Below are 53,241 nucleotides of genomic sequence, written 5' to 3'. Positions count from 1 at the left end.
TCAGGAAATCCCTGACCATCAGCTAGGTCTGGCTGAAGCATTGCCAGCCCCAACCCCAGGGCCAGCTCTCCATTGCAACTGCGCTTTGCGGTCAAGGATACGGGGATTGGTCCCCGCGATCGCCTGCAGCGGTTGTTCCAATCCTTTAGCCAGGTTGACTCCTCCATTACACGAAAGTATGGCGGGACTGGGTTAGGACTCGCGATCAGTAAGCATCTCTGTGAAATGATGCAGGGAACCATTGGCGTTGAGAGCCAGGTTGGGCAGGGATCAACCTTCTGGTTCACCATTTTGACCCATGCTACCCCCGATCCAGATACCTCGGAGAGCGTCATTCCTCCCCTGGAACTAGCGGGTAAACGGTTGCTGATTGTGGATGCCAACACCACAAATTGCCAGATTCTGACGCTACAAACTCAATCCTGGGGAATGTTCCCTCAATCCGTTCACTCCGGCACAGAAGCCCTGGAACAGCTGAGTCAGCAGCCTGATTTTGACCTGTCAATTGTGGAGATGCTGATGCCTGACATTGAGGGCGCAGCTTTAGTCACAGCCCTGCGCCAGCATCCCAAGGGTCAAAACTTACCCATTGTGATGTTGATTTCCCTGGGGCAACAACATCGTCAGGTTCTAGACCAAGTAAAAGCCTCAGCCTATCTGCTGAAACCTGTGAAGCAAGCGCAACTCATGAGTACCTTGAGCCGAGCCTTACATAGTTGCGAGATCAGCCTGGAGGCCGAATCTAGCTTTCAGCCATCTTTGCAGTCCTTAATGCCGGAACCATTGTCCTTAAGAGTGCTATTGGCTGAAGACAATGCGGTCAACCAAAAGCTGGGATTGCTGATGCTCCAACGTCTTGGGTGTCGCGCCGATGTGGCAGCCAATGGCTTGGAGGTTTTGGAGTCGTTACATCGTCAACCCTACGACCTGATTTTAATGGATGTGCAAATGCCTGAGATGGATGGCTTAGAAGCAACTGAGCAAATTCATCAGCAATGGGCAGCACCCTCCCGTCCTTGGATTATTGCCATGACGGCCAATGCCATGAAGGGCGATCGCGAACGCTGTTTAGCAGCGGGTATGGACGATTACATTAGTAAACCCGTCCGTATTGAGGACTTAGATCAGGTTCTGCGGCGATACCAGTCACGGGAAGTAAAACCGAAAATCGAGGAGTCGGGGACTGCCCGTATTGACTCCCAAAGTCCGACATTGAATCTAAAAGTTCTCGCCGATCTGCGGGAAATGTCAGGGGACGATGGGGAGTTTCTGCGGGAAATCTTTGATTGCTTTCTCGTTGAAGTACCGCCGATGATTCAGCTGATCCAACAGGCGATCGCCCAGGGAGATGCTGAGTTATTGTGGCAAACCGCTCACAAATTGAAGTCCACCAGCGCCGCCATTGGGGCAACCATTTTGGCAGGGCAATGTGCAGCCCTTGAAATCAGTGGCCGTAACCACACCTTTGTCAGATCGCAGGAGACAATTGAGCAACTGAGGGCGGAATATCATCAAGTGGAATGCCTGATTAACGAGCAACTAAACCGCCCTAGTTGAAGACTCTAGGCAGATTTGATCTTGTGAGAAAGCGGGTAGCGAGCATCGAACTCGCACCTAAAGCAAGGACTTGCACCTTCATCATCAAGTCAGTTAGAGATTTCTAGGGAGTTACCCTAGCGTCTCCCCCGCTGCTTATAGGATTGCAAACCCATTTCACAGCGAACGAATCCCACCCCGCCTAGTAGCTAACCCGTATTCCGCATCCCTGCGGCAATCCCGTTGATGGTCAGCAAGGCACCCCGCAATAACTCCCCCTTACTATAGCGGGAGCGAATGGTACCGGAGCTAGCCTGACTGGCATGTTGTCGCAGTCGCTTCAGTAACGACACCTGAATAAAGCCTAGAGGCACGATCGTACCGTTGCGCAGTTGCACCGAACGCTGAAGTTCGGGGTCGCCATCTAACAAACGTTTGTGCCCCGTGATGTTCAGCACCAGGTTACGGGCGAGATGATACTCCTGGGCAATCTGCTCAAAGAGGCTAATAAAACGCTCCTGATCCTCGGGCAAAGAGAGTTCGCGCACATAATGCTGGGCAATCTGGAGATCCACTTTTGCCAGGGTCATCTCTACCTTCGAGATCACCATCTTAAAGAAAGGCCACTTGTAGTAAAAATAGCGGAACAACTTCAGATGTTCTTCCGGGGCTTCGTCCAAAAATTCTTGCAGTGCGGTTCCCACGCCATACCAAGCAGGGAGTAAGAAGCGGCTCTGTGTCCAACTAAAGACCCAGGGGATGGCTCGCAGATTCACTAGTTCCTTTCGACCTCCCCGACGGGAAGGCCGAGAACTAATTTGTAATTGACTGATTTCTTCAATGGGGGTGACGGAATGGAAGAAATCTACAAAATCAGGTTGTTCGTAAATTAACTTGCGATAGTGAGCCCGCGATCGCATGGACAACTCTTCCATAATTTCATTCCAGGGCTGGATATCATCAAATCCAATCCCCAGAAGGCTTGCCTGAATGACCGCCGCCGTAATGTTTTCTAGGTTATAGAGTGCTAGTTCAAACAAGGAATATTTGGAAGCCAGCACCTCTCCCTGCTCGGTGATTTTAATCCGGCCATCAATGGTATGGCTGGGTTGGGCCAGAATGGCTGCATGGGCAGGCCCGCCCCCCCGACCGACGGAACCACCGCGTCCGTGAAAGATACAGAGTTCAATGCCAAATGCTCGGGCAATTCGTTGTAAGGATTTCTGGGCCTTATGGATTTCCCAGTTACTACTGAGAAATCCTGAGTCCTTGTTGCTATCGGAATAGCCCAACATCACTTCTTGCAGCGCCACTGCAGCTGGGGGAGTAGCGGTACCCCCTTGTAAAAAGGCGCGATAGAGGGGCAGCTCAAACAAAAAGCGCATGACGGAGGGGGCATGGCGGAGATCCTCCACCGTTTCAAAGAGAGGCACCACTTGCAGACTGCCGCAGCCTGTGGCCGGGTCGTATAACCCGGCTTCCTTTGCTAAGAGCAACACTTCCAGGAGATCACTGACCTCGTGACTCATGCTGATAATATAGGTGTGGCAAATGTCAACCCCAAATTCTTGTTGCAGCCGCCGCAGCATCCGAAAGGTTTCGATAATCTCACAGGTCGGTTCCGAAAAAGGTAACTCGCCTGGGATCAAGGGACGGCGCGTTTGCAATTCCGTGGACAACCACAGCGATCGCTCATGTTCACTGAGCTGATTGTAGGATTTGGGGAGAATCTCTAAATAGGCGGCAATTTCGTTGAGGGCTTCACTATGACGAGAGCTCTCCTGGCGGATATCCAGTTGCGCTAAATGAAACCCGTAGATTTCTACCTGACAAATCAATTGCTCCAGATCGCGACAGGTCAACCCTGTTTCCGTAAGGTTGCGCTGAATCAGCCGTAACTCCGCTAGGAAGTCGTGGCCAGAGCGGTAGATATTCGTCACATCCGCTTCGGAAATGTGCAGTTGTAGACAATCACCATGCTTGACTCGGTTGTTGCGATCGCGGGTATTTTCCAGCCGCTTCAAGACATACATCAACTTCAGCCGATAGGGTTCTTGCCGATAGCGAATGGAAAACTGGTTATAGATCTCCGGAAGCTGTAACTGATCCTGTTCCAAAGACTCCAGTAGATCGGGTAACACATCGCTCCAGTGTAATGACAGACTCAGCAAGTTGGTGAGACGGTTCACGGACTGAATATACTTTTCGAGCACGAGGCTGCGCTGATAACAGGCGGTTTCCCAGGTGACTTGGGGAATAACAGAAGGATTGCCATCTCGGTCTGAACCAACCCAGGAACCGAAGTTGCAGAAGTTATACCGGGGGGGATTCAGCTTGGGGAACGAGGTTTTTAAGGCGCGATGGAGCCGTTGATGAAGATGAGGAATCGCATCAAACAGCACTTCTTTAAAGTAGTGCAGCGTGTAATCCACCTCATCTAAGACCGTTGGCTTAAACTGATGTAACTCATCCGTGCGCCACCACAGTCGAATTTCTTCGGTTAGACGTCCCATCAAGGCTTCTACTTCCCAGGAGGAACCGAAGTTGACGGTCTCCTCCCGTCCTTCTTCTACCTGATCGAGATCTCGCAGCACGCCAGCCAACCGTCGTTGCTTATCCCGAATGGTGTGGCGGACAATTTCCGTCGGGTGAGCAGTAAACACCAGTCGGACATCTAAATTGTCCAGCAAGTGCTGAATCTGGCCTGGGGGCACATTCAAGTTCTGGAGTTGGGGAAACAGCCAGTGAAAGGTTCCTAAATCCCGCCGAGGAGCGTCTGTTTCTTGCAAACTCTTCTCCAACAGTTCCGCTTCTGGACGCGATCCCATGATCTCGCTGTAGGCTCCAGGGTGACGGGCGTGTTTGAAGGGAGGCTCAGGGGCTGATTGGGCAGAACGATATTGCTGCTGCTCTCGCTGCTCGTAATGCTGTTCAACAATATTAATCAACTGGAAGTAGAGAGCAAAGGCACGAGCAGCTCGAATGGCTTCATTCAAATCCAGCTTTTCAACCAGTTGCAGTACCTCTGCTTCAGGGAAATCCGCGGCCTGACCTTCGGGTGAACAAAGTTCCCGGAGTTGTTTTAACAAGTCAACCAACTCCTGACCACACTCCTGCTTCAGCACCCGTTCCCACAAATCCTCAACTACCCTGAGGCGATAGCGCAAAAACCCCTCTGTCGTTGAGCCATGCTTGACTTCCTGGATACTGCTAGTATCCAGGCTTGTTCCTGAGGCATCGATGGTATTGGGTTCAAAGCCATCATTTAACCAGGGAAGTGTAGAACTCATAGAGTGTTTTCTCGCCCAGCGAAGATACTCAATAATTTTAGGGTGAAATTCTATTGTCGTTGGTGCTGCTGCGAGGGAATGTTCCCCTTAAACAGACACTTGATCCGACTTCATAGCTGTGGAACCATGAATTGGAAAATTGAGAGATGGCAGGCGATCGCCCCGAAAGATCTCTTCACTCCCTTGGCCCATTTCCTGCACCAGCGTCATCAGGGTTCGACTGATGCAAAGACCTGTTAACACGGGGATCGTCGCCAGTCCTAGCCATAGGTTGCCAGAGCATTTTCCTGGAACGGGTTGGTAGGGTTGAGGGGGCTGTGGTTGCATAGGAAACTTCAGCAGGGCAAGGAACAGTGAAGGTAGTCATAGCTCACTCTCTTATGAGCTGCTAATGGCGCTAATTTTTAGATTCACTTTAGTACATTGTCAGCTAATTATGTTAGACAAGAAAAAAGCCAGGGGTGATTATCCGCTTAATGCCGCTATCACCAGGGGCATATACAGCTGGCTCACTCGCACCCGCTGATTGCCTAACCCCCGCCGCCACTCCCCGCTTTGCGCTTTGTTGCATCTCCATCTGCCCTATGCTATGACCTTTCACCTACTTCTGTCAGGCAGTCAGGGTTGCGAGTCCCCAATGGGCGATGTCATGGCTGAAGCCAGCTGTAGCAAGGAGTTCTGGGAGACAAAACCCTGCGATCGCCCCGGAGGGATGCCCAGTAAGGATAGTTTTGTATCCTAGCCAGCTGAAATCCCAGCGTGACCAATGGCGATCGCTCCTATCTGCGTTTAGTCTAAACTTCAGGTAAAAGGGTAACCCTGTCAGCAGGGCGGTAAAAACTGCTGATTTCTGCTTGCCGATGATTCATCAATGCAGTTGTGGAATGACGAAAAATTAATGTTGCCTAGAGAGACGTTATTGAAGGGTGTGGAAAATCGTGGGTGTCTAGCCCGGATTATCGACCAGGCAGAACAAGCGATCAAAACCTGGGAGGTGATGGTCACTGATTTTCTCTCGCCACCGGAACTAGCGGAAGTGACCCAGGTGTTAAGTCGTCTGACCGAAATCCAGCAACTGGCCTCGGGCGGTTACCCCCAAGCTGAACGTCAGCGGCTGGCGATCGCTCGGGCCGAGCTTGATCCGACGCTGTTGATGGTTCCGATCTCCGTTTTAGAGATTGCCGGGAATTTTTTGTTTGATGCCGCTAGTCACCGCGATTTTTTGGGTTCGATTCTCGGTACTGGGATTGTCCGTGAGAAGGTAGGGGATGTTTTGGTTCAGGGAGAACGGGGAGCACAGGTCTTGGTGGTGCCGGAACTGGAGGATTTTTTGGCTCTGCACCTGACCCAGGTGCGCTCGGTGCCCGTCAAAACTCGCGCCATTGCTCCCACCGAACTCAAGGTGCGAGTCCCTAAGCAAAAAGAGATGACAACCGTGGAAGCTTCGATGCGGTTAGATGCGATCGCCTCTGCTGGGTTTGGTGTCTCCCGCAGCAAAATGGTGGATATGATTCACGGTCAAGATGTTCGGGTCAACTGGAAGGAAGTCACAGAAGCCAGCTATCAACTAAAGTCAGGAGATTTAGTTGCTATCCGGGGAAAGGGCCGCCTGGAAGTAGGAGAGGTGACCGTCACCAAGAAAGATCGATACCGGGTGCAACTGACCCGCTTAACCTAACCTGGGACGCTGTCAACCTTGAGTTGAGGGATCACCCGTTTAAAGGGGGTTATTACAGTGCTGGAATCCCTAGCGGCCAGGGTAACGAACTGGGTGACCGCCCAAAATTCGTTAAGCTAGAATCACGATTCCCCGTCGATAGGCAAGCTATAGTTCGTGAACCTAACCATAACCGTAACAACCATGGTGGCGCAAAAACTAGAACGACTCCGCACCCTGTTCGCGGAGATCGGACAGGCGTTGGTGGCTTACTCAGGGGGCATTGATAGTACTCTAGTCGCCAAAATTGCTGTTGATGTCTTGGGCGATCGCGCCTTGGCAGTGACGGCCAACTCCCCTGCCCTATTGCCGGAAGATTTGGAAGAAGCCTGTATTCAAGCGGCGACCCTCGGCATTGCCCATCAGATTGTCCAAACCCATGAACTGGCAAACAGCAATTATGCCAGTAATCCGATCAATCGCTGCTATTTCTGCAAAAGTGAACTCCACGACACCCTGAGACCCTTGGCACAAACCCTTGGCTTCCCCTATGTCGTCGATGGGTTGAACGCAGATGATTTGCTAGACTATCGACCGGGGATTCAAGCGGCTCAAGAACGGGGGGTGCGATCGCCCTTAGCGGAGGTAGGTGCCAGTAAGCTAGAGGTGCGGGAAATGGCCCGCTTTCTGGGACTCCCCTGGTGGAACAAACCCGCCCAACCCTGCTTGAGTTCTCGGTTTCCCTACGGGGAGGCTATCACCCTGGAGAAATTACAACGGGTGGGGCGGGCAGAACGTTATCTGCGACAACTGGGGTATCAAAACCTGCGGGTCCGTTCCGAAAACGTCACCGCTCGCATTGAGTTGCCGAGGGATAGCATTCCAGACTTTATTCTCCACACCAACCTACCCGAGTTAGTCTCGACATTTCAAAGCTACGGATTTGTCTATGTAACCCTTGACTTAGAAGGCTACCGAAGTGGCAAACTCAACCAGGTACTTCAGCAGCCAGCTGTTCTCACTAATTGCTAAGCCAGCACTGACAACCTTGGCAAGGGCAACTGCCCTAAGCTCAACCCGGTTCAAGCAAGGTTAGTCGGGGCCAGCGGTGGGGGGTTCAAAGGTCGGTGCATAGGCTTGGAGCAGGTTACTCACCTGGGAGAGCACTTCACCTTTAGCCGCGCTTTTACCTAACACTTGGCGCTCCGGGAAAAATTCGGGGCGATTTAAGTTGTGAAGAATCGCTTCATCCACCTGTAGGGCAATGATGCTGTGAAGTTCCTCCTTAGCCCGGTCTCGTTGGTAGTGAGCGCCCTCTTCCGTGGTGGCATACAAGGGCGGTAGGCGATTGAGGGCATAGGCGGCGACATCCCCCAAATCAAGGGCTTTGTCTGTGGTGGCTTCAATTTCTGCAACACGGGCGATCGCTTCTGTCAGCACTAACTCTTCCATGACATTAATAAATTGCTTGCGAGGAACTGCCACCACTTCACCCGTGAGCAAGGCTCCCATCAGGCGATCCAGGGCCATATACTCTTCAACCGACAGCTCGGAAGCTGTGTCACAGATCCGACCGACCTCTGCCTCCATGGCAGGGGTGAGATAGCCGTCTTGTAATGCCTGGTTTACGATCTTTTCGATACTCATGCCGACACCTTCTTGTTCATTACCACCCTAGTACATCACTGTGTTGATTGTGCCTGAATTTAGTCTGGAGTCAATGGGGAATGTTTACAATTACTCAAATCCTTGGGTACGCCAAGGCACCGGATCAATCGACAGACCCTGGACATAGAGTCCCCAGTGTAAGTGTGGCCCTGTTGCTGCCCCCGTGGAACCTATGGCACCAAGAACCTGCCCTGCTTTCACCATTTGCCCTTCTTTGACATCAATGCGGCTGAGATGGAGGAAAATACTGGCGACTCCCTGACCATGATCCAGTCCTATGGTATTGCCGTGGAGTTCAAACCCTTGAGCAACGCGCCCTACCAAGGCGACGCGCCCAGCAGCTGGGGCAATCACCGGGGAGCCGTAGCCACCTGCATAATCCACACCGCGATGGTAGTAATCCTTGGCGAAGACACCATTATAGTAGCGACGTACCCCATAGCCACTGGTAATTGGCCCAGAATTCGGTCGCAAAAAACACTCCCTGCCAGTACTTCTCTGGGGTCACTAGCTTTTTGAACGCATCCACCCGATCAAATTCAAAGTCGCTCCCCAGATCGTCTTTGCCTGGGGGTAGCCAGATCCGTTGTACCGGAAAACTGCGATCGCGTAACTTGACGGCAAGAGTTTGCACCTGCCCTTCACCCATCACCTGAATCGATTTCATCCCTGGCATATCCAGGGGAGTTGTGGGAATCAGCGCCCGCCAACCGCTCACTGAGGGGAACATAGCATAGGTCTGCTTGCCCATTCTCACCATCGGCTTACCACTGGCCATATCAGCTGCTGGCAGGGTGACCGACAGGGTATCTCCCAGTTGGGGGGAACTAGGAAGAATTTGAGCCTGGAGTGCCAAACTGGGAGCGGCCAGTACCAGTACCAGACCGAGCAGAAAACTGATGAGAACAAGGAAATAATGTCGCCTTTGCAGCGGTTTCATGGATGAGTGCCCTATACCGAAAGCTCCAGTCATTACTTTAGCTGAGCACGTTACCTGAGCAATTGATGAATCTGCTTAAGCTGCATGGCATCAATAAAGGGGAGTTCGGCGAAGCGGAGATGGGGATACCGCGTGACCGGAAGGATGCGTTTGAGCCACAGTTGATCCCCAAAGGGCAGACTCGCTTGAATGGCTTTGATGACAAGATTCTGTCGCTGTATGCGCGGGGCATGACCAGCCGTGATATTCAGGCTCAGTACGTTACGGTTGAAAGTTGCACTCAACAAGACAATGAAGCGTACTTAAAGTTGTGCCTGTTAAATCAGGAAGCGAGCTGTCCATGCTGTAATAAATTGAGTTCAGAACTGCATCAAGACCGTCCAATTTTGATTCTAGATTTATCAATTTTCGGTCAAGCTAATTATTTAAAAAGTTCCGCGTCGTCAGTTTTATTGCCATGACTGCCAGCGTTATTTCACTGAAGCCTTGACATGGCTGGATAAAGGACGGCAGTATACCCGACGATATGAGGAGTCTATAAGTGATTGAAAAAGTGTTTCCAAATGCTGTGCTTGTGATTGACCGTTTTCATGTCATGAAAGTAGTGAATGAAGAGTTAAATAAAATCAGCAGACAATCAGGTGTATTTGACCGAGGGAGCAAGTTGATTTTATTGAAGAATGACAAGGATTTAACGGATGAAGAAAAGTCAAAGTTAGAACAGCATCTGTCTAGAGAAAAACGATTAGCAAAAGCCTATGAATGGAAAGAAGAATTTCGTGCTATTTATGAGCAGTCATTGACGGTTGAGGAGGGGAAGTATCAGTTCCAAGAGTGGTTAGGCAAAGCCCGCGAAGTTTACAGTGAAGTGATTACAACAATTCGCAACCATTTAGATGGGATTAGCAATTATTTTCGGAATCGAATGACGAGCGGAGAAATGGAAGGAATCAATAATCACATTAAGTTGATTAAACGGCAAGCTTATGGCTTTGTGAATTTCAACAATTTTCGGGAAAGGCTATTAGCTTGCTTCTCTGATTAGAAAAAATCACCATATTAACGGGAGAGCCATTTGAAGAAGATACTTGTAAGCCCAGTTGACGAGCAAAAAATCAGGGTTGATCTGAAACCTGAAGCGATTATACTGCCTCAGTCCTTACCTGGAACATCTTGAACACGAAGTTTCTGGCGTGAGGGAGATCGCGTTAGGTCTTTGTTAGCCAATTTTCGATGCCTCGCAAAAAATATGATTGTTACCCTCACTGAGTTTTAACCGTTTGCCATCTTGACTATAGGTGCTAGCATTAAATCTTGTAATGCTATATATATAATGTGCTAGGCTTTCCAAATTACACAAGCTCAAAAATTAGACAACTGAGCGCTGTTTATAGCCTCTAAAGATAAAGGCCTCTAAAAATAAAGCAAAAAAACAATTGCTATGGTGCTCGTATCGATTGACAAGGTTTGGATTGGGCTGAATAGACGACCCCCTCAAAGATCAAAAAGTGATGGAATTAATGGAATCCATTAAAGCAAATGGGCTGTTGAACCCAGTTACACTCGATCAGCACTTGAACTTGGTGGCAGGACTGCATCGACTCACGGCCTGCAAACTACTGGGGTTTACTGAAATTGAATGCAAGATTGTTGACTATCATAACCAAGACCAAGCCCGCCTGGCAGAAATTGATGAAAACCTGATCCGCAACGAGTTAGAAGCCCTAGAGCGATCTGAGTTGTGGCTGGAACGCGATCAGATTTTGGAACGCATGGGGCTGAGGGCCAAGGCCGGAGATAATCAGTACACCCGCAAACGCAGAGGTGGTGAAACGGTTTCGCCACCCATCAGAACCACCCTGGAGTTAGCGAAGGAGGCAGGTTACACCGATCGCACATTTCAACAGGGGAAGCAGATTGCCAGAGATATTACCCCAGAGGTCAAAGCCAAGATCAAGGGGACACCGATTGCCAAAAGCCCAACTGCTTTGTTGAAAATTGCCAGGGCCGGCAAACCGGCTCAAAAAGCGATGGTGGAACAAACTTTGGTTGCAGGTGAGCAGCAAACTGCTGAGACTCAGCAGCAGCAAACCGAGTTACAGTTGATAGCGCTCTACCATACCACTGCCGAGCGGCAGGCCAAGCAGGCGGCCAAACGCACACAACGCCAAGAAGATCGCACCATTGAACAAGCTGAACCTTCACCTAGCAGTCAAGCTGGGCAAGATTGGCTGCTGGGTAGACATTTAATTCATTGCGGTAATCTGACCAGTCAGGCATTTATTGATCGCTTACCCTCCGATGCTGCCTTAGCGATCGCGACTTCGGTTGCTGATTGGCATCATGACTACTTGATTGATAAAGCCCAAGTGTTGGCAGTGCTTTGCCCCGAAGGACAGGTGCATCAGTTTTGCACTCGCCACCGGATGCCCTTTCAGTTTGAAATCTTACTTAGGGGTATCTACTTAGCAATTTTTTCCCGCTATCCCCTAGTCAAATCTGACCAACCTTTAGAAATCGAAGGCATTGAAAGCCTTGTCGCCTATTTAATTAGCCTATACACCCAACCAGGTAATTTTGTCATTCACTCTGAAATCGGGCACGGAGAAGTGTTGATTGCCTGCGAAAAAATGGGCCGGGTTTGCTTTACCGGGGATGAGAATCTTCAGCGGGTTGATCAGGCGATCGCTCGTTGGCAAAAATGGACAGGCAAGCAAGCCGAAAAAATAGCTCTCTATGACTAAACCGTTACCCCCGGATAGCGTTCTAGAGGCAGTTATGCCAGCTCGCTAGAGGATCATTTATTAGGTTAGCAAAGGACAGTCAAATCTTGACTGGCAAAAGCTTTAGACTGGAAATGTACCGCACTTGACAGAGAAACACTATATAGTGAGTCTGTTGTTACCTCCTTGCCAGGATAGATGTAGTTTAATCTGCTTATTTTCTGTGTTCCTGTCCCATTGTGTAGTAAGCGCCATGGGCTGCATCGCTTTGATTCTTAACGGTCAAAAGCGTTGATTGCCAAAGACTTACTAAGCAGCAAAGCTACAGTTTAAACCTGTCTCCTCAAGATTCGCTGACTCGCTGGCTAATTAACGATGGTGTAAGGTGAGATTTGTGGTGTGAGGTGGTATTTTGCCCTGGGATTAGCTGTAAGTAAAGTGCTGACAGTGGGTTATCAAACCCATCCCAGTCGATGATCAATTCTTGTTTTTTTGGAGGTTAAATTCATGGAACTTCAGACCTTATTGCTTGGATCTGATACCCCGGCTGCAAGCGGCGGGGTAGTTCACTAGCACATTCAAACACTAAAATTTAGTGCTATAGCAGCTATTGAGCTGGTAAAGTACAGTCAATTCCTGACTTGCAAAAGCTTCAGGACTGGGAGTATACCGTACTTGACAGAGAAACGCTATATAATGAGTTACAGCATTTCAAAAAAGTAAACTTATGGCTTCTGTACCGGACGTTGTATCTGCCCCTGCGGTTGGAGTGCCAGCTTCAAATCTGATCAGGCTGTGCAGACCCTCCAGAGCGATCGCAGTTGTGGCTTAACCACCAACCAAGTGACTGAAAAGCTTCAGCACTAATCCCAAATGAGTTGCAGGAAGAAGGAGGGCGTAGACCCCTGGAAATTCTTTGGGATCAGTTCAAAAACATCATGCTGTTAATGCTGATCGCCGTGACTGGGTAAAATTGCCAGCACCCTTCAGTCGGTGGAGTCTGAACCGACGCCATTTTAAAAGCGCATGAACCAATTAGGCAACACCTTGGTCAGGGCGACGGCTGAAGAACCAACGGATAAACAGCTTTTCTGCTTCAATCCTGATGAAGATGATGGCACTTCAGGGCATTTCGCTTCACCATCCGCTGGGTGCCCAGGGCTAGAGTGACGGTAATCACTGCCGTCAAGCCCTCGGGCACAACTGCTACCGCCATACTCAGCGACACCTTGACCAATTCCTCAAACAGAGATGGATTAAAAATAGTGCCACCAACCACCACGATCGCCACCAAAATCAGCGCCCCGCTGACCAGAGACTGATCAGAATTTTGTGTAAGCGGTCTAAAATCCCAATCATTCAGGAGACCGCATCATGGCACGGAAGAAACAAGAGACCAGCCGCGGAGATGAAAAGATTTTGGTGCTGTATGCGCGGGGCTTGAGTACGCGAGACATCAGCGACCAACTGGAAGAACTCTATGGCGTGCACATCTCACCCTCGTTGATCAGCGAAGTGACCGATACCGTCAGCGACGAGGTGAAAGCTTGGCAGGTGCGCCCCTCGATGAGGTGTATCCAAATTGGGACAACATCATCCCCATCTTTGACTATCCGATGGATATTCGCAAAGTCATCTACACCACCAACGCCATTGAGTCACTCAACCGCTCACTGCAAGGTGATTAAGACCAAAGCAGTGTTCCCCGCTGAGGAGCACCTTGAACTCAGCACTAGCAGCTTCCGACCGTCCGCTGCACTGACGTGTTAGCTGACTGACGTGCCCCCACTTCAATGGAATTTACCTATTGCTGCTCCTGCGATCGCCCTCACCACGCACCCTTGTTCACTCCCCCAAGCAACTAGAAGTACAATCAGTGTAATCACGCAAACAAGAGATCAACATCTGGCGATAATGTTCCTGTAACTGATAGATTTAAACATATATACTGTAGAAACAGAAATAATAGTATAAAAAAACTAAGATCGATACTTTGCAGGATATTGAAATAAATTTCAATATTTTTTGCAACAATCAACAATTTTAGAGTGCTGCATTCTCAAGAAATTCCCTAGTAAAACACCATCAAATCTTCATACAACCTTTACTGAAGGCTTTTATATCCACGGTAGAATATTTTCTAGTTTAGAACGTAACGGCTTCCCCATTGTTTAAATTCCACACATAAACTTGCAGTGATTAAGCAGAATAATGCTAGTTCAGGAAAAATACTGGAAATTACACCAGTATTTTTACTTTCTTCTGATTTATACTGAGATGCGTGGCGACTCAGTAGCGACTCAAAAATTTTATTGGGTATATCACCCTAGAGTTTGCGTGTATACATCTAGAGCGTTATGGGGCTGGAGTGAGTCGCGTCGTTAAAAATCCCTGTCTAGCAGGCGGTTGGATCGAGAAACAAGTAAGGCTATTGTTTCGGCGGCGTTGGTTACGGTGATTCGTTTGTATTGATGTCTTTTGAGGAGTAGACCGCATTCCATGAAAAGTAAGCAGATCCGTCGATATTGTCGAAAACTCGCTGTGACCAGTCTGCTAGTTGGCGGCACCACTTTCCAGCTCGCCGCGCCCATCCTGGCTCAAACGGCTCCTTCCACGTCTGCCGGAACCACCATTAGCAACACGGCGACAGCGACCTACCAAGACCCAAACAATCCGGGCACTGATATTAATGCCACGTCAAACACGGTGACCGTGACGGTGGCGGAAGTTGCGGGTGTTACCAACGTCCCGGCGGGGATTACAGATGTCAACAGCGGTAGTGTGATTCCCGGAGATGTCCTCAACTACGACTTCTTGATCACCAACGTGGGTAATGATCCCACCACCCTCTTTATTACCAATTCCCCGACCATTACCAACGCGACGTTGACCGGCTCTATGCAGGTTACGGCCATCAATGGGGTGACGCTAACCACGCCAGTGAATGTGCCAGCCTCTGGCCTGACGACGGATAGCACCTTTGTGAGTGCAGTAGCAGCTCAGATTCCTGGGTTTACGGGTTCCTTTGCAGCCGGGGGTCACGGTGAAAGTGCGCGTCCCGGTGACGGTGAATCCCGTCCTTGGGGGCAGGGACGGTCATCAGTGTCACCTTGGGTAACACGGGTGCCAATGACAATAGTGCCGGAACTCAGAACCAAGATAGTGCCACGGATGGAGCCAACGCCGATGAAGTCCGAACGGTGGATAACTCCGGCACCACCAATGGCGATACTGCCGGTGCACCCGTCAATAATGAGCGGGAAGCCAGTGCCTTCCAACAGACGACCGTAGCTTCCGCGATTACCACCCGCGCCTTGGCAACAGTGTTGAAAACCCAGTCCCTCTATACCAATCTGGGGACTCCGGCGACCTTCTCCGATGACTTAATTACCTACCGCCTAGATTTGCGGGTGCAGCAGACCTCACCCAACAGTTCCTTCCTGCCGGGAACCTTGGAAGGAACCGCAATCACCAATGCCATTACCGGTGCTGGAGGGGTGGCAGCAGGTACCCCGGTGATCCTGGTTTCCGATGCGATTCCAGCGAATACCACTCTGGATACCAGCTTTAACCCCGCATTGCCAGCTGGCTGGATCAGAATCTACACCACGACGGCGACGACAACCTCAGCTATCAATGCCCAGTGGTCTACCACGGTTCCGGGCGGAACGATTACACGGGTTGGTTTCTTCTTTACGGGAACCATGGCTCCCGGTGACACAACGGTCACCAATGCCAATGGTTTCCAGTTCCGGGTAACGACTTCGGGGGTGACTGCTGGGGGTGGCCAGATTGCCAACATTGCCCAGGCAGTGGGTGAAACCCAAGGGGATACGAGCAATGTCGTCAACTATGACGAATCCGGTGACCAACAGCCCAACAACTTTAATGCTGACGGAACGACCACGGATCCCACCGGAGCTGGGGGCACACCAACGACTGGGGTTGCCAATCCTACTGCCGATGGCGTTGATAACAACAACAACAACACCGGTACGGGGCCAAACGGGGAAGATAACGTCTTTACGTTGACTCCAGCGGGTAACATTCTCAATGGTCCTGGGGGGCAACCCGCAGCAACCGGGCCAGACAACACCAACCAAACGGACTTTGTCAACAAGTCCTCGACGGATATGCCAGCCAACAGTCAGGCAACCTTCGATCCGGCTGCGGTGACGTTTAACAATACGGTGCGCAACCCTGGCTCCAGCACCCTGGATAACGTGGTGATTCGCCCCATTACCCCCTCCCTGGCAGATGCAGCGGCGGATGGGACAGGTGCCAATCAAACCGATCCGAATACAGCCTTTGGGACGAATGCTGGATTGCCGAACGGTACGACGGTCACCATTACCCTGGGGGCTCAGTCTGCGACCTATACCTGGGACGCGACAGGGAGTTCGTGGGATACGGTTTCTCCCCCCGCCAGTCCGGTACGGTTCTCTGGGTTTGTCGGGCCGACCAGTATTGATTACACCGTGACGGTGAACCTGCCAGCAGGCACGTCCCAGACAACTCCCTTCCCGATTCCGATTGCAGCGTTTGTGGACAGCGACACGGATAACATCTTTGATGGTGCAACGGCAGAACCAATCTTCAACATTAAGATTGATCGGCTTTACACTGGCTACGTCACCCTGCTGAAGGAATCCCGGATTCTTCAAGGAAGTGGGCCATCCGTCACGGGTGGTCAAGGCACCGTTTAGTACTGCGGCTAAGACCCCGGCTCCCGGCAATATCATCGAGTACCGGATTACCTACACGAATATTGCCACCGCCACAGGGGTGGGCAGCGTCAGCCTCACCGCCAGTGGTTTGGTGATCAATGAAAATGGCGCTTCGGGTAGCAATAACTGGGCGGCCTTCACAACCCACCAGTTGGGTACGGTGGTGTCCCCTGTGACTCCGTTGCAGTTCTTCAACGGTGCGACGTTGTTGGGAACTTCTGACCCGGCAACCGGAACCACCGTGACCCGATATGTCAATAGCCCCGGCACGGTGAATCCAGGGAGTACTGGAACCTTTACCTTCCAACGAAAGGTGAACTAGGCCAGCGGGCAAGTCAGGGGGCATCCCTGGATGGGGGTGTCTCCTGACTTCAATATCTGTTGTCTCTAGGCGGATGGGTGAGCGAGGGAAGCAACAGTAAAGGTTACTACTGGAGGACATGACAATGAAATATCTGTGTTTATCTGGCCTGGGAGTCTTGACGCTTTTGGTCTCTACTCAGGTTGGCAATCTGTCGGCTTTGGCGCTCAGCTCCAGCACTGCTGAAGTCTTGATCGCCCAAGCAGCCTCTGCCAAGCCAGAACTGAAGCTGGCCCTAGTGGCTGAAAAGCGCGTTTTGGAAAAGGATGCCCAGGGACAGGAAAAAGTGACGTGGCAGCCCGTTGGGGATCGCACGGCGGTAAAACCTGGAGATGTGGTTCGCTACACCGTCAGTACCAACAACCTGGGCAATCGTGCCGCCAGCAATGTGGTGATTACCCAGCCAATTCCCAAATCCACCATTTATATCCTGAATTCGGCATCAGCGATTACCAATGGCGGCGCTGTGATTACCTACAGCATTGATGGAGGCAAGAGCTTTATCGAAAAGCCCACGGTGCAGGTAAAACTGGCCGATGGTCGGATGGAAACCCGCCCTGCCCCTGCCGATGCCTATACCCATGTGCGCTGGAAGCTGAGTCAGGCAATTCCCTCCAAGGCGATCGCCAAAGTGATTTATCAAGTGCGCGTGCGCTAAGCAGTTTTAAGGGAATTCACCTGTGCAATGGCATCCTCACATAGCCAAAAGGGGGGGGTCGATTTCTGCTGGCGATCGCCCTAGTCGGTGGCACATTGCTACCGATGCTGGCACCTGCGCGATCGCAAACCTCCCAGACCACCTGTGCAGGAACTGCCTTAGAAAATCAAGCGGATTTCAGCTACCAGGAGGGCAACCTTACCCTAGATCAGAGCGGAAAAACCCCGCAGGCAGCCAGGAACCAGGGAGCAAGCAGCCAACAGGAAATTAAAGGGACAACGGCTCGGTCGGTCAACAATACGAGATCTCGCGCAGCACGCATCCTGAATGTTGCCCGAGGCGGGGTGCGGGACGGCAGGGGACGGGTGGTGCTGGGGGCGGTATTGGGTTCCCTGCGCGCCGATCTGATCCAACAGGGGGTCAACAAGGTCGAGGCCACCCGCATGGTGCGGGCGATCGCCAAGGTTCTCGTAAGACTGCGCCTGAAAGCAACGCTTCAGCAGGCATCGGAGGCTATCGACAAAACCTTGACGCAATCGCGCCAGGGTGGGGTGTTGGACAAATTCCAGGGCTCTAAACGGGAGCGGATTGCCACTCTGCTGATCTTCAAACTGGCGAAGGCCACCCTGAGAGCCGCGAATCTGACGGAGGCGGAAGCGGACACCGCCAGTCGCAGCGCCTATGCAGCGGTGGTGACAGCTCCCGATCAAGCCACCGTGGCAGAGACCGCTACAGCGGTGCTAGCGGCTATGACCCAAGCCGTACCGGGCAAAGCCGAGATTATTGATCAAACCTGGGAGTCTCTGGGGGAGGAACTGAATAGCCTGCGGCGATCGCAGACTCAGACCGCGCTATATCAAGGGCAAATCCTCTATTACCGTTTTATTCTCAAAAATGCCGATGACACCCCCAGCAAGCTGCTGGTACCCATGGGCAGTGGGGTAAGTTCCAATCCCCAAGGGGCGAACAGCGCTACTCCGACTGCACCTTCCACCTCCCCAGCCACCAGTGCGATGCGCGAAGTGGAAATCCCAGCGGGGGGTAAAAATTGAAATGAATGCCGCCGTGCAGGTGAGTACCGCCTTGACGGATGGGGCAACGATCACCCTGGGGATTCAGAGCCAAAACGACCATTTTCAGGTGACGGTCACCGGGCCAGCGGCAATCACGGATATCACCACCGCTCCAGTGACTGCCAGCTCCACGGACATTGAGACGGGCACCAATGTGGTGACCAGTTGTGTAACTCCCACTCCTACCCCGACTCCCACTCCTACCCCGACTCCCACCCCTACCCCGACTCCCACTCCCACCCCGACTCCCACTCCCACTCCCACTCCAGAAGAGACGGTCGTGATTCCCGCCTCCAACTCTGGCGGGAGTGAAACCAATCTCGTTGACCCCTTTGGGAAAATCACAGGCTGTGCCGGGGAAACCTTGCCGGACTACACGGGTTTCTCCATGGGGTTGTTTTTCCCCACCGATCCATCGGGACTGTCCGGGGACATTGCTGGTCGGGTGCCCCTGGTTGCCACGGAAGTACCCGATAACCCCGGCAACTCTGTGCCTCTGGGGCTGTCACCCAACACCCAAAACAGCAATCCTTTTTTTCTCACCAATGGCAATGAAGGCACCTACAACTTCCTGCTCAGTCCCCAGGAAGGGCAGCTCAATCCCGGCAGCACCTACATTCTGTTAATTAATCCGCCCCCAGACTCGGTTTATGAAGAGCGGCGGATTCGGTTGCAGGTGACCTCCGTTTCGGGAGATACCGTCACCTATACGGCGACTTCTTTGGATGGAAAACCCATCAGCGCCACCGACAACAGTACGTCTGTGACTGCCACCCTGGACATTACGAATGCTGCCAGTGTCGGTCTGGTCTTGGCAGTGTTGGATCTGGATGTCGGGGTCTGTCAAGCCCAGGAGCTCCAAATTATCAAGTCCAGCGATCGCGCTGCCGGAGAACCAGGGGATACCGTCATCTACCGCTTACTGGTGAAGAACCTCTCCACCGGAGATGTGAACAATCTAGTGGTCACCGATACTCTACCCCTGGGGATGAACTTTCTGGGGCGATCGGTGCGCGGCCAGGTGGGCGACACCCCAGTCACCCTCACCAGCAGCACCAGTGGCTCCACCATTACCTTTGAGGTTCCCGGTGTGACCCTCCCAGCGGGTCAAAGTTTAACCATTGCCTATGCCGTGGTTTTGACCCCCGATGCTCTGCGGGGAACAGGCCAGAACTCAGCCGTTGTAGCAGCCCAGCGATCGATCAACGGCACAACGGTTCGAGATGGCCCTGCGATTTATCGGCTGCTGATCCGACCCGGCATTCTTGCCGACACTGGCACCATCATTGGTCGGGTGTTTGTGGACAAAAACTTTGATGGAGAACAGCAACCAGGGGAAGCAGGGGTACCCAATGCTGTGGTGTTTATGGATGATGGCAACCGGATCACCACCGACATCAATGGTCTGTTCTCGGTGCAGAATGTGCTACCCGGATACCGTACCGGCATTCTCGATCTGACCAGCACCCCTGGTTACAACCTGGCTCCCAATCTGTTCTTCAAGGAGCGCAACAGCCCCTCTCGGCTGGTGAAACTTTCTCCGGGGAGCCTGGTACGCATGAATTTTGCCGTTACCCCTGCCACTCAGGAGGGGGGGGGCAAATGAGCAGGGAACGGCAGGGAGGGTTAGAGGACTACTTTACCGTCTGTTTTAAGGTCTGCCGTCATCTCTTGACTCACCTGGTGGCCCTAACGCTCTTAGCTGTTCCCGGCAAGGTGCTGGCTGAGTCCGCCACACCACCCATCACCCCAGAGGGGAGCCAACCTGCTGCTGTCACCACCCCGGAGGTGGCAGCTGAAACCCCAGGATCTCCTGCCATTGAACCTCCTACCCCCCGTTGTCACCCCTGCTGTCCCGACTCCCATCGGTACGCCCTTACCGCCACCGATGGTGCCTGCCGCCACCGTGGCTCCCGCTCCTGTTCCGGTTGGTACCCCTCTGCCACCCCCGATAAACACCGCTCCCACTGCGGGGAACCCCGATCATCCCCTAACAGTACCGCTGGCTCCCGGAGCGGTGAGAATTCTCAGTCCCCTGACTCACTCAGTGTTGGATGCCCCCGCAGCAACGATCACGGTGCAATTTGCCGTTGGCAGTGAGGTGCAACTGTGGGTGAACGGCATTGCCGTGGATGCCTCCCTGATTGGTCGCACTGAAACCGATGCCACGAATAACCTAGTCACCCAAACCTGGTATGGGGTCTCTTTGGGGCCGGGAGAAAATATCCTCAAGGCTCAGGCAACGGAAGGCGGCACCGCAGGTCAGCCGGTGACCGTATCGGTTCGGGTGCGGGGGTTGGCAGACCGGATCAGTGTCGAGACCCTAGAGAGTCGGATTCCAGCTGATGGGAGATCGACGGCAACGGTGCGGGGGAAGTTACTCGATACTCAGGGGAACCAGGCGAATCAAGATACCATTGTCACCCTGAACACCTCCGCCGGCACCTTCATTGGCGTGGATTACGACAAAGATCAGCCCGGTTTTCAAGTTCAAACCCAGCAGGGACAGTTTACCGCCACGCTGCAATCGGGTCTGGAAGCAAAAATTGTCCGGATTCGGGCGTCTGCTGGCACTCTAGAAGCCTATTCTCGCCTAGAGTTTGTAACGGCACTGCGGCCTAGCTTGTTGACGGGGGTTCTGGACTTTCGATATGGCGGCCGGGGGAACAATTTTTTTGGCAGTTTTCGGGATTTTCTGCCGGCGAATGGGGACAATAGCTCGCAATTAGATGTTAACTCTGCGGTGTTTGCCACGGGCAGCATTGGCGGTTGGCTGTTTACGGGAGCCTACAACAGTAATGGCACCATTAACCAGGACTGTAGTGGGCGAACGGGGTTGAGTCAGGATGTCCCGGCCTGCGCCACCTATTCAACCTATGGGGACAGCTCTACGAGTCAGCGGATTGCCCGATCGGAAGATAGTGTTTACCTACGATTCGAACGCAACCAAGACTATTTCATGTGGGGTGACTATAACACGGATGAATTCTCGACGCGATCGCAGTATTTCACCGCCACTTCTCGCCAACTCCACGGCTTTAAGGCCAACTATAACTTTGGCAATCTCCAGATCACGGCCTTTTATGGGGATGATGTCCAAGGGTTTCAGCGGGATACCATCGCCCCGGATGGCACCAGTGGGTTTTACTTCCTCTCCCAACGACTAGTGTTACCCGGCAGTGAATCGGTGTCTCTAGAACTACAGGAGTTTGATCGTCCCGGAACCGTTGTGCAGCGAACTCAGTTGACCCGAGGTCTGGACTACGACATTGACTACGACCGGGGAACGGTGCTGTTCAAGCGACCGATTCTGCGCACAGATCTGAGTGATACTGGCACAGTCCTGGTGCGACAAATTGTTGTCACCTACCAATTCGACAGTCAAGGCAGCACCACCAGTATCTATGCGGGACGAGTACGGTATCATCTGTCGCGGGATTTGAACAACGAAAGCTGGATTGGAGCCACCTACGTCCAAGAAAACCAGGGGGTTCGTACCTTTGAACTCTATGGAGCCGATACCCTGATTTCCCTGGGGCCACGGGGAACCTTGATTGCGGAGTATGCCCACTCTAGCAATACTTCGGAATACCTTGGCCCCGTCAGTGGTTCCGCCTTTCGCTTTGAGTTTGATGGCTCCATTAACGACAATATTAAGATTCAGGCTTACTACCGCACCGCCGATCCAGGGTTTGCCAATAACGCCACGATTAGTTTTGTTCCGGGTCAGACTCGCTATGGGACTCAGGTGATTGCTCAAGTCGGTTCCCGCACCAATCTGCGGTTTCAGTTTGACCAGGAAAACAACTTTGGCATTGCCCCCCAACCCCTGTTCAATGACCAAGATCTTTTTAACCCAGGGCAAGAAGCCGTACCGGGGAGCCAGGTGGACAATTCCCTCACCACCTTTAGCGTTGGGGTGCAACAACGGATTGGCACTGCCAGCATTGAATTGGACTACATTAACCGCGATCGCGTCGATCGCATATCCCAGGATCTGAGTGGTAATTCCAGTCAACTCCGTACCCGGATCACTGTCCCGATCACCCGTAAAATCAGCTTTCAGGCCCAGAATGAGCTAAATCTCAGTGCCGATCAGGATTTGGTCTATCCCAATCGCACCATCCTGGCCCTGGACTGGCTTGCCTACCCCGGCATCAAGTTGCGACTGAGCCAGCAGTTTATTTCCGGGGGGCAGTTTGGCAGTAACTCCTTCACCAATCTGGAAGTCATCAGCGACTACAAGCTGGGGCCGGATACGACCCTGACCTCTCGCTACACCATTCTAGGAGGGGTGAATGGCATCACCTCCCAACGGATGTTGGGGTTAAACCAGCGTTGGAAGCTCGCCCCCGGTCTGACCCTGGATGTTGCCTATGAGCGGGTGGCCTCGGATATTTATAGCCTAACGGGGGCAGGGCAACAGTTTGCCCAACCCTACGCCGTGGGACAGAGTTCCTCCGGTCTTGGGATTGAAGGCGGCGAAAGCTACAGTATTGGCCTGGAGTACACGGACAACCCTAACTTCAAAGCCAGTGCCCGCTTGCAGCGTTGGGCTCAAGGCGGAGGTGGCAATACCGTGATTACGGCGGGGGTGGCGGGTAAGATCACCAACAACCTGACAATGTTGATGCAGTATCAACAGGCCAGTGCAGCGAATCAGCAGTTGAATGGGCTGGGAAGCACTATTGACCTGAAATTGGGTCTGGCCTATCGCCCCTTAAACAACGACAAATTCAATGCCCTGTTGCGGTACGAGTTTCGCGTCAATCCCTCATCGATCCCCGCAACAATTTTATTGGGGAGTGGCACGGGTAACAACGACCAAACCCTTGCAGTGGAGATGATCTATGCCCCCAACTGGCGCTGGGAGCTTTACGGTAAGTTGGCGCTCCGCAGTAGTACGTCCTACTTAGCTTCTGACTTTACCAATTCCAGCGCCATCACCCTGTCTCAGTTTCGTGTCACCTATCGCCTCAACCGCAGCATCGATCTGGTGGCAGAAGCCAGATCGATCAATCAGCCCTCAGCAAACTACAGTGAAACAGGCTTGGTGGTGGAAGCGGGTTATTATCTGACCGCCAACCTCCGTCTCGCCGTTGGCTATGGGTTTGGCAATGCCAATGACCGAGATTTCAGCGGCAATCGCTCGGTGGGCGGCTTCTATGTGGGCTTTACCGTGAAGCTGGATCAATTGTTTGAAGGCTTTAGGCTACTAGATAAGATGCGCCCCCGTCGTCAAAATGCTTCCCCCGTCGCGAAACCACTGCCTGCTTCTGGCACAGCTGCGACAGCAACCTCGACCCAAACTCCGACTTCGCCTATCGGTCAACCCATCGCTCCGCCCCAGGGGTCACCTACCCCCGCAGCGATCGCCCCGGCTACCTCGACAACTGTTCCGACTGCAACCCAGGATCAACCCATTCCTGCAAGTACCCAACCGCAACCAGCGGTGGTAGCTCCCGGTGTTGCCCCGGCGCCAGAATCGTCGGAGACATCAACACCGTCCCAGGTGCAACCCGTTTCCTCAGAAATGCCTAGATTTGCCCATGAGTAATTTGATCTATCCGGATTCCACTCCTCATCCATGGCAGCGATCGCCCGTCGGCCAATGGAGTCTGCTCGGCCTTTGGCTTCTGGGTAGTGGGGCAACTTTGGTAATCCCGACTCCCAGTGCAGCAGCCAGTCCCGCTGGCTTGCAAGTGACGGTAACTCTGGCTCAAGATGGCGAGGCGCAGCCAGATGCGGGGCTTACCCTGCGGGAAGCCCTCCTACTGATGGATGGCAGTCTGCCCCTAGAGCGTCTGAGTCCTCAAGAACGCCAACTGGTGGAAAAAATTCCGGATAGTACCCCCCCGGATTGTCTTCAACCTTCCCCCCGAACAGACAACGATTTACCTCACCCGTGAGTTGCCCTCCCTGATTACCCCTGGTTTAAGAGTGGATGGCACCACTCAGCTCGGTTATCGGTCAGTGTCAATCCCCGACCGAATCACCCCTGACACTTCCTTGCCCCCTCCCATCGTGGCGATCGCCCCGACTCCCCAAACCCAGATTTTGCGAGGGCTGACGATTTTGGCCGACAGAGTCACCATCAGGGGCTTGAGCGTCTATGGATTCCAGGGGCGCGATCGCGAGACAGCCTCCCTGCCCCCTGCCGATATTTGGATTGGCGATCGCCTGCCGACTCGACACCGTCCCCCCTCAAAAACCTTGCCCCCGGAAGGAGTGGTAATTGAACAAAACTGGTTAGGGATCGCGCCCACAGGCGTAGCTCCCAACCCTGCCTCTGCCTTTGGGGTCTGGATTACGCGTGGTCGGGGCACCCAGATTCGAGGGAATCGCATTGCCGCCCATCAAAGTAGTGGTATTTTCACCCTGGCTGAAGCCGAAAACTTGCAAATTTCCGCTAATCTGATCGAGGGCAATGGCTTCACTGGGATGCCCGATGCGATTCGATTGGAAGGTCAAATTCAAAATACGGCGATCTCTGGGAACTTAATTCGAGGAAATGCAGGCAGCGCCATCTATCTGTTTAAGCCCGTGGGAGCGGTGGATATTCACCACAATCAGATCACTGGCAATGGCAAACAAGGCCCTACCGCCGCCATTTACCTGATGGGCAACGATCACCGGGTGATGGCAAACGAAATTACGGATCAATCTGGCGCTGGGGTGGTGGTCACCGCTGCCCCCCCAGAGTCGCCGCAACCAGATTCAAGACAATCGCTTTGCACAGTTGGCAGGGCTGAGTATTGACCTCAACACCCAAGAGAATATTGACCCCCCCCTACCTACGTCTGGGAGATGGCCCCAACCCGCCTCGCAATTCCCCCAACCGCCGCCGCGAGACGGGCAATGGTGCGGTCAATGACCCCCCGCTTCCTCGCTGCTGAATTTTTACGACTGAATCAGCAGGTAATTGTGGATGGGCAGGCTGATCCGGATTGTCAGATCCAACTCTATCGGGTAGAGGAAACCAGGGGTAACTATGGAACACTCAGTCAACCCCTTGCCACCACTACCAGTAATGCCCAGGGGCAATTTAGCTTCACCCTCACCCAAGTGCCAGCGGGGATGCGCCTGAGTGCGATCGCTACCGATCCCAAGTACGGTACCTCCGAACCTTCCCCCACCGTGGTGGTGCGATCGCTCCCCCACGCAACTGACCCAAGCCAGAGGCCCTAACAGAACGAGTCATCTATGAAGTTGTTCCCCCAGCCCCGTTCAACCAAAACACTTAGCCGCCACTTGAAATCCAACTATGGTCAACGTCAACAGCATCGCTGGTTGATTCGAGGGCTATCTTTATTCGGCGCGTTTCTGATTGGGCTGGTAGCAGTTTTCTATGGGCTACCAGCCCCCGCCGACACTGCCTTCTCAATTCGCTATCAAACCAATGACACTGGCAATATCATTTTCGTTGGCAACACCGTTTCCTCCTGCCCCATGGTGGATATTGCCATTACTGGTACCGACCTCAACGGTGGCAACCTCGCAACGGGTGACACCATCGAATATGTCCTGACGGTCACGAACAACGGCTCTGCCTCTGCGACGGGGGTAGCCCTCACCAATGTACGACCGACGAATACAACCTATGTAGCGGGTTCCCTGGTTATTCTCACCGGCCCCAATGCCGGAGCCAAAACAGACACGAACACTGATGATCAAGGAAGCTTTGGCAATCCTGCAAATACGGTGCGTTTCTTTTTGGGTACTGGGGCCACGAATGCCGCAGGGGGTACCCTCACGGCGGGGCAATCCACCTCAATGCGGTTTCGAGTCACCGTGAACGGCGGGACAGGAAACGGCACCGACATTACTAACACCACCAACGTGGTCTTTACCAACCAGGGCATGTCTCCGGTCACCAACCAGAGTTCCCGATCAGTTTTCACAATGGACGTTGGAAGTACGACCACCGCTTTTGGGCTAGATGGGATTGGGGGAAGTGCAGGATTGCAAGTCAGTTGCCCCTTAGCGCAAGCAGGTTCCATAGATGCCCAGAACAATGACTATCTGGCAGCCATGGTGGACATTGATGGGGACAATACAACGACGCTGAACTCCAGCAGTGCCAATTTAAATCTACCTTCGGGGGCAACGGTGCTCTGGGCCGGACTTTACTGGATGGGTTCATCCAATAATGGCTCTCGAAATCAGGTGAAGTTTCGCCCACCTGGGGGTGTCTACTCAACGTTGACGGCTACGAGCTTATATACGAACACCTACCAAGATAGTTACGAGGGCTTTGTAGATGTCACAACCCAAGTCCAAGCAGCAGGGAATGGAACTTACTTTCTTGGGGATGTCAGAGTCCTCCCAACAACTGTCAATAACTTTGGCGGCTGGTCTCTGGTGGTTGCCTACCGGGCACCGGGAGAACCCCCTAGAAACCTCACGGTCTATGATGGGTTTCTCAATATTGCCAACGCCGCAACAACCTTAAATATCCCTATTAGTGGATTTATTGCCCCCCCCGTTTGGCTCAGTCAATGTCCGGTTAGGGGTACTTGCCCTAGATGGAGATAATGGCCCTACTGGCAGTGTTTACCAGGGAGATCAATTTCGACTCAACAGTACAAACCTCTCCGATGCCCTGAACCCCGCCAATAACTTTTTTAATAGCACCATTAGCTACCTCGGTTCCTATGTCACGACCAAGAATCCCAATTATGTAAACCAACTGGGCTTTGATGCGGACATTATCAACGCCAATGGCATTCTCGCGAACAGTGCCACCAGCGGCACTCTCACCCTGACCACGGGGGGGGAATCCTATAATCCTGGAGTGGTGACAACTGCCATTGTGCTCTATGCCCCCAACATGCTTTTAGGCAAGAGCTATGTCGATTTGAATGGAGGGAATGTCGAAATCGGGGATATTCTGGAATACACCGTTACGGTCACCAACAATCAAGATGCCAACGGCAACGGCGACCCAGCCAATCAAAATGTCGTCACCGACCCGATCCCGACCTACACGACTTATGTGCCAGGAAGCTTGATCATTGACGGGGTGAGTAAAACCGATGCCACCGGGGATGACCAGGCGGAGTTCGACTCTGGCAACAACCTTACCCGATTTCGCATTGGCACCGGAGCCAATGCCACCACGGGGGGAACACTGAATGTCAACCCCAATCCGGTGTTCTCCAGCACAGTGAAGTTTCGCGTCACGATTAACACCAACGTTCCCAATAACACCCAGATCATCAACCAAGCGCAGGAAACCTTTAAGGGACAAACCCTAGGCCAGGGAACGACGTTGGGAGCCGCTAGCCCCACCGCAACCGTCACGTCTTCCGTGCCAAATGGACTCTCCGTCAACAAAACCGCTGCCCCCGACCCCGTAACTGCCGGGAATTCCCTCACCTATACGATCACGGTTGTCAATGGAGGGCCAAACCCGGCTAATTCTGTTGTGGTGAATGATCCCCTGCCCGTGGGCACGGTATTTCAGTCAATCTCAACGCCTTCTGGATGGACTTGTACCACCCCCACAGTGGGTACCAATGGCACCATCAACTGTACTCGGGCGACCTTTGGATCGTCACCCTACCCGGTTGCATCCCAGTTTTTGGTTACGGTGTTGGTCTCCGCGACCCAGGTGGCTGACCTCAGCAATACAGTGTCAGTCACCTCCTCCATTGGAAACGCCTCGAAGACGATTATCACCGATGTCAGGCCACTACCACCGACGATCTCCCTGGTGAAGCGGATTACCAGCCTCAATGGTGTCAATTACACCGGGTTTACTGGCAGTACCTCCGACCCGAATAACAATGGCGACACCACAGAAGATCTTTACTGGCCAACGCCCCTCTCTACCTACCTGCGGGGGGTGGTCAACTCCCCGGTTGTCCGACCGGGTGACATCCTGGAATACACCATTTACTTCCTCAATAGTCGTAACCCGGCCTCGAATCTCACCCTCTGCGATCTGGTTCCTACCCATCAAACCTTTGTGCCCACGGGGTACAACTCCGCGTCTCCCCACCCCCTGGAAGCTGGTGCGATTCCTGTGGATACGGGCTTGGCCTTTGCTTCCAGTAGTAGTAGCCTCCCAACCCTACCCACGGTCTACCTGACCAACGTTCCCGATAGCGATCGCGGTCGTTACTATACCCCAGGGGATGGCACTGCCCCGAGCCTCTGTGGTGCCAATACCAATGGAGCCATTGTCGTCAAAGTCGTGAGTGGGGTGACTCAACTTCCTGCGGCGACGGCTCCGGGGGTACCCACCAACTCCTACGGGTTTGTGCGCTTCAAGGCAGCCGTGAATTAGAATCCTGGAGGGTGCCGCAACGGTCAGGGGAAAAAACATGGTGGACTGGTTACTGGAGCCATTGACCTTTGAGTTCATGCGGCGGGCGATCGCCGTGGGTCTTTTAATTGGCATTCTCTGCCCGGTGATGGGGGCATACCTGATTGTGCTACGGATGGCGCTGATCGGGGATGTGATTGCCCATGCGATTCTCCCCGGACTGGCGATCGCCAACTTTTTGCGCGTGGATATCCTGTTGGGAGCCTTTGCCTCTGGGATGACCAGCACCTTTGTGATTGCCTGGATTCGCAGCCAATCGAGGGTGAAGGTAGATGCGGCCATGGCACTGACCTTTTCCAGCTTTTTTGCCTTGGGGGTAGCGTTGCTAACCCTGCTTAAAAGTCGCTTGAACCTTGATGAACTGCTGTTTGGCGATATTCTCAGCGTCAACAATGATGATATTTGGCGTACCGCCCTCATTACCGGAGTCGTGCTGCTGCTCACCCGCCTGAGCTATAAAGAACTTTTGTTCTACAGCTTCGATCCGGTGGGGGCTGAAGCCGTGGGCTTGCCCGTCAATCTCATCCACTTTAGCTTAATGGCAGGGATTACCTTGACGATTCTGGCGGGGATGAAAACCGTCGGTGTGATCTTAGTGGTCTCCCTACTAGTGGGGCCAGCGATTACCGCTTACCTGTTGGTGAAAGAACTGCATTTGATCATGGGTTTAGGAGCTGCTATCGGCGCGATCGCCACCATCACCGGCATGTACCTCAGCTACCATCTCAATTTACCCTCAGGGCCTGCGATCGCCTTAGTCACCTTTAGCTGCTTTTTGCTAGGGTTGCTGTTCAGCCCCTACCAGGGAATTTTCACCCAGCCAAGAACATCGAAATAGTCACACACTCATCCAACCTGGGCATCTTCCGCAGGGGGTCTGGGGGAGGCGGTTTCGTCCCCCAGCGTGGGGGCATGGGGGGTACTGCCCCCCGAAAACTGGCCTTGAATCTCGTCAACCTAGATGTTTCATTGGTGATTCATCAACGATAGCAAGTGAGCTGCAATCCGTTGAGCAGCGCCCGGTGTCCCCATCCGCCGATGTCCATTTTCCGCAATCGACTGCAACCGATCCGGATCATTCAACAGGGACTCAATCATGGTTGCGACTTGGCCAGGCTGGGGCGCTACGATCACCGAGATCCCCAGTAATCGACTTTGAGCTTCGGCAAAGCGAGCCGTAAACTGGGGGCCAGTTCCGGGAATGGCGATCGCGGGTTTTCCTAGCCCCACAAATTGTTCCGTTGCTGTCCCGGCCATGGCAATGGCAAAGTCAGCGCGGTGGAGATACTCCTGGAAGTGCTGCTGACTCAGGATTAACGTTGCTTTGTGCTGCTTGAAGACTGCGAGATTGCTGTGATCAGTCGGGGTATGTACCTGCCATCCCTGGGAGATTACCGCCGTCTGCAACTGGTCCAGACTTAAACCAGGGGCGATCGCCCCAAGAAACAGCAACCGCTGCCCTCCGAAATGATCCACGATCCCCCGCACCGCTAGCATCATTTGCTGCCAGTTGGCATAGGCTTCCGGTGGACGCGAACCCGGCAATAGGGCGATCGCCAGTTCCTTGCCCCCAATCCCCTCCCCAAAGCCAGTAACTGGCAATGTCCGTGCCAAATCGTCCATCATCGGGTTTCCCAGATCCCAGGCAGGAATGGCAAATTTTTGTAAGATCTCCGCCGTCAGCCGATCGCGGACAAATACAGCTCGACAACGGGGACGCTGCATCAGCCATCGTTCCCAGGGCTGATAAACCGACCCTGACCAACTTTCCAGGGCTTGTAACCAAGACCGCCGAGGCAGACGCCCTGCCTCATCCCGGAGATAGTACTCCGACTTTGCAGTGCCAACAAAGGCGAAGGGCGCACCACTACACCAGGCAAAAAACAGCGGCACAATATCCCCGACGGCCAAAATTAAATCACCCGTTTTCGCCCAATCTCGAATCGTTTGCCATTGTCGCCACGTCAGTTGCAGCAGCCCTCCCCACAGATCCCGCACCAATTGCCGACCATCCATATAAATAAACCCGCCAGAGGGCATGGCCTGCACCGGGCCAATGACTGGAATGCCCTCATAGGCTCGTCCCTCGCCAACTATTGGCAACGCCGCCAATTCCGGACATTGATCATGGGTCTGGAGTTCCCGCAGAATTCGCAGGGCGATCGCATCTTCCCCATGGCCATTACTTAGGCACAGTAGCTTCATCCCTTCTCCCAACTTAGGCAGCAACTCGTTATAATTAGATTAAGAACCCACGGGGCTGTAACGGTTTCGACGTGTTGGTGAACGTTACTCTGTGATTCAGGCCGAGAGTGAGTCGTCTCTCGAAAATCAAAGGCTCAAACTTGTACATGCGAACAACATTGTACCCTTTGCTCGTAAGGCCGTTTCTGTCGCCTAAAAACCTCTAAAAGGTTCGAGCGTCTACTATCTGACTCCGTTAAGGACGGTAGACCAACCCCAACGGATGCTTTAGCCAGTTGCCTCAGGTCGGCTTGCTAGATAAGAAAATCACCTGAGAATCCCACTGTCCGGGATAAGGGACAGTTCCCGCCTCAGGATTAGAAAGGCTAAGCCTGTGAACGATCAGGGGATTAATACCCAGGGCGGACAGGAGTTCGACTCTCCTCAGCTCCATTACCAGGCACCTATGAATTTAGGTGCCTTTTTTCATCCCTTATTGAGGCCGGATGGATGCCAATCTCAGTAAGATGAATCAGCGACTGAGCCGAGTGCAGGGGGATGTGGCTCAGTTCAGTAGCCGAGTTGAGCGGATAGACGAAAACGTGACGGCGCTGCGTGAACAGGTTGGGGGCCGTTGACCAGCGCCTTTTTTAACCGGCGAACCATTAAAGTAAAAGCAGTGAGCGATGATGGGGAAGCTTTTTCAATGTCTACAAATTCCATGGACTCCACACCAAGATCACCACTGGATATCCGCCTGCGGAATTTCCTGATTGTCTTAGTGGCGATCGCCCTCAGCATTGGAGTCGTACTGGGGCTAAGAACTCAAAGTAGCACCGCGTCCCTCAGTGAATTAGCCCAACAGTCCGTTCCCTTAGAAGTGGCACTGAGCAATCAAAAGCCCACTATGGTGGAATTTTATGCCAACTGGTGTACCTCTTGTCAGGCGATGGCTGCCGATATTGGGGCTCTGGAAGGGCAGTATGCCAATCAGGTCAATTTCGTGATGCTGAATGTGGACAATACCAACTGGCTCCCCGAGATTTTGCGCTTTCGAGTCGATGGGATTCCCCACTTTGTGTTTATGGATCGGCAAGGAACCGCGATCGCCAATGCGATTGGTGAACAGCCGCGCTCGATTCTGGCAGCCAACCTGGATGCTCTGATTGCCGATACCCCCTTACCCTACGCCCAGGTATCTGGACAGACCTCGACTTTTTCCCCCTCGGTCACCCCCAAAGCTGCTGGTGATGATCCCCGGAGTCATGGGTCTCAAGTCGTCAAGTAGTATTTATAGATACTTTTGCCCATTGGGGATCTCTTACAGTAGGTGATTGGGTAGGATGACTCTGTAAGTAATTTCAGTAACAGCAAAAATATGAGTAGCCAGAATCAATATCGATTGGTGACCCGAAGCGACTTTGACGGGCTAGTTTGTGCTGTGCTCCTCAAAGAATTGAACATGATTGATGAGATTAAATTTGTCCATCCAAAAGATATGCAAGATGGCAAAGTAGAGATTACCAGTCAAGATATTATTACTAACCTGCCCTACGTGGAAGGGGCTCACTTAGTTTTTGATCACCACTACAGTGAAATCCTCTCCCATGAAAACCTGGGTAGCAACTATATCCTGGAGCCCTATGCGCCTTCCGCAGCTAGGGTTGTGTTTAATCACTTTGGGGGCAAGAGTGCCTTCCCTAGAATTTCCCTGGAAATGATGGCCGCTGTTGACAAAGCAGATTCCGGCCAGTTCACTGAAGCTGATATTTTAGAACCAGAAGGCTGGGTGCTGCTCAATTTTATCATGGATCCCCGTACTGGTTTGGGGCGGTTTAAAGAGTTTAATATTTCCAACTATCAATTAATGATGGATCTGATTGATTATTGTAAAAATCATACGGTGGATGAGATTTTAGAACTACCGGATGTCCGGGAGCGAACTGAACTTTACTTTGCCCAAACAGCCGAATTTAAGCAACAGTTACAAACCTGTGGGCAAGTCTATGGAAACTTAGTGGTTCTTGACTTCAGACAGCAGGATATTGTCTATGCTGGAAATCGATTTATGATCTACGCCCTGTTCCCAGAATGCAATATTTCCATTCATGTTCTCTGGGGGCTGAAGCAGCAGAATACAGTCTTAGCTGTGGGGAAATCAATTTTTGACCGCACCTCCCAGACGAACATTGGCGAGTTAATGACCCATTATGGTCGGGGGGGGGCATCCCATGGCCGGTACCTGTCAAGTTGCCAATGATCAAGCGGATACGGTGCTGGAAACTCTGATCAGCCAGATTACGGCGGCTGGCTAACCCTGAATTGCTCTCGTCCCCATTACTTTCAATGGATGCGTTCCTGGATACTAGGAACTGTCCTGGATATCCATTCACCCTCAACCTTTGTTATTACAATCTTTTCAACCCCTAGGGGCGATCGCGACCACACCAACGGGGGTCACTTGTTTACTCCCCCTCTGTCAAGCCCAGGGATTCTCCCTCTGGATTCCAACTGCCTTGCAGGGGAGTCTGACACCAAGTCCAGTCCTCCAACCCTATGAAGGTTCCTTGGCGGCTCATCTCGACAGCCTTTGGGCAACCCATCGCAGTTTCATTTTCTGTCTGGCCACCGGAGCCGTGGTACGTCTGATTGCGCCACTGCTGCAACATAAGGCCATCGATCCGGCGGTGGTAGTAGTCGATCCGTCGGGTCAATTTGTGATCAGCTTGTGCAGCGGCCATCAGGGGGGAGCCGATCAACTGGCACGATTCATCGCCAGCCAACTCCAGGCAACCCCGATCCTGACGGGGGCGGCCAATGATTTAGCCATGCCGGGAATAGATATCCTGGGCACTCCCTTTGGCTGGCAACGGGGGACTGGAGACTGGACTGGGGTGAGTGCTGCGATCGCCCGCCAGGAACCTATCGAGGTAATACAAGAAGTCGGTTCAACCCTGTGGCAAGCCCATTTGCCCCTAGGGCATGGGTTCACCTTTGGGGCACCGGAGTCCCTGGGGGGGCTGCCCCCAAAGCCCGGATCTGGATTAGCGCCACCCAGCGGCAATTTGCCTCCGTCTCAGATTTTCCCAAGGTGCAATGGCATCCCCGGGTGTTGTGGGTGGGGATTGGCTGTGAGCGAGGCACAACCCGAGAGCTGATGGAAGCCACCTTGCAGCGGGTCTGTAGATCGGCCCACTTGGCGGAAGCCGCGATCGCTGGCGTGGCGACCCTCGACTTAAAAGCCGATGAAGTCGGATTGGTGGAACTCTGTCGCGATCGCCACTGGCCGTTACGCTGTTTTACCGCCGCTGAACTCAGAACAGTCGCGGTTCCCACCCCCTCAGAGCGTGTGGCGGCTGAAGTCGGTACTCCGAGTGTGGCTGAAGCAGCGGCCATCCTTGCCAGCACGACCAGGGGCGGTGAACCAGCACCCTTACGGGTCACCAAGCACATCGGGCGATCTCCCGACCACCCAGGCGCTGTCACCGTTGCCATCGCCCAGGCAGAACAGGAATATCTCGGACGACCGGGGCAGCTCTGGCTCGTGGGGACTGGCCCCGGACAATTGGCCCAAATGACCCCCGCCGCCCAAGGGGCGATCGCCCAGGCGGATGTAGTGATTGGCTACGGACTCTACATTGATCTGATTCGGCCATTGCTGCGCCCCGGACAAATTGTGGAAGCCCTGCCGATTACCCAGGAACGACAGCGAGCGATGCGGGCGATTGAGCTGGCAGCATGGGGCTTGACCGTTGCCGTGATTTCCTCCGGTGACTGTGGCATTTACGGCATGGCGGGATTGGTTTTAGAGATGTTGGCCGATCGCCCCTGGGATGGCAAAACTCCCAGTATCCAGGTTTTTCCCGGAATTACGGCCCTTCAGGCTGCTGCCTCCCGAGTTGGAGCCCCTTTGATGCACGACTTTTGTGCCATTAGTTTGAGTGATTTACTCACTCCCTGGGCGGTGATTGCGCAACGGTTGACAGCAGCAGCGGCGGCGGATTTTGTCACAGCCCTGTATAACCCGCGATCGCAAAGCCGTACCAGCCAAATTGCCATCGCCCAAAGCATTTTTCTGCAACACCGTCCCCCCAACACCCCCGTAGCCATTGTCCGCGCGGCCTATCGCCCTGAAGAGCAAATTCATCTGACCACCCTGGGTCAATTATTGGAGGTGCCTATTGATATGTTAACCACGGTGTTGATCGGCAATGGCAGCACCCGTGAGCAGAGTGGCTGGATGATTACCCCTCGGGGCTATCTGGGGGCTGACCCATCCCGACTGGGAAAATCTAGCCCAACAGATTAAAGCTTTTGGAGATTTCCAGGGAATCGGACAATCTCCAGTTAGGATGGCGGTGAGGAGAGATCGTGAATCAATTTAATCCGCAACTGCTGAGGGAAATCATGGTTAAAAACTTGCTAGAGCAACTGCGAGCAATTACTGTTGTGGTCGCTGATACCGGGGATATCCTGGCGATTGAGAAGTTTACCCCCCGCGATGCTACGACGAACCCCTCTCTGATTACAGCGGCAGCCCAGATGCCGGAGTACCAGGAAATTGTCGATCAAACATTGTTGAAGGCCAAGCAGGATGCTGGCGGCTCCGCATCCTCGGCTCAGATCGTTTCCCTTGCCTTTGATCGGCTCGCCGTTGCCTTTGGATTGAAAATTTTACAAATTATTCCTGGACGGGTCTCCACAGAAGTCGATGCTCGCCTGTCCTACGATACGGAGGCAACAATTGCCAAAGCTCGGGATTTGATCGCCCAGTATGAAGTTGCTGGTGTCTCCCGCGATCGCGTCTTGATTAAAATTGCGGCTACCTGGGAAGGTATTCGCGCGGCTGAAGTTTTAGAGCAAGATGGCATTCACTGTAATCTCACCCTCCTGTTTGGCGTCCACCAGGCGATCGCCTGTGCTGAAGCTGGTGTCACCTTAATTTCTCCCTTTGTGGGTCGGATCTTAGACTGGTACAAGAAAAGTACCGGGCGAGATAGCTACCCGCCAGCGGAAGATCCAGGGGTATTGTCCGTCACCCAGATCTACAATTACTTCAAAAAGTTTGGCTACAAAACTGAAGTCATGGGAGCTAGCTTCCGCAACATTGATGAAATTATTCAACTTGCGGGCTGTGACTTGTTAACCATTTCTCCGGCGCTGTTAGCTGAGTTACAGGCTAACCTAGGAGATCTGCCACGCCAACTCGATCCCGCCCAGGCTGCGACCCTCGATCTCAAACAAATTTCCATCGACAAGGCCACTTTTGATCAAATGCATGCCAGCGATCGCATGGCCTTTGAAAAACTGGATGAAGGCATTAAAGGCTTTACCAAAGCCCTGGAAACCTTGGAAAAACTTCTGGCTGAACGTCTGGCACGCTTGGAAGGAGACCATACCCTCAGTCAGGCCAGAGATGATATGTTCCAGGTCTATGACCTCGATGGCGATGGTTTTATTACTCGGGAAGAATGGTTGGGCACCGATGCCGTCTTCGACGCCCTAGATAACAATAATGATGGCAAAATTACCGCCCAGGAAATGAGTACGGGTTTGGGGGTACTCCTGCATCTCGAAGTCGCCCGGTGAATTTAGTCCCTCCTTGCTGTCGTAGCCCTGCCATCGGGTGTTCTGTCAACTTTTAGTTAATGAATCTTGACAGAACCCTCGGGTGATCCAGGATTGGGAGATCGCGGCAGGGGAGATGGTAAATCAGTTGTCAAATTTCACCGTATAGAGCTGGAATAGCTCGCCAGGTTGGGTTTTCAGAATCTTGGCTCCAGCGGCCTTGAGGGTTTTCTGCCAATTGTCTAGGGATTCTAGGAACACCTCAGCGCCAAGGTAGGTTTCTAGAATCCCCCAGTTTTCTGCCAAGGGAGCCTCAGGATTGAGCAGATCAAACACAAACATCCCCCCTGGTTTTAAGACTCGCTTAACTTCTGACAGTACCGCTGTCCAGTAGTCGCAAGGATAGTAACAACTCCATCCCGTGGCGATCGCCAGATCAAACTGGTCGGCTTCATAGGGTAAGTGGTGAGCCACTCCCAGGGTGGCCCCCTTAAAGAGCTTAGAGTTGAGCTGTGGCCCCCGAGCCGTCAGACTTTCCTGGGCCACCGTACTGATGTCAAGGCCGTGAAACAATGCCTGCCACTCCCGCCAGGGATATACCAAAAAGCTGACTCCACATCCAATGTCCAGACAGTGCTGGGTTTTTCTGAGGTTTGGCCAGTTCCCAAAAGGGCGAAGCAATCTTGGCTGACAATCCGCCTGCAGCCCATTCGCGAAAAATTGGCATTGCTTCTACCTCTGCTGGCAGATCAAAGGCTTCCCGGCGATACTCCCGATTGAAGCGAGTCGCAACCGCACTGGTGAGCGTCTGCCAGACATCTTCTCCTGGGCTACCACTGCCTGGTAATTGGGAAAACATCGACGATACGGGTTGACGGGGGTCTGGTTTCTGGGACATCTATCACCTATGACGACGAAGCCGCCGCTAATCTCGGAGGGCGCGGGTAAAGTTCTGACGGTAGGATTTGCTGGCGATCAGTAACATCGGCCACAATAACGCCAGCACCGCTCGATTGATCACCCCCCCACTAAAGTTAGTATGGCGAAATCCAGTGAGAAATTTCCAAATCCCAAAAATATAGACGATCAGCACCGCAATTCCGATTAATTGCATTGGCATCTCCTTGTCAATAAATCTACAACGACGGCCATCCTGATACCATTTCAATTCCCAGCACAGTCAGGGACGGCTGCTCTTTCAAGTTTAGAGTAGTCTACGGAATTGATTCCCACGAGTCGGCAAAGTTAGCATGGGAGCATTCGGCAAGGAGGGTTTATGCGAGCAGTGCTAATGGCAGGTGGATCCGGAACGCGACTCAGGCCCCTGACCTGCGACCTTCCCAAACCAATGGTGCCAATTCTGGCACGACCGATTGCAGAACATATCATCAATTTACTCAAGCGCCACCAGATCACGGAGATCATTGCTACGCTGCACTACCTGCCGGATGTGATGCGGGACTACTTCCAGGATGGGAGTAGTTTAGGGGTGCAGATTATCTATGCGGTGGAGGAAGATCAACCCCTGGGAACCGCTGGCTGCGTCAAGAATGTTGCGGAACTGTTGGATGAAACCTTCATTGTCATCAGCGGGGATAGTGTCACAGATTTTGATCTCAGTGCGGCGCTAGAATTTCACCGTCAGCATTGCTCCCAGGCAACCCTGGTCTTAACCCAGGTTCCCAATCCCCTAGAGTTTGGAGTGGTGATTACCGACGATCGGCAGCGGATTCAGCGGTTTCTAGAAAAACCATCTCCGGGGGAAGTGTTCTCAGATACGGTCAACACCGGTATCTATATCTTGGAACCCGAGGTGCTGGAGTATCTCCCCAGCGATCAAGAATTGGATTTTTCCAAAGATCTCTTTCCCCTGCTGCTGGAAAAGCACATTCCCATGTATGGCTATGTTGCGGCGGGTTATTGGTGTGACATTGGGCATTTAGATGTCTATCGGGAAGCTCAGTACGACGGGTTAATGCGGCGGGTGACCCTAGACTATGCCTATAAAGAACAGTCACCGGGGCTCTGGGTCGGGCAGAACACCTACATTGATCTCACAGCCCGAATTGAGCCACCGGTTTTGATTGGGGATAATTGCCGCATTGGGCCACGGGTGCAAATTGAATCGGGTACGGTCATTGGTGATAATGTCACCATTGGAGCCGATGCCGATCTGAAACGCCCGATCATCTGGAATGGTGCCATCATTGGCGAAGAAGTGCATCTCCGCGCCTGTGTTATTGGCCGAGGAGCCAGGGTGGATCGCCGGGTGCATGTCCTTGAAGGAGCGGTGGTGGGTTCCCTCTCCACCGTGGGAGAAGAAGCTCAGATAAGTCCAGGGGTAAGAGTCTGGCCGAGTAAGAAGATTGAGTCTGGGGCGACTTTAAATATCAATTTAATCTGGGGAAACACCGCTCGTCGGAATCTGTTTGGGCAGCGGGGGGTCTCTGGCTTAGCGAATGTGGATATCACGCCGGAGTTTGCCGTTAAGTTGGGGGCTGCCTACGGCTCGACTCTGAAGCAAGGGTCCCAGGTTACGGTCTCTCGGGATCAGCGCAGTATTTCCCGGATGGTGTCGCGATCGCTGATTGCGGGGCTGATGTCCGTAGGGGTGAATGTGTTGAATTTAGAAGCAACTGCAATCCCAGTGGCCCGTTCCGTGTTACCCACCCTCTCGGTGTCTGGTGGCCTACATGTGCGGGTGCATCCGGATCGCTCCGATCACATTCTGATCGAGTTTTTCAATCACCAGGGGATCAATCTATCCAAAGCCCAGGAGAAAAAAATTGAAGGGGCGTACTTCAAGGAAGATCTGCGTCGGGCTCAAATCCATGAAATTGGCAATGTTGTCATCCTCAGTCAGGCAATTGATATTTACTCCACCAGTTTCGAGAAACATTTACAGGTGGAAGCTTTGCGCCGCAGTAGTTCCAAGGTAGTGATTGACTACGTATATGCGGTGTCTGGAGCCGTGCTGCCCCAATTGTTGGGTAAGTTTGGTTGTGATGCCGTGGTTTTGAATGCCAGTCTCAGTCACACAGCCCCCACCACGGCCGATCGGGAAGGGCTGCTGAATCAACTGGGGCATGTGGTGGAAGCCCTCCACGCCACCTTTGGAGTCCAGGTGTCTGCCAATGGTGAGCAATTAATTTTAGTCGATGAGGCAGGCATCCCTATTCGGGGGGAAATTTTAACGGCCCTGATGGTCGATACGGTGCTCACTTCCCAACCCAGGGGGACGGTGGTGGTGCCCGTGCATGTTTCCAGTGCCATTGAACAAATTGCCCGCCGCCACGATGGCAAGGTGATCCGCACCAAGGTCAATCCCACCGCCCTGATGGAAGCTTGCTATACCCAATCCAATGTGGTGTTAGGTGGCAGTGGGGAAATGGGGTTTATTTTTCCCCAGATGCATCCAGGGTTTGATGCCATGTTTTGCATCGCCAAGTTGATTGAGATGCTGAGCCTGCAAGAGCGATCGCTGGGTCAAATTCGGGCGGAACTGCCTCGCATTAACCACAAGACTTACTCCGTTCGCTGCCCTTGGACCGTGAAAGGGGCACTGATGCGTCATCTGGTCGAAACCCATGCCCCGGAAAACCTGGAACTGGTGGATGGGGTCAAAATTTGTAACCGCCAACATGACAGCTGGGTGTTAATTTTGCCAGATGCGGGTGAGCCTCTGGTGCAGATTATGGCCAACAGTAGCGATCGCGGTTGGGTGGATGAGACGCTGCGAGAGTATCGACAGCTGGTTCAAGAATTTGTCGATCAGTCCCAGCAAGTGGATGAACTCAGACCTTAACTCCCAAACAACCGCGATCCGCTGCACTTAGTCAGCGTGAAACTCCTGGAAGGACTGGTAACACTGATTTGGGTGGTAGAGATGACACTGATTGGTAATTTGTGTCATTAATGCCCAGGAAAAGCGACAGGTCTGGAGCTGCGATCCCCACTGCTCCAGAAGACTTTGGTGAGCCATCCGAAGGTTATAAAAGGGAATTGCAGTGGAAATGTGATGGGGAATATGCACATTGATGTCGTGGCAGAGAAATTCCACCCACCGGGGATAGTCGCAGTGAACCGTTCCAAACAGTTGGGCTTCCACCTCATTCCACTCCGCAGCGGGCTTAAATTGAATGTTGGGAGCCGTATGATGCACCAGGGTAAAGGTGCTCATCCAAAAGTGATAGACCATCCAGGGCATCAACCAAAGGCTAAATAAACCCCACCAGCCCGTAGTCACCCAGAGCAGCGGCAAGGCAATCCCTGCAAAAGCAAGCACCAATAAGGCCGAGAACCGCACGCGATCGCGATCTTTGCCCTCAAATCGTTGCCAATTAAAGTGCAGAAAGGCCCAATGGAGAATCGATGCCATCCACCAGAGGCGACCTCTCATTCCCTGATATCCCCAACGCCCCCAGCGGCCAAGACTGCTGTAAAACTCAGGTTGAAATGCTTGCCAGGCATTATCAACTTCCAATTTATTCGTGTGCTTATGGTGAATATTATGCAGAATTCGCCAGCTATGAAAGGGATATAGCAAGGGCAGCAACAGAGTATGACCCACGAGATCATTGAGCCAACGGCGTTTGGCAAAGGAGCGATGACCACAATCGTGGGCGAGGACAAAAAAGCCAGTGAGGGCCGTTCCGGTAAAGATCCAACAAAAAGGGAGTAGGAACCATGGAGCAGACACAATTCCCCAGTAGCCCAGCCCCACACAGAGGCTATTAAGCAGGACAGCAGTCCAGGCTTGACGCCAATCCTTCTGAAAACACTGCCGAGGCAAGGTACGCAAAATATCTGGCAGCCGCAGCTCGGAGTCAGTCGAGGGGAGCTGCTGGGGCTTAGTGGTTACAGTCGATGCAGTCATGATGGCGGTCAAAAGGCTCCAGAGGTTGAGGGCGGTCGGACAAACGCAAACAAAATGCCTGCTCGGTTGTAACCGTTAGCAGGCAAAAGGGATGCAATAGCGATGCAGCAACGAACCGAATTCCAAAAACTAAGGCCAGGAGGTCGGAATGACGGTTTTCAAGGGAACTAGCAGTTGGGGAATTCAAAGAAGCGTCGATGACGAAATGCTACATATTGCTTTAAATACCACAGGAGTGTGGTGCTGCGGTTACAACAATCGGTAATCTCCCCGAGATCAGGTGCAAAAATAGCCAACTAAAGTGAAGGCTAAACAAGGTCATGGTAACATCCCACCTTGGGGATCATAGACCTACCCTCCCTGGATTGATGCATAGGACGTAAGCCATGGATAAACCAAGTGTATGGATTGCAGGTTTCTGGCTGACTGCCTTAGGTGTCATCGCACCGCCAGCCCTGTCCCAGCCCATTATTGCCCAGTACCCCTACTACCCACGACTCAATAATCCCAATCCCCTCAACAATGATGAAGTCCTCACCAACCTCCTGAAAGAAGGGCGTCGGTTGGTGGATGTCAAAGATTTTTCAGCAGCCTTGGTCATTTACCAACAGGCCGTACAACTTGACAGCCGCAATGCCCGCATCTACTCTGGCATGGGCTATCTCTATGCCCAGCAGGGCAATTTTTCAGCGGCTGTCGATGCCTACCAGCAGGCGATCGCCCTCGATGCTAATAACGCTGATTTCCATTATGCCCTGGGATTTAGCCAAGCCAGTCTGGGGAATTTAGTCGCCGCCACTGCTGCCTATCAGCAGGCGATTGTTCTGCGCCGAACCTTTACCGATGCCTACCTGGGGTTGGGAGCCGTGTTGTCTCGTCAGGGTAATGTCAATGGAGCGATGACGACCTATCGGCGACTGCTGGCACTGGAACCGCGCAATGCTCGAGCCATGGAGTCGCTGGGGGTAACGCTCCTCCAACAAAAACAGTATCCCCAAGCGATCAAAGCCCTAGAACGGTCAATTGTCTTAGATTCCCGGCGGGGAAGTCCTCACCTCTATTTGGGCAAGGCCCGACTCAGTCAGGGAAATCTAACGGCCGCAAAATCAGAGTTTATCTTGGCCAGTCGCCTCGATCCCCGCAATCCGCTGATTCACCTGCAAATTGCCAAGATCTACCAAGAAAACAATGACCTGGATCAGGCGTTTTTGTCCTACCAACGGGCGGCCTATCTCCGCCCAGACTTGATTGAAGCCCAGGCTGGGCTGGCGGATATTTTGATGTTACGCCAGGACTATCTCCAGGCCATTGTTGCCTATCGGCAAGTGCTTGCCCTGGCTCCTGAGAATGCCCAAGCCTACTTGAATTTTGGACTGGCACTCCAGGCACGAGACCGTCGCTCAGAGGCAATCTCCGCCTTTGAGAAAGCCCGGGATCTGTTTCAACAACAAGGAGATCAACCGGGAGCCCAACGGGCGGAGGCAGCCCTGGCCGGACTGCGTTCCTAGAAATCAACGCCCCTCTATGAAACCGTTCCCCTTTGCGTCATGCTAAGTAACAAAGCATCTGCAAGCATAGGAGTCACACCATGACCACAGCCCTCGATCCCATTCAGGTGATGAAACAGGAAGTTGCCAGAGCGGCAGCCGCCCGCGTCTCGTCGGGAATGGTGGTGGGTTTGGGAACGGGTTCAACGACGGCATTTGTGATTCAATTCCTGGGCGATCGCCTCAAATCCGGAGACTTGAAAGATATCAAAGGGGTGCCGACCTCCTTTCAGGCATCGGTCTTGGCAAAGAAGTATGGCATTCCCCTGGTAACTCTGGATGAGGTTGAAACCATTGATCTGGCAATTGATGGTGCCGATGAAGTCGATCCGCAAAAGAATCTAATTAAGGGCGGCGGTGCAGCTCACACGCGGGAAAAGATTGTTGATGCCCTCGCAGAGACCTTTATTGTGGTGGTCGATAGCTCCAAGTTAGTCGATCGCTTGGGTTCCACCTTCCCCGTCCCCATTGAGGTGCTACCGATGGCGATCGCCCCTGTCAGTCGTGCGGTGGTCAAACTAGGCGGCCAACCAGAACTGCGGATGGGGGTGAGGAAAGATGGGCCGGTGATCACAGATCAGGGCAACATGGTGCTGGATGTCAAATTCAGCCATATTGACAACCCCGCAGAACTCGAGCGTACCCTCAACAACATTCCCGGCGTGGTGGAAAATGGGATTTTTGTCGGTGTCACAGATTGGGTGCTGATTGGTGAAATTAAAGATGGGCAACCGATCGTGCGGGAGATGTAGTTCTGTTGCGCGCTCTGCCAACCTTTGCCCCTTAGTCCTGCGGCGTTAGAAACAAGGCACTTCACTCACCCTGGGGAGCGTTTCCAAGGACCTCATCGCCTGATCAATTAAGTCCAAGCCGTGCTGAACTGATTCAATTAAGCATAACTGTCCCCGCAATTCGGCGGCACCGGGAAAACCTTTGGCATACCAGGTCATGTGCTTCCGAGCCTGGCGAACACCGCGATCGCCCTTATACTCCCATAACCCATAGAGATGCTCCCGGGCACAGGCAAGGCGCTGTTGTGTGGTGGGAGTTGCTCGATGCTGACCCGTCTTGAAAAAATGGTCAATTTCTCCTACCAAAAAGGGATAGCCCATGGTTCCCCGTGAGCACATCACCCCATCGGCTCCGGTTTGTTCTAGGCATTGCAATGCGGTCTCCGCAGAAAAAACTGTCCCCATTGGCAATCACTGGGATCGAGAGCACTGCTTTCACCCGACCAATCCACTCCCACTTAGCAGGGCCATTATATCCCTGGGAGCGAGTACGGGCATGAACGGTAATCATCTGTGCCCCTGCGGCCTCCATGCGGCGCGCAAATTCGAGAATGTTAATTTCCTGATCCGTCCAGCCGATGCGCGTTTTCACCGTTACGGGCACTGATACAGCCTGAACCACGGCCCGGACAATTGCCTCAGCTGTCTCTGGCTCTCGCAAGAGGGACGAGCCGCCCCCATTTTTGGTGATTTTATTCACCGGGCAACCCATATTGATATCCACCGTATCGGCTCCCTCCGCCACCGCCATCTGGGCGGCTTCAGCGAGGAAATCAGGGCGGCAGTCAAACAGTTGAATACTAATGGGGCGCTCATTGGGGTCTACCTCCATAATCTTGGGCAAGGAGTGAACGTAGTGCAATCCCGTGGCATTGACCATTTCGGTATACATCATTGAGTCTGGTGCAAACCGCCGCACCAAGCGTCGAAACACCAGATCCGTCACCCCTGACAAGGGGGATTGCAGGACTCGACTCTTGACCTCAACGTTACCGATTTTCAATGGCTCCGCCAGTCGAGCTTGCAGACTAGAAGACAAGGAAATCATCCTACTGGGTTCCAAACTGTGCTTATCTATTGTAGGTAAAGTTGGGGAGTTACCCCGCCTACCCCTCAGGGTTAACCGCCCTGCAAGCGAGAACCCTCTGCCTTACCCTAAACCCTAAAGACTCAAGCCCTATCACCATGTCCAATCCCCACCTCTACGACCTGGAAAATTTTGTGGTACTGGAAGCGAATCAACCGGAACAATTCCTCACGGCTGCTGAACTGCTGGATAAGCTTAAAGTGGTTCTATCGCATCGGCAGCAAGACTTACCTCAGGATCTGCATCGCTTCCCAACCATCGAAGCACAGGCTCAGTATTTACTGGAAACTTCTTGTGATTTAGAGATGGAACCTGGAAATTTCTTCCAATGGTATGCAGTGCGGTTGCAGAAATAATACGAATCAAAAATGAGGTCAAGTGAGATATATTGAGGGCGAATTAGAGAGGAAAGCTGAGATGGCAAGAAGCCTCAAGCTGGAGATTCTGAGTGGTGTCGGAAGCTCCTAAAACCCCTAGGGATGAAAGATTATCGAAAAATATACTTATTGAGAATCAGGTTCATATTCTACGTGAATTGGTTGTTTCAGAGCCTTATTTTGAGTCATATTCATGCCCTATAATGGCAAGCCAATCCCCATATACGCAACAGGAGTGAGAGGCGTGAATGCGGTTGAGCAGGCAAAGAGTTTAGAGTTCGCCAGCAAAATTGCGGCGGTAGTGAATCTGTTCCAAGCGGAATTTCCTGATGCGCGGGTGGATCTCAAACCCTGGAGTAACGACCCAGATACCCGTCAATTCATAGATCCTGATTCGATCGATCTAGGCTTTCATTTTCCGGGCTGGAGCCGCAAACTCCAAAGTCGTAGCATTCTGGTACAAATTCGGCTGCACTGCGACGGCATGGAAACAGCTCAGCGAATCATTGGGGTAGAAGCCGAGGGATTTGATCATCGGGGTCAGGCTTGGCGGTTATCCACCATTGGTAACTGGCAGTTTGTTGGGGAAGCAGAACCCGCCGCAGAGGTCTGCGATAAACTCAAACACTTTTGCCGCGAAGTGCATGGGAGTTTTTTGAGATCATTTGCTTCTATGCCCGACTCCATGGCACCCCTGTTTTCGGATCAGCTCACCGAACCAACCTCGATGGCCCTGTTGGCTCAGATTCAGTGGCAACCGATTCTCACCACTCTATCAACAGCGGCTCCACCAATTACCATCGCCACGACCTATGTACATACTCTGGCTAACCCCCATCATCCGCCGCTGTTATTACTCCATGGCTTTGACAGTTCCGTTTTAGAATTCCGTCGTCTGTTCCCCCTACTGGCCTGTGAACAGGAGACATGGGCATTAGATCTGCTGGGGTTTGGGTTTACGGAGCGACCACCGAGTCTATCCTTCAATCCGGAGGCGATTAAAGCACACCTCTATGGGTTCTGGCAAGCGCTGATTCAACGACCGATGACCCTTGTTGGTGCTTCCATGGGAGGGGCAGCGGCGATTGACTTTGCCCTCTCCTATCCCCAAGCGGTTGCCAAATTGGTGCTGATAGACAGTGCCGGCTTTACCCCTGGCCCGGTCTTGGGTAAGTTCTTGGTACCCCCCTTGGGATACTTAGCAACTGAGTTTCTGCGTCATCCCAGGGTGCGGCAAGGGATTAGTGCATCGGCCTACCATGATCCCAGTTTGGCTTCCCAGGATGCCCAACACTGCTCAGCATTGCACCTGGGACAACCTGGTTGGCGGCAGGCCTTAATTTCCTTTACCCAAAGTGGTGGCTACCCTTCCCTGCAACCCCGACTGCCTCAGTTGCAAACCCCCACCCTGATTCTTTGGGGGCAATCGGATCGAATTCTTGGCACGGCGGTTGCCCAGTCGTTTCAAGGTGCGATCGCGGGAAGTCAGTTGGTCTGGATACCCGACTGTGGACATCTTCCTCACCTGGAAAAGCCCCAATTCACGGCGGAACAGATCCTGGCGTTTGGTCGGTAAACCTCTGACTTTGCTGAGATCTTACTGAGTTAGCTTCAGGTCTACCCTAGAATGTGGGCATTCTCCCCGACGGGAGGGTTCACGAGTGGAGGCATGGAGGAGCGGTGGGGATGCGAAAACTATACTTCTTGGTGCCTGGGACGGGGGGGKAAGTTTGCCTGTGGTGGCTTGTGGGCTGAACTCAAAACCATGCACCTGGCTCAGCAAATCTGTGAGGCGGAGGTGGTCACCTACCGCCAGCGAGAACCGGACACCCTCTTTTTGGCCGATCTGCTGCGATCGCCCCACCTAGACCAGGCAATTTTTGTCATCAGTTGGGGGTTTGATGTAGCCAAGTTGGCCGCCCAGCTTCGGCCTTATAATGTCCTCTACCACGCCCACAGTGCTGGTTATGGGTTCCACCTCCCGGCTAGCGTTCCCATTATCACCGTCAGTCGCAATACCCTGGGCTATTGGGGACAACGGTCTCCCCAGGGGTTGCTTTACTACCTGCCAAACCAAATTGGAGAGGAATTTCACAACCGCCATCTGCAACGGGATATTGAGGTGCTGGTGCAGGCACGGAAATCTTCTACTTACCTGATGCAAGTGCTGATTCCGGCGCTGCGACAGCACTGTCAGGTCTACGTTGTCGATCGCCATGTTCCCGATCTGGCGGCACTGTTTAACCGCGCCCATGTGTATCTCTATGATTCCGCAGAATATTGGGCACTTCAGGGGGTGAGCGAAGGCTTTGGTCTGCAACCGATGGAAGCTTTGGCCTGTGGCTGCCAGGTATTCTCTAGTGTCAATGGCGGTCTTTCTGACTATCTGGACCCCGGCTTTAACTGCTACAAAATTGCTGGATACTCCGCAGCCTATGATCTACAGCGCATCCTCAAGGTGCTACAAATGCCATCAGACTCCACCGTACCGGAGTCACTGATAGCGGAGTACCGCAGTGCCAATATTTTGCAGCGCCTTGGCGTCATTTTGTCAGATATCAACCACTTTTTTGATCACAGGTCAGCTGATGTCCAAGCAATTGCCCCGCTGACACCCTGGCGACTCCTGCAACTGCGATCGCAGCGATTTTTCAGTAAAGTGAGCCAAAAATATTCCCGGTTGTTGAGCCAAGGGCAGTGATGGCGTGCATCTCATTCTGTGATGACCACTGATAGCAGTTACTGATCTGGTGTGACACAAGTAACAAGCTGAAATCCTTTTCCTGTGTCACTTAGATACACTTCATGTTACGAGAAACCGCTATACTTGGAGACTTGAATCCTATTGGAGCACACACCTAGTAAGTTCTAAAGCAAGCCATTGCTCATGTTGTTGCCAGCCTGCGTCCTTCCTAACGGAATTGTGTTGCTTTTATGATCCCTGGTTTCTGAGCAAGGTCGGCTGCTAAATCATCAAATGTGTAGGGAATACTACACTAAGTTGGGTGGGAGATACTGAATAGTCTGTCAGGAGCAGGGTGATGCCTGCCGAATCTATGCCTCCTCTTCTTTCTTTAGAAGTAATTTTAGAGAAAATCTCGGAAATCGCCCTCCAGATCCAGCAAGATCGAGAACTAGAGGATATTTTACAGGGGGCGATCGCCGATGCCAGGGAACTCCTACAAGCCGATCGTGTCCTCATCTATCGCTTGCTGGCGCATCAGGATGCGGTTGTAGCATTTGAGTCTGTGGGGAGGGAGTGGACACCCCTTTTAGGGCAAACGATCCCTACCCCCTCTCTGAACCCAACCTGGATCGATCAATATCGTCAGAAACCGATCACAGCCGCCTCAGATATTCATGGAGAGGATCTTTCCCCATGGGATATCGAATGGTTAGCAGGATTGGAGGTCAAAGCCCATCTGGTCGTGCCCCTATTGAGTCAGGGGGTCTTATGGGGCTTGTTGCTGGTTCACGACTGCCGGCGTCCACGGGTGTGGCAGCCCCTGGAAGGGCAATATGTGCAGCAGTTGGCAGTCCATCTGGGCATTGCCATTCAGCAGACAGCGTTGCGGCAATCCCGTCAGCACTTAGCAGATCACTTGGAGCAGCTCCAGATCGCCGGAGATGAGTCTAGCGCCAGGGGAACAGCTACCCCAAAGACTAGCGCGATTCAACTAACTTCCGGAGAAACGTTGAGTCAGGTCAGTGAACAGGAAGAGGTTCGCAAACTGCGAGAAGAATTGATTCAGAATATTGCGCTGGGTGTTTCAGCTCAAATTGGGGAGGCATTCTTCCATTCCCTGGTGCAATATCTCAGTCGCTTATTGGGAATGGATTTGATTTCAGTGGGGGAGTTAATTGCACCTGAAAGGAATTGCGTTAAGATTATTGCCGGGTTAAGTCATGATCATCTGCTTGATGGAGTTGAGTATCCCTTAGCAGACACTCCCTGCGAACAGGTCATTCAGAAGGGCTTTTGTATTTATCCGCAGAACCTTCAGCATTGCTTCCCAGAAAATCGTGCATTGCAGGATTTAGAAGCCGAAGCATATATTGGTGTTCCTTTAGTCAGTTCCTCCGGTGAAGTCATTGGTTTAATTAGCGTCATCAGTCAGCAGGCGATCGCCAATGCCCAGTTAATTCAAGAAGTCCTGACGATTTTTGCGGTGCGGGCTACCTCGGAACTCGAACGGCAGCAATCCGAGGCGATGCTGCGTCGTTATGAGCGGATTGTTTCTGCCACTCCTGATTGTGTCTCCCTCCTGGATCGCAACTATATTTACCAGGTCATTAACCAGACTTACTTAACCTGGAGTCAGAAATCCTACGATCAAATCGTTGGTCATTCAGTCAGCGATTTACTGGGGCAGGAGTTTTTTGAAACCGTTTCTAAACCCTTCCTCGATCGCTGCCTTGCCGGAGAACCCCGGCAAATTGTCGAGGCATGGCTTGATTACGCAGATGGTCAACGACGCTTTGTCAGAGCCACCTATACCCCCTATCTAGAAGCAGACGGCACTATTTCTGGTGTAGTGGTCAATGTCCATGAACTCACTGATCTCAAGCTAGCTGAAGCCGCCCTGCGGGAGAGCGAAGAGCGCTTTCGGCAGATGGCTACGAGCATTCGTGAAGTGTTTTGGTTGGCGGATATCAATTTCACCGAAATCTTTTACATTAGCCCAATGTATGAAGAAGTCTGGGGACGCAGTTGTGCCAGTCTTTACAAACAACCCAGATCATTTCTCGAATCCATACACCCCGAAGATCTTCCTCAAGTACTTGCTGTCATTCAGCAGCAACGTCTCACTGGCTTTAGCCATGAGTATCGGCTGCTGTCCCCCGATGGCAGTGTTCGTTGGATCGGGGAGCAGGCTTTCCCCGTGGTAGATGCGACTGGACACCCCTACCGCCTGGTAGGGGTGTCCCAGGATATTAGCGATCGCAAAGCCGCCTCAGCCGCCTTGGAAGCATCGAAGCAGCAATACCAAAACCTGGTAGAAAACTCTCCCGATATTATTGAACGGTTCGACACCCAACTCCGACATCTATACGTCAGTCCAGCCCTGACCAAAATTACTGGAATCCCAACCGAGACTTTTTTAGGTAAAACCTGCCGTGACTTAGGTCTGAATACAGCCATGGTCAATACCTGGGAAACCGCCGTCGCCGCCTTACTCGCAACTAGGCAAAGGCAAATCATCGAATTTGAATTGCCCACACTTGAGGGGATGAGGTCGTTTGAAATGGTGATCGCCCCAGAGTTATCCGATCAACAAACAATTGAGTCGATTCTCTGCATGTCTCGGGATATCACCGATCGCAAAACTACTGAAATTGCCTTAAAGGAACAGCAGCAGTTTACAGAGCAGATTGCCAGTTCTACCCTGGCGATTCTGTATGTTTATGACCTGATTGAGCATCGCAATATCTACTCAAACCAACAAATTGAAATGGTTTTGGGGTATTCTCCAGAGGAAATTCAGACCATGGGAGAGGCTCTCTTCCCGCTGCTGATCCATCCCGAGGATCTGCCCCAAGTGATGGTAAATCAGCAGCATCTTTTGACAGTTCCAGACAACGAATTTGTGGAAACAGAGTACCGGATGCGGCACAAGAATGGGAACTATCGCTGGTTACTTAGTCGCGATCGCATTTTCAGCCGCACTGCCGAGGGGTTGCCGCAGCGGTCGTTGGGCGTGGCTACGGATATCACCCTCCTGAAGGAAGCCCAGGCTACCCTCCATCAGCAAGCGGAGTACCAACGACTGCTGATGGTCATTGCCCAACATATTCGCCAAACCTTAGATTTAGAGAACATCCTCCAGACCACGGTTACCGAAGTTCGACAGTTCCTGGATACGGATCGGGTGATCATCTACAAATTTGAGCCGGATTGGAGTGGCATCATTATTGCGGAATCAGTGGCAGAAGGACTGCCCTCGATCATGGGAATACAGATCACCGATACCTGTTTGGTGGAAAACCAGGGATTACCCATTGAGCGGAGCGGAATTATCGCAATTGAAGATATTCTCAACGCTAATCTAGATCCGTGCCGAGAGACGCTGTTTAAGCAAATGCAGGTACGGGCAAAGTTAATGGTGCCAATCCTGCAAGACGATCATTTGTGGGGCTTATTAATTGCTCATCACTGTCGCTCACCCCGGCATTGGGAAACCTTAGAGCTGGATCTGCAACAACAACTGGCGCTGTCGATCCAGATCGCGATCCAACAAGCCAGTCTCTATCGGCAGTCCCAATTAGAACTCGCCGAACGCCAACGGGCAGAAATGGCTCTGCAACAACTCAATCAAGAACTGGAACAACGGGTGCAAGAGCGCACCCAAATCTTGCAACAACAGACTGAACAGGAACGACTCCTACGTTTGATCATCCAAAATATCCACCGTTCCCTCGATCTGGAGGAAGTTCTCACTGCCGTCCTGACTGAAACCCGGCAGACCTTCCAGGCCGATCGGGTTGCCATTTACCAGTTCCACCCAGATTGGAGTGGTACCTTTGTAGCCGAGTCTGTGGGGGAAGGGTGGGTACCGTTGGTGTCACCAGATATACCAAAAGTTTGGGAAGACACCTATTTGCAAGAAACCCAGGGTGGACGCTACCAGAACAATGAAACCTTTCAAGTTAACGACATTTATACGATCGGCCACACCCAGTGTCATATTGATCTGCTAGAGCAGTTTCAAGCCAGAGCCTATGCGATCGCCCCCATTTTTCTGGATGAAAAGCTTTGGGGATTGCTCGCTACTTTTCAAAATAGTGGCCCCCGCAACTGGCAGGACTGGGAAATCAACCTACTGCAACAGATTAGCCTGCAAACGGCGATCGCCCTGCGTCAATCCCACCTCTATCAAGCCTCTCAAGCACAGGTGCGGGAACTAGAGCGGCTGAGTCAACTGAAGGATGACTTCCTCAGTACCGTCTCCCACGAACTGCGATCGCCGATGTCCAGCATTAAAATGGCCACCCAAATGTTGGAACTGACCTTAAACCCCTTGGGTATCCTTGCCGACGAATCAGCTCCCATCAGTCGTTATTTTAGAATCCTGCGTGAGGAAGGGAAACGGGAGATTGATTTAATTAATGACCTGCTGGATCTGGCACGACTCGATGCCGGAACCGAACCCCTGAATCTCTCGATGATTACCCTCCAGCTCTATATTCCTCACCTGGCAAAGACCTTTCTCGAACGCACCCGCAACCAACAACAACAATTGGTGATCCAAATCCCCGAGGATCTCCCTGATGTCACCACCGATCTGCCTTATCTAGAACGTATTTTGACCGAACTCCTGCACAATGCCTGCAAATATACCCCTGCCGGGGAAACGATCACAGTGGCGGTTGCACCCAGACCAGATACCCTAGAGATTCGCGTCAGTAACTCCGGGGTAGAAATTCCTGCGGTAGAATGCGATCGCATCTTCGACAAGTTCTACCGCGTCCCTAACAATGATCCCTGGAAACATGGGGGCACTGGCTTAGGGTTAGCACTCGTAAAAAAGCTGGTGGAGCGCCTCGGTGGAACCATCCAGGTTGAAAGTTGCTTTAAACGTACAACCTTTATTCTGGTGTTTGGTCTGTTTCCAGAATCCCATCGCCAAGTTTAGTGCTGCTGCTTTTCGCGGTGATACTCGCAGCGCAACTTTTAAACATCTAGCAACCCAGAGACTAACAATTTCACCTGTGACCTTGAGCCTAGCCTGGATTATTCATGACTTTTTACTGAAAACATTCAGTCCTTTCACCCGTAAGCCTTAGACCCTCACCCTAAGTCCCTCTCCCAAAAAAGGAGAGGGACTTTGACCGGCTCCCCTTCTCCCC

At 52.5% G+C, this 53,241-nt stretch carries 34 protein-coding genes, 1 other RNA gene and 10 pseudogenes; 35 read left to right on the top strand and 10 right to left on the bottom strand.

The window, feature by feature from the left end:
- Positions 1 to 72: 72 nt before the first annotated feature.
- Positions 73 to 1,557 carry a response regulator gene (locus DO97_RS03130; protein WP_052128322.1) on the top strand — a complete coding sequence of 495 codons (1,485 nt, stop codon included), beginning with the start codon at positions 73 to 75 and terminating at the stop codon, positions 1,555 to 1,557.
- A gap of 188 nt (positions 1,558 to 1,745) precedes the next feature.
- On the opposite strand, the gene ppc is transcribed toward DO97_RS03130, so the two are convergent.
- Together ppc and DO97_RS03120 are read right to left on the bottom strand one after the other, a co-directional pair.
- A complete protein-coding gene (ppc, locus tag DO97_RS03125) occupies positions 1,746 to 4,826 on the bottom strand; it encodes a phosphoenolpyruvate carboxylase (RefSeq protein WP_081980598.1) in 3,081 nt (1,026 codons plus the stop codon).
- Between the two features lie 87 nt (positions 4,827 to 4,913).
- Positions 4,914 to 5,153: a hypothetical protein gene (locus tag DO97_RS03120; protein WP_036531076.1), complete on the bottom strand. Its 240-nt coding sequence runs from the start codon at positions 5,151 to 5,153 to the stop codon at positions 4,914 to 4,916.
- Positions 5,154 to 5,724: 571 nt separating this feature from the next.
- Between DO97_RS03120 and DO97_RS03115 the strand changes: the two genes are divergently transcribed.
- Entirely contained in the window at positions 5,725 to 6,504 is a 780-nt protein-coding gene (locus DO97_RS03115; protein ID WP_036531075.1) for a photosystem II electron transport protein, Sll1252 family, read from the top strand.
- A 183-nt stretch (positions 6,505 to 6,687) separates the two neighbouring features.
- The gene (larE, locus tag DO97_RS03110; RefSeq protein WP_036531073.1) at positions 6,688 to 7,515 is read left to right on the top strand and encodes an ATP-dependent sacrificial sulfur transferase LarE; all 828 of its coding nucleotides are present in this window, start codon (positions 6,688 to 6,690) and stop codon (positions 7,513 to 7,515) included.
- Positions 7,516 to 7,575: 60 nt separating this feature from the next.
- Here larE and DO97_RS03105 read toward each other — a convergent pair whose 3' ends face one another.
- Together DO97_RS03105 and DO97_RS30690 are read right to left on the bottom strand one after the other, a co-directional pair.
- Positions 7,576 to 8,130, bottom strand: a complete 555-nt coding sequence (locus tag DO97_RS03105; protein WP_036531072.1) for a late competence development ComFB family protein — start codon at positions 8,128 to 8,130, stop codon at positions 7,576 to 7,578.
- Between the two features lie 90 nt (positions 8,131 to 8,220).
- Positions 8,221 to 9,091 (bottom strand): annotated as a pseudogene (locus DO97_RS30690) (M23 family metallopeptidase).
- A 95-nt stretch (positions 9,092 to 9,186) separates the two neighbouring features.
- Here DO97_RS30690 and DO97_RS25765 point away from each other — a divergent pair.
- From DO97_RS25765 to DO97_RS30030, 4 genes and pseudogenes are all read left to right on the top strand, one after another.
- Positions 9,187 to 9,345 (top strand): annotated as a pseudogene (locus DO97_RS25765) (transposase); the annotation flags it as partial.
- A gap of 287 nt (positions 9,346 to 9,632) precedes the next feature.
- The gene (locus tag DO97_RS24275) at positions 9,633 to 10,136 is read left to right on the top strand and encodes a transposase (protein ID WP_052128321.1); all 504 of its coding nucleotides are present in this window, start codon (positions 9,633 to 9,635) and stop codon (positions 10,134 to 10,136) included.
- 502 nt (positions 10,137 to 10,638) lie between these two features.
- On the top strand, positions 10,639 to 11,835 hold the full coding sequence (locus DO97_RS03085; RefSeq protein ID WP_239651397.1) for a ParB N-terminal domain-containing protein: 1,197 nt from the start codon (positions 10,639 to 10,641) through the stop codon (positions 11,833 to 11,835).
- An 857-nt stretch (positions 11,836 to 12,692) separates the two neighbouring features.
- Complete coding sequence (locus DO97_RS30030; RefSeq protein WP_204368450.1) at positions 12,693 to 12,785, top strand: cation-transporting P-type ATPase; 93 nt, start codon at positions 12,693 to 12,695, stop codon at positions 12,783 to 12,785.
- 152 nt (positions 12,786 to 12,937) lie between these two features.
- Here DO97_RS30030 and DO97_RS03080 read toward each other — a convergent pair.
- A pseudogene (locus DO97_RS03080) lies at positions 12,938 to 13,129 on the bottom strand (hypothetical protein); the annotation flags it as partial.
- Positions 13,130 to 13,221: 92 nt separating this feature from the next.
- Between DO97_RS03080 and DO97_RS25760 the strand changes: the two are divergent.
- The 16 genes and pseudogenes from DO97_RS25760 to DO97_RS03040 form a co-directional block, all read left to right on the top strand.
- Positions 13,222 to 13,377, top strand: a pseudogene (locus tag DO97_RS25760) (transposase); the annotation flags it as partial.
- 2 nt (positions 13,378 to 13,379) lie between these two features.
- Positions 13,380 to 13,530: pseudogene (locus DO97_RS30685) on the top strand (transposase); the annotation flags it as partial.
- A gap of 783 nt (positions 13,531 to 14,313) precedes the next feature.
- A complete protein-coding gene (locus DO97_RS30680; RefSeq protein ID WP_476703513.1) occupies positions 14,314 to 15,105 on the top strand; it encodes a hypothetical protein in 792 nt (263 codons plus the stop codon).
- Positions 15,015 to 16,520: a DUF7925 domain-containing protein gene (locus tag DO97_RS24825; protein ID WP_476703514.1), complete on the top strand. Its 1,506-nt coding sequence runs from the start codon at positions 15,015 to 15,017 to the stop codon at positions 16,518 to 16,520. Before DO97_RS30680 ends, DO97_RS24825 begins: the two co-directional genes overlap by 91 nt.
- Positions 16,501 to 16,863, top strand: coding sequence for a hypothetical protein (locus DO97_RS24820; protein WP_052128319.1), 363 nt, complete (start codon positions 16,501 to 16,503; stop codon positions 16,861 to 16,863). Before DO97_RS24825 ends, DO97_RS24820 begins: the two co-directional genes overlap by 20 nt.
- A gap of 124 nt (positions 16,864 to 16,987) precedes the next feature.
- Entirely contained in the window at positions 16,988 to 17,560 is a 573-nt protein-coding gene (locus DO97_RS03070; RefSeq protein ID WP_036531067.1) for a DUF11 domain-containing protein, read from the top strand.
- A gap of 104 nt (positions 17,561 to 17,664) precedes the next feature.
- Complete coding sequence (locus DO97_RS03065; protein WP_036531065.1) at positions 17,665 to 18,612, top strand: hypothetical protein; 948 nt, start codon at positions 17,665 to 17,667, stop codon at positions 18,610 to 18,612.
- Position 18,613: 1 nt separating this feature from the next.
- A complete protein-coding gene (locus tag DO97_RS03060; protein WP_052128318.1) occupies positions 18,614 to 20,239 on the top strand; it encodes a DUF11 domain-containing protein in 1,626 nt (541 codons plus the stop codon).
- Positions 20,236 to 20,733: a hypothetical protein gene (locus tag DO97_RS23590; protein ID WP_156120404.1), complete on the top strand. Its 498-nt coding sequence runs from the start codon at positions 20,236 to 20,238 to the stop codon at positions 20,731 to 20,733. The genes DO97_RS03060 and DO97_RS23590 overlap by 4 nt, the downstream gene beginning before the upstream one ends.
- Positions 20,681 to 24,190: a TonB-dependent receptor gene (locus DO97_RS03055; RefSeq protein WP_162182927.1), complete on the top strand. Its 3,510-nt coding sequence runs from the start codon at positions 20,681 to 20,683 to the stop codon at positions 24,188 to 24,190. Before DO97_RS23590 ends, DO97_RS03055 begins: the two co-directional genes overlap by 53 nt.
- Entirely contained in the window at positions 24,183 to 24,542 is a 360-nt protein-coding gene (locus DO97_RS20500; protein ID WP_052128316.1) for a hypothetical protein, read from the top strand. Before DO97_RS03055 ends, DO97_RS20500 begins: the two co-directional genes overlap by 8 nt.
- A 64-nt stretch (positions 24,543 to 24,606) precedes the next feature.
- Positions 24,607 to 25,392 (top strand): right-handed parallel beta-helix repeat-containing protein, encoded by a 786-nt coding sequence (locus DO97_RS20495; RefSeq protein WP_162182926.1) that lies wholly within the window; start codon positions 24,607 to 24,609, stop codon positions 25,390 to 25,392.
- Between the two features lie 48 nt (positions 25,393 to 25,440).
- Entirely contained in the window at positions 25,441 to 25,821 is a 381-nt protein-coding gene (locus DO97_RS20490) for a hypothetical protein (RefSeq protein ID WP_052128314.1), read from the top strand.
- A gap of 63 nt (positions 25,822 to 25,884) precedes the next feature.
- The gene (locus DO97_RS20485; protein WP_204368448.1) at positions 25,885 to 27,168 is read left to right on the top strand and encodes a DUF11 domain-containing protein; all 1,284 of its coding nucleotides are present in this window, start codon (positions 25,885 to 25,887) and stop codon (positions 27,166 to 27,168) included.
- On the top strand, positions 27,098 to 28,924 hold the full coding sequence (locus tag DO97_RS20480; RefSeq protein WP_204368447.1) for a DUF11 domain-containing protein: 1,827 nt from the start codon (positions 27,098 to 27,100) through the stop codon (positions 28,922 to 28,924). The genes DO97_RS20485 and DO97_RS20480 overlap by 71 nt, the downstream gene beginning before the upstream one ends.
- A gap of 37 nt (positions 28,925 to 28,961) precedes the next feature.
- Entirely contained in the window at positions 28,962 to 29,801 is an 840-nt protein-coding gene (locus DO97_RS03040; RefSeq protein WP_036531063.1) for a metal ABC transporter permease, read from the top strand.
- A 128-nt stretch (positions 29,802 to 29,929) separates the two neighbouring features.
- On the opposite strand, the gene DO97_RS03035 is transcribed toward DO97_RS03040, so the two are convergent.
- The gene (locus DO97_RS03035) at positions 29,930 to 31,168 is read right to left on the bottom strand and encodes a lipid-A-disaccharide synthase-related protein (RefSeq protein ID WP_036531061.1); all 1,239 of its coding nucleotides are present in this window, start codon (positions 31,166 to 31,168) and stop codon (positions 29,930 to 29,932) included.
- 51 nt (positions 31,169 to 31,219) lie between these two features.
- Here DO97_RS03035 and ssrA point away from each other — a divergent pair.
- From ssrA to DO97_RS03010, 5 genes and pseudogenes are all read left to right on the top strand, one after another.
- Positions 31,220 to 31,603, top strand: a transfer-messenger RNA (tmRNA) gene (gene ssrA / locus DO97_RS21810).
- A 250-nt stretch (positions 31,604 to 31,853) separates the two neighbouring features.
- The gene (locus DO97_RS03030; protein WP_036531086.1) at positions 31,854 to 32,435 is read left to right on the top strand and encodes a thioredoxin family protein; all 582 of its coding nucleotides are present in this window, start codon (positions 31,854 to 31,856) and stop codon (positions 32,433 to 32,435) included.
- A gap of 90 nt (positions 32,436 to 32,525) precedes the next feature.
- A pseudogene (locus tag DO97_RS03025) lies at positions 32,526 to 33,462 on the top strand (exopolyphosphatase).
- Positions 33,463 to 33,549: 87 nt separating this feature from the next.
- Positions 33,550 to 35,456, top strand: a pseudogene (gene cobJ / locus DO97_RS30675) (precorrin-3B C(17)-methyltransferase).
- A 98-nt stretch (positions 35,457 to 35,554) separates the two neighbouring features.
- Entirely contained in the window at positions 35,555 to 36,736 is a 1,182-nt protein-coding gene (locus DO97_RS03010; RefSeq protein ID WP_036531081.1) for a transaldolase, read from the top strand.
- A 123-nt stretch (positions 36,737 to 36,859) separates the two neighbouring features.
- On the opposite strand, the pseudogene DO97_RS28390 reads toward DO97_RS03010, so the two are convergent.
- Positions 36,860 to 37,613 (bottom strand): annotated as a pseudogene (locus DO97_RS28390) (class I SAM-dependent methyltransferase).
- 27 nt (positions 37,614 to 37,640) lie between these two features.
- Entirely contained in the window at positions 37,641 to 37,829 is a 189-nt protein-coding gene (locus DO97_RS03000) for a hypothetical protein (RefSeq protein ID WP_036531053.1), read from the bottom strand.
- Between the two features lie 162 nt (positions 37,830 to 37,991).
- On the opposite strand from DO97_RS03000, the gene DO97_RS02995 reads away from it, so the two are divergent.
- Positions 37,992 to 40,520 (top strand): mannose-1-phosphate guanyltransferase, encoded by a 2,529-nt coding sequence (locus tag DO97_RS02995; RefSeq protein WP_036531051.1) that lies wholly within the window; start codon positions 37,992 to 37,994, stop codon positions 40,518 to 40,520.
- 27 nt (positions 40,521 to 40,547) lie between these two features.
- Here the strand turns inward: DO97_RS02995 and DO97_RS02990 are convergent, their stop codons facing one another.
- Positions 40,548 to 41,591: a fatty acid desaturase gene (locus DO97_RS02990; protein ID WP_036531049.1), complete on the bottom strand. Its 1,044-nt coding sequence runs from the start codon at positions 41,589 to 41,591 to the stop codon at positions 40,548 to 40,550.
- Between the two features lie 386 nt (positions 41,592 to 41,977).
- Between DO97_RS02990 and DO97_RS02985 the strand changes: the two genes are divergently transcribed.
- Positions 41,978 to 43,099: a tetratricopeptide repeat protein gene (locus tag DO97_RS02985; protein ID WP_036531047.1), complete on the top strand. Its 1,122-nt coding sequence runs from the start codon at positions 41,978 to 41,980 to the stop codon at positions 43,097 to 43,099.
- Positions 43,100 to 43,179: 80 nt separating this feature from the next.
- Positions 43,180 to 43,890, top strand: coding sequence for a ribose-5-phosphate isomerase RpiA (gene rpiA / locus DO97_RS02980; protein ID WP_036531045.1), 711 nt, complete (start codon positions 43,180 to 43,182; stop codon positions 43,888 to 43,890).
- A 45-nt stretch (positions 43,891 to 43,935) separates the two neighbouring features.
- On the opposite strand, the pseudogene dusB reads toward rpiA, so the two are convergent.
- A pseudogene (gene dusB, locus DO97_RS02975) lies at positions 43,936 to 44,977 on the bottom strand (tRNA dihydrouridine synthase DusB).
- Positions 44,978 to 45,114: 137 nt separating this feature from the next.
- On the opposite strand from dusB, the gene DO97_RS02970 reads away from it, so the two are divergent.
- The 4 genes and pseudogenes from DO97_RS02970 (at position 45,115) to DO97_RS22805 (ending at position 53,027) form a co-directional block, all read left to right on the top strand.
- Positions 45,115 to 45,372 (top strand): CRR7 family NDH-1 assembly protein, encoded by a 258-nt coding sequence (locus DO97_RS02970; RefSeq protein WP_036531079.1) that lies wholly within the window; start codon positions 45,115 to 45,117, stop codon positions 45,370 to 45,372.
- Positions 45,373 to 45,637: 265 nt separating this feature from the next.
- Complete coding sequence (locus DO97_RS28375) at positions 45,638 to 46,969, top strand: alpha/beta fold hydrolase (RefSeq protein WP_338038210.1); 1,332 nt, start codon at positions 45,638 to 45,640, stop codon at positions 46,967 to 46,969.
- A gap of 110 nt (positions 46,970 to 47,079) precedes the next feature.
- Positions 47,080 to 48,094: pseudogene (locus tag DO97_RS02960) on the top strand (glycosyltransferase).
- A gap of 340 nt (positions 48,095 to 48,434) precedes the next feature.
- The gene (locus DO97_RS22805; RefSeq protein WP_036531043.1) at positions 48,435 to 53,027 is read left to right on the top strand and encodes a GAF domain-containing protein; all 4,593 of its coding nucleotides are present in this window, start codon (positions 48,435 to 48,437) and stop codon (positions 53,025 to 53,027) included.
- Positions 53,028 to 53,241: the final 214 nt, after the last annotated feature.

It is taken from the genome of Neosynechococcus sphagnicola sy1, assembly GCF_000775285.1.
GTDB lineage: Bacteria > Cyanobacteriota > Cyanobacteriia > Neosynechococcales > Neosynechococcaceae > Neosynechococcus > Neosynechococcus sphagnicola.
The sequence above is the reverse complement of the archived record's forward strand: the minus strand, read 5'-3'. Positions and strand labels throughout refer to the sequence as shown.

What these genes read in the sequence shown, in the direction of transcription:
- DO97_RS02995 (WP_036531051.1), top strand. Translation starts at nt 37,992, where the DNA reads ATGCGAGCAGTGCTAATGGCAGGTGGATCCGGAACGCGACTCAGGCCC.
- DO97_RS03010 (WP_036531081.1), top strand. Translation starts at nt 35,555, where the DNA reads ATGGTTAAAAACTTGCTAGAGCAACTGCGAGCAATTACTGTTGTGGTC.
- DO97_RS30680 (WP_476703513.1), top strand. Translation starts at nt 14,314, where the DNA reads ATGAAAAGTAAGCAGATCCGTCGATATTGTCGAAAACTCGCTGTGACC.
- rpiA (WP_036531045.1), top strand. Translation starts at nt 43,180, where the DNA reads ATGACCACAGCCCTCGATCCCATTCAGGTGATGAAACAGGAAGTTGCC.
- DO97_RS02970 (WP_036531079.1), top strand. Translation starts at nt 45,115, where the DNA reads ATGTCCAATCCCCACCTCTACGACCTGGAAAATTTTGTGGTACTGGAA.
- ppc (WP_081980598.1), bottom strand. Translation starts at nt 4,826, where the DNA reads ATGAGTTCTACACTTCCCTGGTTAAATGATGGCTTTGAACCCAATACC.
- DO97_RS20490 (WP_052128314.1), top strand. Translation starts at nt 25,441, where the DNA reads ATGGCCCCAACCCGCCTCGCAATTCCCCCAACCGCCGCCGCGAGACGG.
- DO97_RS03060 (WP_052128318.1), top strand. Translation starts at nt 18,614, where the DNA reads ATGAATGCCGCCGTGCAGGTGAGTACCGCCTTGACGGATGGGGCAACG.
- DO97_RS03120 (WP_036531076.1), bottom strand. Translation starts at nt 5,153, where the DNA reads ATGCAACCACAGCCCCCTCAACCCTACCAACCCGTTCCAGGAAAATGC.
- DO97_RS03040 (WP_036531063.1), top strand. Translation starts at nt 28,962, where the DNA reads ATGGTGGACTGGTTACTGGAGCCATTGACCTTTGAGTTCATGCGGCGG.
- DO97_RS03115 (WP_036531075.1), top strand. Translation starts at nt 5,725, where the DNA reads ATGTTGCCTAGAGAGACGTTATTGAAGGGTGTGGAAAATCGTGGGTGT.
- DO97_RS03030 (WP_036531086.1), top strand. Translation starts at nt 31,854, where the DNA reads ATGTCTACAAATTCCATGGACTCCACACCAAGATCACCACTGGATATC.
- DO97_RS02990 (WP_036531049.1), bottom strand. Translation starts at nt 41,591, where the DNA reads ATGACTGCATCGACTGTAACCACTAAGCCCCAGCAGCTCCCCTCGACT.
- DO97_RS23590 (WP_156120404.1), top strand. Translation starts at nt 20,236, where the DNA reads ATGAGCAGGGAACGGCAGGGAGGGTTAGAGGACTACTTTACCGTCTGT.
- DO97_RS03035 (WP_036531061.1), bottom strand. Translation starts at nt 31,168, where the DNA reads ATGAAGCTACTGTGCCTAAGTAATGGCCATGGGGAAGATGCGATCGCC.
- larE (WP_036531073.1), top strand. Translation starts at nt 6,688, where the DNA reads ATGGTGGCGCAAAAACTAGAACGACTCCGCACCCTGTTCGCGGAGATC.
- DO97_RS22805 (WP_036531043.1), top strand. Translation starts at nt 48,435, where the DNA reads ATGCCTGCCGAATCTATGCCTCCTCTTCTTTCTTTAGAAGTAATTTTA.
- DO97_RS03065 (WP_036531065.1), top strand. Translation starts at nt 17,665, where the DNA reads ATGCTGGCACCTGCGCGATCGCAAACCTCCCAGACCACCTGTGCAGGA.
- DO97_RS03105 (WP_036531072.1), bottom strand. Translation starts at nt 8,130, where the DNA reads ATGAGTATCGAAAAGATCGTAAACCAGGCATTACAAGACGGCTATCTC.
- DO97_RS03000 (WP_036531053.1), bottom strand. Translation starts at nt 37,829, where the DNA reads ATGCAATTAATCGGAATTGCGGTGCTGATCGTCTATATTTTTGGGATT.
- DO97_RS03070 (WP_036531067.1), top strand. Translation starts at nt 16,988, where the DNA reads ATGAAATATCTGTGTTTATCTGGCCTGGGAGTCTTGACGCTTTTGGTC.
- DO97_RS20500 (WP_052128316.1), top strand. Translation starts at nt 24,183, where the DNA reads ATGAGTAATTTGATCTATCCGGATTCCACTCCTCATCCATGGCAGCGA.
- DO97_RS02985 (WP_036531047.1), top strand. Translation starts at nt 41,978, where the DNA reads ATGGATAAACCAAGTGTATGGATTGCAGGTTTCTGGCTGACTGCCTTA.